Raw genomic sequence first — 57,328 nt, 5'->3', positions numbered from 1 at the left:
GCGGCTCAATCGCCGCTATATTCTCATCGACCCGGCACTCTCTGCGCGTGCTTCACCGCTGCCGTTTGCTGGACCACAGCGTAAAACCCCCGCTCCGCTCCAAATTGCACAGCTGCCACATCTTGATGTGGTGCTGATTTCGCACAATCACTACGACCATCTCGATCGGCCTACGGTAAAGCGCATCGCACGTCATTTCCCGGAAGCGCAATTTGTTGTGCCGCTGGGGATGGGAACCTGGTGCCGCAAACGTGGCGTACGTCATGTCACCGAACGCGACTGGTGGCAATCCATTGATATCGCAGGAGTGACGTTGACTGCTGTACCCGCGCGACACTGGAGCATGCGAACTTTCTGGGATCGCAATCGCTCACTGTGGTGCGGCTGGGTGGTGCGAAACCAGAGTGTGAATTTTTGGTTTTCAGGTGACAGTGGCTATAGCGAAAACCTGTTAGAAATTGCTGAACGTCTCGGGCCCTTTAATCTTGCCGCGTTGCCCATTGGCGCTTATGCACCAAAATGGTTCATGCGTGGTCAACATATGGACCCCGATCAGGCGGTGCGTTTATGGCAGGCGATAGGGCGTCCGTTAACGCTGCCGATCCACTGGGGTGTGTTTGAACTGGCGGATGATCCCTTAGATGAACCCCCTGCCGCTTTGGCGCAAGCAATGCAATCCGCGGGAGAATTGGACTCACGCTTTATGCCATGGAGAATAGGCACCAGCCGAAGCCTGCAGAATAGCGATTCAGATGTGTCCTAAGCCCGATTTGTTAAATCAAGTGTAGCAGTGCGTTTTTTTAACATTTAATTGTAGAGTCGTTAGTTAAAAATAAGATAACCGCCAAAACGAGCGTGCATATATTTGGGGCAAGAGCGCTTATATTTTCCTGATTTTGGTGCAAAACAATTAATGACTTGTACTTAATAAACCCGGCTGTACAAGTTTTGCACAGTGCACGAATGTTGCATACCACGCTAATTTTTTGGCGGAATATTTTATCAATGCCATATTAATGCAATATTTTTTGCGTAGCTTTGACCGCTTTAATTGTGCTGGTTTAAGTTGCGTCGCTACGCTTGACTAATGTAAGTACTGGCGCTAACTACTCTGACATATATCATTTTTTTGTGCAGTTATTCCGTCATCTGTCAATATGCTAATGGCAGAAGAGTGCAGAGCAACGGCCAATTATGTGCGTCATGTCGATCACCGTTTAAAAATGGCTTGCCATTAATTTGCGGATATGTGATAACGACTCTTGGGTCAAACGAGGTACAGTTCTGTTTATGTATGGCATCTTCAGTAAAGAAGTTACGAGTAAAGACGTTGACGTTGAATTCCGCTTCCTTGCCGAACCTTAAATTAGTGCCTCATTCAGTAACGTCTCTGGTTTATCTGTAAGACTGCCTTCGGGCAATATAAACAATCAAAGGAATTTGCAAAAATGGCAAAGATTAAAGGTCAGGTTAAGTGGTTCAACGAGTCTAAAGGTTTTGGTTTCATTACTCCTGCTGACGGCAGCAAAGACGTGTTCGTACACTTCTCTGCAATCCAGGGTAACGGCTTCAAAACTCTGGCTGAAGGCCAGGCTGTTGAGTTCGAAATTCAGGACGGCCAGAAAGGTCCAGCTGCAGTAAACGTAACTGCTATCTGATTTCGTTTTCAGACTCGGTGCCATGCGCCGCTGACACAAATTGTAAAGCCCTGGTCTCTGATCGGGGCTTTTCTTTTATCCTTTCTGTTGCCAGACGATCAGGGTAAACTGCGCGCGAATCGTGAACCCGGAGTTGTCTATGTCTTTGATTTGCCCACTTTGCCAGCAACATTTGCATCAGCAAGCTAACAGCTTCCGCTGCGATTCCGGTCACCAATTCGATCAGGCGAAAGAAGGGTACGTCAATTTGTTGCCGGTGCAGCATAAAGGCTCAAAGGAACCGGGTGACAGTGCGGAAATGCTGCTGGCTCGCCGTGTATTTCTTGATGCCGGACACTATCAACCCTTGCGCGATTCGGTGGCGCAACATCTGTCGCAGCGTCTGAATGGCAAGGCTGCTCAGGTATTGGATATTGGCTGTGGTGAAGGTTATTACACTGCAACAATGGCGCAAGCGCTTCCACAAGCACAGTTGTTTGGCCTTGATGTAGCGAAAGCGGCGATTCGTATGGCGGCTAAACGCTATCGTGCGGTGAAATTCTGTGTCGCCTCCAGCCAGCGTTTACCCTTCGCCGACGCATCGCTGGATGGCATTGTGCGCATTTACGCTCCTTGCAACGAAGCGGAATTGAGTCGCGTCGTCAAAGCGGGCGGCTATCTACTGACGGTGACACCGGGCCCACATCATCTGCAGCAGTTCAAAGCGCTGATTTATCGTGAAGTGCAGCTGCACGCGGCAGAAGAAAAGGCTTACGAAGGTTTCAGGCAGGTCGAGCAACACAACCTGCGTTATGAGATGACGTTAAATGGGGCCGAAGCGGTGAGCTTGCTGCAGATGACACCTTTTGCCTGGCGTGCGCGCGAAGAAGTCTGGCAGACACTGGCGGCAGCCGATACCTTTAGCTGCGACGCCGACTTCATGCTGACGCTATGGCAGCGCGCTTAACGCGCTTCCACCAGCGTATTGTAGATACGTTCCAGGTCGTCGAGCTGTTGCACTGCAATCAGCAGGCGACGCTGTTCCAGCTGCATGACTAAGATGCCATCCTCAGACAAGTTCATACTTTGAATGCGACGATAGTCGATCCACACGCTGCCGAAGAACAGTCCCTCGGTCTTCATCAACAATTTCGGCGTGCGTAGCCAGAATAGCCAGATCGCCATAAAGCACAACACCATCAGCAGCGTGGTGGTGAGTTGCGGGCCATGGTTGCTGACGTTATTCCACAGCAGAATCAGCAATAACACGATAAAAATACCGCTGTCGATTTTATGGCGACGACGCAGCGCGACACGCAATTTGGTCGGCCCTTTGCGCCGCGGCAGGATAGCGTCATCGTAAATCGCGAACAGGGCAAAGGCGATGACCAGCAGGGCAATCAGAGCGTCAGTCAGTGACATTACATTTTCTTCCTCAACCGAATTTACCTCAACGTTGGCGCTCAGGTAACCTCGCTTAAAACGGCCGGGGGCCAAAGCCCCCGGCGAGATGATTACAGACCGAGCAGGCCGATCCAGTAACCAAAGATACCCAGGGCAAAGAAGCCCACGATAATCCACAGTGCGTTAACTTTACGGCGCAGCAGCCACATACAGCCGAAGGTCAGCAGCAGCGGGATTAAGCCCGGCATCAGCTGATCGAGGATCGATTGAACGGTCGTCACGGTGGTTTTGCCGGTGTGATCGGTAATGCGCGACACCACAAGCGGCACGTTCACGTGTGTCCACTTGTTGACCAGCGCCCCCATGACAAACAGGCCGAGAATCGACGCCCCCTCCGTAAGCTTTTGCAGGAAGCCGCCACCCATATCGCTGACAATATCCACGCCTTTGCGATAACCATAAGCCACACCGTAATAACGCGTCAGCATACGCACGGCGTTAAACAGAATGAAGAACAGCAGGGGACCGAGCAGGCTGCCGCTCATCGCAATACCGGCACCGAGTGCAGCAAACACCGGGCGAACGGTACCCCAGAAGATCGGGTCACCAACCCCCGCCAGCGGTCCCATCAGGCCGACTTTAATACCGTTAATCGCGGCATCATCAATCGCCGCGCCGTTGGCACGCTGCTCTTCCATCGCCATCGTAACGCCCAGCACAGGTGCAGCCACGTATGGATGGGTGTTGAAGAACTCCAGGTGACGCTTAATGGCCTGTTTACGATCGTCGTTGTTCTCAGGATAGAGGCGACGAATCACCGGTACCATCGAGAAGCAGAAGCCCAGCGCCTGCATACGTTCAAAGTTCCATGAACCCTGAAACAGGTTAGAGCGGATGAACACACCACGGACGTCGCTCGGGGTGAGTTTCTTTTGCGTGTTAGTTGTATCAACCATGATTTCACCTGTTCCTAGTCGAGTTCGTTGTCGAGGTCATTGTGTGCAGGACCGGCAGCGGCCGCGCCTGCTGTACGGTTATATTTCGGCGCCAGCTGGATATACAGCACCGCCATGACCACACCAATCACGCCCAGAGCAACCAGGTTGAAGTTGGTGAAGGCCGCCGTCACAAAGCCCAGATAGAAGAACGGCATCAGGTAGCCTGCGCGCATCATGTTGATGACCATCGCGTAACCCACGACGACGATCATGCCACCGGCGATGTTCAGACCGTTGGTGACCACTTCTGGAATCGAGCTCAACAGTTCCTGTACCACGCTGGTACCCACTGAAATCGCCACGATCAGGGCTGGAATGGCAATACGCATCGCCTGCAATACCAGAGCAGAGACGTGAATCCAGCTGATGGCGCTCAGATTGCCTTTCTCGGCGGCCTTATCGGCAGCGTGCTGGAAGGCAACGGTGATGGTACGGACGATGATGGTCAGAACCTGACCGGCTGCCGCCAGTGGAATCGCCAGCGCGATACCCGCACCAACACTTTGGCCACCTGCGATAACCAGAATGGTCGAAATGATGGAGGCCAGTGCCGCATCGGGTGCAACCGCCGCACCGATGTTCATCCAGCCCAGCGCGATCATTTCCAGGGTACCACCGATGATGATACCGGTTTTCATGTCACCCAGAACCGCACCAATCAAGGTACAGGCCACCAGTGGACGGTGGAACTGGAACTCATCAAGAATCGATCCCATCCCGGCAATACAAGCCACAATAAATATCAGGATGATTTGTAGCGTGGTTATTTCCATTGCTTTTCTCCTCAGCAAGGTCTCAAGTATTCGCCCGCCAGCGCAGGCAAAAGCGAACTACTGATTGACCTTGGCAATCAGGTCCATCATTTTCAGTCTTGGGTCGTTTGAAACTTTACGCACTTCCAACTCGATACCGCGTTCATTCAGTTTACGGAAGGCTTCAATGTCCTTCTGGTCGACCGAAACGGCGTTGTTGACCTGGGTTTTACCCTGTTTGAATGCCATGCCGCCGATGTTGACCGACTTGATATCCACGCCTTGTTCAACAATCCGTTCTACATCGGTAGGATTGGTAAACAGCAGCATCACGCGGTCACGACCGTATTTCGGGTTATTCCACACGCGGATCATTTTGGCGATGTCTACCACGTGGGCGGTTACGCCTGGCGGTGCCACCTGGGTCAGCAGCGTTTTACGCACATGATCGTTGGCGACTTCATCGCTAACGACAATGATGCGCGTGACGTTGGTCTCTTTGGTCCAGCGGGTTGCCACCTGGCCGTGAATTAAACGGTCATCGATACGGGCCAGACCGATCTTCATGTGCTCGCCTGGCGCCAAAGGCTTTTGCGGTTGCGCCGGGGCTTTTGCGGCAACCGGTGCTGCAGCTTCCGGGGTAGGGGTTTCGGTCTTCAGGGCTTTAACGCCTTCGCGACCGGCTTCCACGGCAATGTGAATCAATTCCTCAAAGGATGGGTTGTCATCGCGCCCCATCAGGGTTTCCACCAGCATCGGGATATTCACCCCGGCGATGACATCATAATCCGGCTCATCCACCACAATGCGGCTGGCCGCGTTGAATGGACTGCCGCCCCAGGTATCCACCAGGAACAGCACGCCTTTCGACGTGTCGAGTTCTGCCAGTCTCGCCTGATACTTTTCGATTAGCGTTTCTGCATTTTCGCCGGGCACGAAATCAATCCATCCGACATTTTCCTGCTCACCCAACAACATTTCTGCTGTTTTAAGCAACTGTTCTGCCGCCCAGCCATGTGTACCAATTACAATAGCAATGGTCACTTGCTACCTCCGTTCGCATGAGAGATTCTCTGGCATTGCCGGGAATCATTGAGAATTACCGTTGTTGATTCAGGTGGATCGTTTGGGTCTAAGATGAAGAGTCGCATCAATAAATATTCCGAAACTGTCCGCTGCACAGCAGTAAGGTCGCGATTTATTTTAGTGTGCGAAAAAATAATTTATGTGATGTTTGTCAGCTATTTCGAGCGTAACGCTGCAAAATTGCATTTATGTTCACTATTCCTGCGTTTGTGCAGTTGTTTGTAAATGTAATAAAATTTTTTGACGTTGTTGATGTAACTGATACATTAGCGTTCTGTTTAATATTCAGGAGTATCGGGCTTCAGCTCACCTATATGGACCGTCACCGACGTCGCTCAACATGTTCTCAGCGCTTTCTGGCGCACACTACAACGCTCTTCAGCGTGACCTCATTTGCTAACGATCTCTCGTCTCGCTTCACAGCGCAGGCTCAATCTCGTTCGCCCCTCTGTGTTGTAAGGAGTCATTGATGGAATTTCTCTTCGACCCCTCAATTTGGGCGGGTTTGCTAACGCTGATCGTGCTGGAGATCGTTCTCGGCATCGACAACCTGGTGTTCATCGCTATCCTTGCCGACAAGTTGCCACCGAAACAGCGTGATAAAGCGCGTCTGATTGGTTTATCCCTTGCCCTGGTGATGCGATTAGGCCTGCTGTCGCTGATTTCCTGGATCGTGACATTGACGCGACCCCTATTCAGCGTAGGCGATTTCAGTTTTTCCGGGCGAGATTTAATTCTGTTGTTCGGTGGTTTGTTCCTGTTATTCAAAGGAACCATGGAACTGCATGAGCGGCTGGAAAACCGCGGCATGGAACAACAGGGCAATAAAGGTTATGCCAGCTTCTGGGCCGTGGTGATCCAGATTGTGGTGCTGGACGCGGTATTCTCGCTGGATGCGGTGATTACTGCGGTGGGCATGGTGAACCATCTGCCGGTGATGATGACGGCCGTGGTGATCGCCATGGGTGTGATGCTGTTGGCTTCGAAGCCGTTGACCAATTTCGTCAATGCCCATCCGACGGTCGTGGTGCTTTGCTTAAGCTTCCTGCTGATGATTGGTTTGTCATTGGTGGCGGAAGGCTTTGGTTTCCACATTCCGAAAGGCTATCTGTACGCTGCAATTGGCTTCTCGATTGTTATTGAGCTGTTCAACCAAATAGCGCGCCGTAACTTTATTCGCCACCAGGAACATCGCCCGATGCGTGAGCGCACCGCCGAAGCGATCCTGCGCCTGATGGGCGGTCGCCAGCGTCATCAGCCGGTGACCACAGAAGAAGCTTCGCTGACGCAGGCGATGCCACAGGAAGCCTTTAAAGACGAAGAGCGTTATATGATCAACGGCGTGTTGACGCTGTCACAGCGCTCAATTCGCAGCATCATGACGCCACGCGGAAACATTTCATGGGTAGATGCCGAACGTCCAGTGGATGAAATTCGTATTCAGCTGCTCGACACGCCGCACAGTTTGTTCCCGGTGTGCCGAGGTGAGTTGGATGAGATCATCGGTGTGGTACGTGCCAAAGAACTGCTGGTGGCGCTTGAGCATGGTATGGACGTGGCGACGTTTGCTGCTACCACTCCGGCCATCGTGGTGCCTGAAACGTTGGATCCGATCAACCTGCTGGGCGTACTGCGCCGCGCTAAAGGCAGCTTTGTCATCGTCACCAACGAATTTGGTGTGGTGCAAGGTTTGATTACCCCACTGGATGTGCTGGAAGCGATTGCCGGTGAGTTCCCGGATGAAGATGAAACGCCTGATATTATCGCGGATGGTGATGGCTGGTTAGTGAAGGGCGGTACCGATCTGCATTCACTGCAGCAGTTGCTTGACCACCATGAACTGGTTGACAGGGAAGAGGATCATGCCTCGCTGGCGGGTCTGTTGATTGCCCAGAAAGGCCAACTGCCGCAGCCTGGTGAGATCATCGACCTGCCGCCGCTGCACTTCCAAATCATTGAGGCTACCGATTATCGTATCGACCTGGTGCGCGTCACCAAAGATAAGCCGCATGAAGATGAAGAGCATGAGGCGTAAGCGCTAAGTTAATTGTCATCGAAAAGGCCGACATCCATGATGTCGGCCTTTTTTATTCCTATGTTTCGCACTGAATGACGCTGACACCTTTCACACTCACACTGAGGAGTAGGTAATGGACGAGTATGTTAAACGCATAACGCGATTGACCCATTCCAGGTTCAACATTATGCAGACCGCAAAAATGCCACATGAAGCCGGTAAAGGGGGATGAGGAGTAAAAGCGTACGCCGCAGGGATGCGGCGTCCGAGGCTACAGGGATGTATTCACGCCGTCTTTACGGAACATCCCCCTTTACCGGCTGGAACGCACTCTCAGACACAGTCATCGAACGCACCATCAGACACAGCCATCGAACGCACCCTCAGGCACAGCTATCGAACGCACCCTCAGACACAACAATCGAACGCACCCTCAGACACAGCCATCGAACGCACCCTCAGGTACAGCCATCGAACGCACCCTCAGACACAGTCATCGAACGCACCCTCAGGTACAGCCATCGAACGCACCCTCAGACGCAGCAATCGAACTCACATCAGACACAGCAATCCAGCCCAACATCAGATACAGCAGTCCAACCCAACGTCAGACACTGCAATCCAGCCTAACATCAGGCCCTAAGATGCGCCTGATGCTGTTCCAGCCACACAGGGAAATCTTCGATTGGCATTGGACGGGCGTAATAATAGCCCTGTAAATGATCCACGCCGCGTTCACGCAGATAGTGTGCCTGCTCAGCGGTTTCCACGCCCTCAGCCACTAAGGCAATGTTCAAACGCTGCGCCAGCGAAATCACCATATCGGTTACCGTGGCGTTAATCGCATCGGTGCCGATGGCCGCAGTGAAAATCTTGTCAATTTTCAGCACGTCTGGCTTCAGATCTTTCAGGTAGGCGAGGGAACTGTGGCCAGTGCCGAAATCGTCGATCGCCAGACGTACGCCGATCTCATGAAGCTGCGATACCACAGATTGATCGATCACCGGCAAGGCATCACGCTCAGTCAACTCGACCACCAGCTTTGGCAGCGGGTTAGCGGGCCACCAGATGCTTTGCAGGTCCTCGACAATCGCACGATCGCGGAAATGGCTGGCGGCAACGTTAATCGCAATATGGAAAGAGGAACATTGTGGCAGGTTGGGCAACTCATTAACCACTTTGGCTAACACAAAGCGCGTCAGTGGTGCTATCAGGTTCTGACGCTCAGCTAGCGGGATAAACACATCCGGCGCAATCCAGCCCTGACGCGCATTATGCCATCGCAGCAGTAACTCCATGCCATCGCACTCACCACTTTTGGCATTGATCAGCGGCTGACAGTACACCATAAATTCATTCGCGGTAATGCCATAACTGATTTGCCAACTGAGGCTCATGCGGTTCGCGGTGGCTAACCAAACGATATAACCCATCAGCAAGCTCAGCAACACCGCGAGCGGCAATTGGGAAGGCAGCGTATGCAACGCCAGACGTGCCGGAGAAGGGCCATACAAGGTAATGCTGTAGGGGTAACGCAGTGAAGCCTGATCGAAAGCCACTTCATCTTCCGATGGCTCTGTCTCTTCAATCAGCGGATTACCATATTCCAGACTCTGTCCGCCGACATTAAAAATGGCCCGTTCGACCCAGGGTAACTGCGGCTCCAGCAAATAATTCGTCATCAATTCCACATTGATAACCTGTAGCAGCCCATCGCGATTATCCAGCGATTTGGGCGTCCACAGCAGCAAGACCGGTGAACCTTTCAGCAGGTAGTTATCCGTGGTCAGCATCATGCGCTGATTGTTAATTGCCAGTTCCGGATAGGTCTGACTAAACGAAATATTGCGCGGACCGTAAATGCTGGAGCAGTAAATGCTGTCGTCCTGCACCAGTAGAATGGTGCGCACGGTTTGCAATGAAGAAATCTTTTCGATCAACGGATAGCGAACTTGTGCGCAAGGTACGCCAACCAGCCCAAGCGTGTTGTTGGCGGACACATCCAGCGGGGAGAACATACGGTCAAAGCGCTCAATGGCGCGGCTGGCAAAATTCAGTGACTGCTGCTCAATACGTGATTTCTCTTCGATATAACGAAAAGTCAGCGTGAGAATCAGAACCAGCGCCGCGATCACCAACGCAATAAGCAAACGCTTACGGCGAAATTGACCAACAAATTGCTGGGGAATGAGCATCAGTAACCACCTTGCAAAACAAAAATTGAAGCCAAATTAACGTGTAGGTTATCGGCATGGAGGCGGCCAGGTTTAGCGCAGCGCAGAGAAAAAAAGCGGCACTAAAAAACAGCGCGGCCACTAAGGGCCGCGCGCAAATTAATGTATCTGGTTTACTCACCAGGAGGTAGCGTGAGATGCAGAAAATAATTCAATTGATTACTTTTTCAGCATGTCTCGTTAATCACATTGAACTTTGATCGCCAGACCACCGCGAGAGGTTTCACGGTATTTGGCATTCATATCTTTACCGGTTTCATACATGGTTTCGATCACCTTATCCAGCGAAACTCGCGGCTCACTGGTACGGCGCAACGCCATGCGCGCGGCATTGATGGCTTTGACTGAGGCGATGGCATTACGTTCGATGCACGGCACCTGCACCTGGCCTGCCACCGGATCACAGGTCAATCCCAGATTATGTTCCATGCCGATTTCAGCAGCGACACACACCTGCTCCGGACTGGCGCCAAGCAGTTCCGCCAGGCCAGCGGCAGCCATCGAACAAGCCACACCGACTTCGCCCTGGCAGCCCACTTCGGCACCGGAAATCGAGGCGTTCATTTTATACAGCACGCCAATGGCACCCGAAGCCAGGAAGTAACGGATGAAGATATCTGGCGTCACGGTCTCAATAAAGTGATCGTAGTAGGCCAGCACTGCAGGCACGATACCGCAGGCGCCGTTGGTTGGCGCGGTCACCACACGTCCACCGGCGGCATTTTCTTCATTCACCGCCAGGGCAAACATGTTAATCCAATCAATCACGTTCATCGGATCGTTGGAGTGTTTGGAGGAGGAGACCAGCAAACGACGCAACGAGGCTGCACGGCGCGGCACCCGCAGTGGGCCAGGCAATACGCCTTCCGTATTTAAGCCGCGATCGATACAGGCCTGCATGGTTTGCCACACGTTGCCGAAATAGGCATAAATGTCTTCACGACTGTGCAACGCCAGTTCATTCTTCATCACCAAACCGGAAAGTGACAAACCGCTTTCATGGCAGTGGCTCAACAACTCTTTGGCAGAGTTGAACGCATACGGCACGGATACCTCATCCAACACGGATTGGCCGAAATGCTCTTCATCAACGATAAAACCGCCGCCGATGGAGTAGTAAGTCTTGGTCAGGATCAACAGATCGCCGGCGAAGGCGAAAACCGTCATGCCGTTTTCATGCAACGACAGATTTTCACTGCGGAACACCATACCGCCTTCGCGTGGGAAATCGACTTCACGCGCACCATTAGCCAGCAGCAGGCGCTCGCGCTGTTCTACATCTTTAATAAAGGCGGGAATGCTGTCGATATCTACCGTGGCAGGCTCAAATCCAGCCAGCCCCATAATGATAGCGATATCGGTATGGTGACCTTTACCTGTGAGCGACAGCGAGCCATAAACGTCGACGGCAATACGCGTCACGTCCTGTAGCTTGCCCTGTTCGGCCAGCAGATCAACAAACTGCTTGCCCGCTTTCATCGGACCTACGGTATGTGAACTGGATGGGCCAATGCCCACTTTGAACATGTCAAAAACACTAATCACCGGTGACACTCCTCACAAATCTTATTCTGCACGGCTGAGGCCGTTTATGCGGCTAATAGTAATCGCCCGCGTGACTGAGCGAGCAGCTTTTCGCATGAAATAAACTAATTATAATGCACAGAAATAGTTATCCCATTCAGCTGTTGTGAAGTGGATCGAGTTTATGGCGGAAGTAACACGCAGTGTGGAACTCAGGGAAGGGCGATTTGCTGACTGAGTGCGCGAATAATACCGGCGGTCATGCCCCAGATAAAATAATCCTCATACCACGACAACCACACCTGATGCTGACGATGACCTCGGCGCAAGGTGAGTCCACTGTAGCGGCTGAGACGCAGGGCTTCTGCCAGTGGCATCGCAAAGGTGCTTTCCACTTCGTCAGGATTAATATCAAGGGACAGGCCAGCGGGAATGATGCCGACCACCGGCGTGACGGCAAAACCGGTGCTGCTGGTGACCGGCGGTAACACCCCCACAACGTTGACCATGGCGGGTTGAATGCCGACTTCTTCTTCGGCTTCACGCAGTGCAGTATGAATGAGCGAATTATCCGTTGCATCCTGCATCCCGCCAGGGAACGCCACCTGACCTGCGTGCTTGCGTAAATGTGATGAGCGACGCGTCAACAGTAACCCGGGTTCAGCACCGTCTATTACGGGCACCAGTACGGCTGCCCGTCGCCCGCTGATAACGCTTTTGGGCGCACTCACAGGGGGTTGCATCACAAAGCGGTTCAGGAACTGGTCAAGCGTCAGGCTCATTCAAACCTCGTCGCTCAGGCTGGGCAAGATACGATTGACCTTGTGGAAGGTCTCCTGATATTCCAGCTCCACATCGCTATCCGCCACCAGGCCACCACCTGCCGCACAATAAAGATGCTGATTTTCAGCGATTAACGTGCGGATGGTGATGCTGGTATCCATGCGACCACACAGGCTGATGTAACCGATGCTGCCGCACCAGGCGTTGCGGCGCTGCGGTTCCAGTTCCTCAATAATCTCCATAGCGCGAATTTTTGGCGCACCGGTAATGGAGCCGCCGGGGAAACAGGCGCGCAGGAGATCGGTTGCGCTGAGATGTTGAGGTAGTCGCGCACGCACGGTGCTCACCAGATGATGCACCGCCGGGAACGGTTCCACCACAAACAACTCAGGGACGCTGACGCTGCCGGGTTCAGCCACGCGGCCAATGTCATTGCGCAGCAAATCGACAATCATCAGGTTCTCGGCGCGATCTTTTTCCGCATGGGCCAGTTTCTCTGCCTGTGCGCGATCGGCTTCTGGATCGGCTAAGCGTGGCAAAGTGCCTTTGATCGGGCGGGTCTCAATCTCCTGCTGCTGTAGCGAGAGAAAACGTTCCGGCGACAGGCTAAGAATGACGCTCTTAGGCAAGCGGATAAACGCACTGAAGGGCGCACGGTTGTCGCGGTTGAGTCGTAAAAAGGCCAGCCACTCGTCGCCGTGATAGCGAGCCTGAAAGCGTTGAGCCAGGTTTACCTGATAACAATCACCGGCTTGAATGTAGTGCTGAACCTGGGCAAAACGCGCGGCGTACTCGTCAAAACTGAGGTTTGACTGCCAGTCGCTGGTCAGTGAAAACCCTTTAGGCTGCGGAATCGCCTGCGCCTGCAGCCACTGCCAGCGTTGCCCGGCATCGGTGAGTGAAATCAGGGTGAGTTTTTGCTGATGATGATCCGCGATCAAAGCCCAATCGTAGATGCCGACTGCCATATCCGGCGTCGCCAAATCCTGCTCCGCGCGCTGCGGTAAGGTTTCAAAGCGGCGTCCCAGATCGTAGCCAAACAAACCCAGCGCGCCGCCCTGGAAAGGCAGATCAGCATCAAACAGGGGAGTAGCGCCCAGCATCTCGCACTGTTGCTGTACCAGGTGCAGTGGATCGTCGGCGGAGAGTATCACCTTGCCATCACAGTCGATTTCCGTCATCTCACCGCGCGTGGTGAGCGTGGCACGGGGATCCGCCGTTAAAATGTCAAAACGATTATCGGCATGGTCGGCATGGCCAGAGGTGAGCAACATTGCCCAGGGACGATGAGCAAGCGCAGAAAAACGGTGCAACAGCGCATCCGGCGTATACTTCAGGTTAAGGGTTTTTACGATCATCGGGCTAATTAATCCAACAAGCAGGCGCGTAGCCTGGCACATTTTTTTGTTGCTGGCACCTGTTTGTTCCGCGTGGAATAATGCGTTCCCTTTTGCACCAGGAGCAAATAATGTTTACAGGTCTTCCGGCTTTATCTCATGAACAGCAGCAGCAAGCTGTGGAACGTATCCAGGAATTGATGGCAGGTGGCATGGCGAGTGGTCAGGCGATTGCGCAGGTGGCGCACGAGATCCGTCAGAGCTATCAGGGTGAATCGATTCGGGCGATGTTCGAAGACGACGAAGAAGACGAATAACGCCCGAAAGGGTTACAGCGCAGCGATGATTTTGATTTCCACTTTGTATTTTGGATTCATCAAGTCGGCTTGCACGGTGCAACGTACCGGCGCGTTGTCAGGTGAAACCCACGCATCCCATGCACGATTCATGGCAGGGAAATCGGCTTTATCGACCAGGAAAATTGTGGCATCAAGGATCTTACTTTTGTCTGATCCGACACGAGTCAGAATCGCGTCAATCACCGCCAGCGCGTTGGCGGTTTGCGCTTCGGCATCTGCATCCAGATTTTCTGGCACGCTGGTGTAATAGACGGTCTGGTTATGCACAACGGCTTCTGACATGCGGGGTGCGGGATCAATACGCGTAATGGTCATGGTGTTCTCCTGTAATTTCGCTGCGCTAGCCTGCCATATCCAGTAGGGCGCTGTCATCTGTTGTGGTCGCCTCAGGGGAATCCTGACATAATTACAGTGTTTTTGACCAATCGGTGAGGATGTGTGGCAGACGATTTTGCAGCTGATGGCGCGCTGGCGCAGGCTATTCCAGGTTTCAAACCGCGTGCCGCGCAGCGTGAAATGGCGCAAGCGGTCATGGAAGCGGTGAAGAAAGGCGGTGAGCTGGTGGTCGAAGCCGGCACCGGGACCGGTAAAACTTACGCCTATCTGGCGCCCGCACTGCGTGCGAAAAAAAAGGTCATTATCTCAACCGGCTCCAAAGCTTTGCAGGATCAGCTGTATAACCGCGATTTGCCCACCATCGCTCGTGCCCTGAAGTTCAGCGGTAAAACCGCTCTGCTGAAGGGACGTTCCAACTATTTATGCCTCGAACGTCTGGAGCAGCAAAATCAAACGGGTGGCGATCTGACAGTACAGGCGCTCGGGGATTTGATCAACGTGCGCAGCTGGTCAAATCAAACTTCGGATGGTGACGTCAGCAACTGTTCCGGCGTCGCCGAAGACAGCCCGATCTGGCCGTTTGTCACCAGCACCAATGATAATTGCCTGGGCAGCGACTGCCCGCTCTACAAAGATTGCTTTGTGGTGAAAGCGCGTAAGAAAGCCATGGATGCCGATGTGGTGGTGGTGAACCATCATCTGTTCCTTGCCGATCTGGTGGTCAAAGAGGGCGGCTTTGGCGAACTGATCCCAGAAGCGGATGTGATGATCTTCGATGAAGCGCATCAGTTACCCGATATCGCCAGCCAGTACTTTGGTCAGCAACTATCGAGCCGCCAACTGCAGGATCTCGCCAAAGACATCATTATTGCCTATCGCACTGAAGTGCGCGACGTGCAGCAGTTGCAGAAATCAGCCGACCGTCTGGCACAGTGCGCGCAGGATTTCCGCTTAACACTGGGCGAGCCGGGTTTTCGCGGCAATCTGCGTGACCTGCTGAGCGACAACAACATCATGCGTATGCTGACCTTGCTGGATGATGCGCTGGAACTTTGCTACGACGTCATCAAATTGTCGCTGGGACGTTCGGCGTTACTGGACGCGGCATTCGAGCGCGCGGCACTGTATCGCACCCGGCTAAAACGCCTGCGTGCCATTGATGAACCGGGCTTTAGCTACTGGTATGAGTGCACCAGCCGCCACTTTACGCTGGCGTTAACGCCGCTATCGGTGGCAGAGCGTTTTCGTGAAGTGATGGACAACCGTAAAGCCGCCTGGGTATTCACCTCCGCGACCCTGGCGGTGAATGAGCAGATGAGTCATTTTTCCAGTCGTTTAGGGGTGGATAAAGCCACCACTATGATTCTCGACAGTCCCTTCGATTACACGCAGCAGGCGCTGTTGTGTGTGCCACGCAATATGCCGGAGCCGAATCAACCCGGCGGTGCCCGTCAGCTGGCACGGATGATGAAACCGCTGATCGATGCCAATAAAGGACGCTGCTTCTTCCTTTGTACTTCCCACAAGATGATGCGCGAACTGGCCGCCGAATTTCGTGCCTCGATGACCTTACCCGTGTTGTTGCAGGGAGAAACCAGCAAAGGCCAACTGCTGAAGCAGTTCCTTGAAGCCGGTAATGCCTTACTGGTGGCGACCAGCAGTTTCTGGGAAGGCGTCGATGTGCGCGGGGATGCACTGTCGCTGGTGATTATCGATAAGCTGCCGTTTACTTCGCCGGAAGATCCGCTGCTCAAAGCGCGCATGGAAGACTGCCGGCTGCGCGGCGGCGATCCCTTCAATGATGTGCAACTGCCGGATGCCGTGATCACCCTGAAGCAGGGTGTCGGCCGTTTAATCCGCGACACAGAAGACCGGGGTGTGCTGGTGATTTGCGATCAGCGTCTGGTATCGCGCCCGTACGGCGGGTTGTTCCTCAATAGTCTGCCACCCACGCCGCGCACCCGCGATTTGCAGCGCGCCATCGCCTTCGTCCGCCAGCCAGAGAAGCACTAATTTGTGCCAGGCTGTGTTAAGATGCGCGCCATTTTGACTTTCAGAGGTTGTTATGTCCGCCCGAATTTTAGCTCTGGACACGGCGACAGAAGCCTGTTCTGCCGCGCTGCTCAATCAGCAGCAGATCGATGCCCGCTTTGAAATCGCCCCGCGCGATCACACCCAACGTATCTTACCGCTGGTACAGGAACTATTGCAGGCGGAGCAGCTGGCGCTGACGGCACTCGATGCGCTGGCGTTTGGCCGTGGGCCAGGCAGTTTTACTGGCGTGCGCATTGGCATTGGTATCGCGCAAGGGCTGGCGCTGGGGGCGAACTTGCCGATGATCGGCGTATCTTCTCTCGCGACTATGGCTCAGGGCGCATGGCGCTTAACTGGCGCTGAACGCGTGCTGGCTGCCATTGACGCGCGCATGGGCGAAGTTTACTGGGCCGAATATCAGCGTGATGCTAACGGTGAATGGCAAGGTGCGGACTCGGAAGCCGTACTGAAACCCGAAGATGCACAGGCGCGCATCGCCCAGTTAAGCGGCGAATGGGCAACGGTGGGCACCGGCTGGGCAGCTTATCCGCATCTGTTAAGTTCGACCGGCGCAACTTTAGTGACCACGGAGGTGACGCTGCCGGCAGCCGAGGATATGCTGCCGCTGGCACTGAGTGCCTGGCAGCGCGATGAAGTTGTCGCAGTGGAAAATGCTGAGCCAGTGTACCTGCGTAACGAAGTGGCATGGAAAAAGTTGCCGGGCCGATAAGTGTGACGCAACTATTCCGTAAGCGCCCAGTCTAACTGAGAAATAACAGGAGAAGTGCTATGCCAATAAGTCGTAAAGGGATGTCTGGCGCTTTGTTAGCTTGCGCGCTGCTGCTCAGCGGCTGCGTTTCGGTACCAGATTCCATTAAAGGGAGTTCTCAACTTCCACAGCAAGATTTATTACGCGTGATGAATGCGCCGCAGCTGTATGTCGGCCAGGAGTCCCGTTTTGGCGGTAAAGTGGTGAAAGTCACTAACCTGACCGGTCTCACACGCCTGGAAATTGCCACCCAACCGCTGGATGACAGTGCGCGGCCACGTTTAGGCTCTGCATCAGTAGGACGCATTTTTGCCGATATTCGCGGGTTCGTTGATCCGGTGGATCTGAACAATCAATACATTACGGTGTTGGGCAACATTAAAGGCACCGAAAAAGGTGAGATTGGGAAAGCCAGCTACAACTTCGTGGTGGTGGATGTGCGCGGCTATCAGCGCTGGCACCTGACTCAGCAGGTGATGACGCCACCGCAGCCTATCGATCCCTGGATCTGGTATGGGCCAACGCGTCGTCATCCGGGTTATTGGGGGCCAAATCCTTATTGGGGGATGAACATGAATACCGGTCCCGCGCAGGTGGAAACTATCCTGACCGAATAATTCATCTTCATTATTTGACGGCCCGGTCGCGATGCTCGCGACCGGGCTTTTTTATTGGGCGCGCAACCGATGCGCGAAATTTAGTGATGCGCTTCGCAACCTGAAAATGCCGAAACAGGCAAACTGGTACAATCAGTTAAAATATTGTTAACAACACTGATTGCAGAGGCGGCGATGGCTACGCAACAAGAATATCGGGGTGATTTTTTGAATAAGGTTTGGCTTAAACGCTATCCGGCAGATGTTCCTGCGGAGATTAATGCGGACCGTTATACCTCTTTGGTCGAACTTTTCGAGCACGCAGCATTGCAGTACGCCGATCAAACGGCGTTTATTAATATGGGTCAGCCGATGACCTATCGTCAGCTGGATAAGCAAAGTCGTGACTTTGCGGCCTGGCTGCAACAGGGGTTGGGCCTGAAGCAGGGCGACCGCGTGGCGCTGATGATGCCAAACTTGCTGCAGTATCCGGTGGCGCTGTTTGGCGTATTGCGTGCGGGTATGGTGGTGGTCAACGTTAACCCGCTGTACACGCCGCGTGAGCTCAAACATCAGCTGAATGACAGCGGTGCCAGTGCGATTGTCATTGTGTCTAACTTTGCGCACACGCTGGAAAAAGTCGTCGCGGAAACGCCAATCAAGCACGTGATGCTGACGCGCATGGGTGACCAACTTGCCCCGATCAAAGCCACGCTGGTTAATTTCGTGGTTAAGTATGTTAAGAAGCTGGTGCCGAAATACCATCTGCCAGGTGCGGTGCCATTCCGCAGCGCATTGCAGCAGGGTGCGCAGATGACTTACCAGCGTCCGACACTGACGAACAGCGACCTGGCATTCCTGCAATACACCGGCGGCACCACCGGCGTCGCCAAGGGCGCGATGCTGACTCACGGCAACATGCAGGCTAACCTGGAGCAGACCAAAGCCACCTATGGCAAACTGCTGCGTGCGGGCAAAGAGCAGGTGGTCACGGCTCTGCCGCTCTACCATATTTTTGCGTTAACGGTAAACGGCCTGCTGTTTCTCGATCTCGGCGGTACCAACCTGCTGATCACCAATCCGCGTGATATCCCCGGTTTTGTCAAAGAGCTGAGCAAATTCCCGTTCACCGCCATTACCGGCGTCAATACGCTGTTTAATGCGCTGCTAAACGACGAAAACTTTAATAAGCTCGATTTCTCTACACTGCGTCTCTCTGCTGGCGGCGGCATGGCCGTGCAAAAGGCCGTGGCTGAGCGCTGGGAAAAACTCACCGGGCATTATCTGCTCGAAGGTTATGGTTTGACCGAGTGTTCACCGCTGGTATCGGTCAATCCGTATGACATCACTTGCCACACCGGCAGCATCGGCCTTCCTGTACCCTCCACGGATGTACGTATCGTCGATGACGAAGATAACGATGTGGCGCCAGGCGAACCGGGCGAACTCTGTATTCGTGGTCCACAGGTGATGGTGGGTTACTGGCAGCGGCCGGATGCCACCGAAGAAGTGTTGAAAAATGGCTGGCTGCACACCGGTGATGTTGTTACCGTTGATGGCGAAGGTTTTATTCGCATCGTCGATCGGAAGAAAGACATGATTCTGGTGTCAGGCTTTAACGTGTATCCTAACGAAATCGAAGATGTGCTGATGCAGCATCCGAAAGTGCGCGAAGCCGCCGCAATCGGTGTGCCCAGCGACCTTTCCGGCGAAGCGGTGAAAGTGTGCATCGTTAAAAAGGATCCGTCACTGACGAAAGAAGAAGTGCTGGATCATTGCCGCCGTCAGCTCACCGGCTACAAAGTGCCGAAGATTATCGAGTTTAGAGATGAGCTGCCGAAGACCAACGTGGGCAAAATTTTGCGCCGCGAATTGCGTGACGAGGCGAAGCGAGAAGGGCAGTAAGCTGCCTTTCTCTCCAGGTTAACGCCGGCTCAGTCCGGCGTTTTTATTGCTTTTAACATGGAGCGCTGCGCGAAGTGTGCCGCAGCGAGAATGAATACGTGAATTACACTTTGATCGACCAAAACAGCCAGCTGGCTGCCGTGTGCGAACAAGCGCGCCAGCATGATGCCGTTGCGCTGGATACTGAATTCGTGCGCACGCGCACTTACTATCCGCAGTTGGGTCTGATCCAGCTGTTCGATGGTGAACAACTGGTTCTGATCGATCCGCTTAACATCAGTGACTGGACGCCGTTCATCGCACTGCTGCAAGACAAGCAGGTGACAAAATTCCTGCACGCCGGTGGCGAAGATCTTGAAGTTTTCTTGCATCGTTTTAAATGCCTGCCCGATCCGATGATCGATACTCAAATCCTGGCGGCCTTCGCTGGGCAGCCCCTGTCATGGGGCTTCGCTTCGATGGTTAATCACTTTAACCAAATCGAACTGGATAAGAGCGAATCCCGTACTGACTGGCTGGCGCGCCCGCTCACTGAGCGTCAATGCGACTATGCCGCAGCAGATGTCGCGTATCTTCTGCCGATTGCCCATCAGTTAGTTGAGCAGACACAAGCCGCAGGCAACATGGCTGCAGCGCTGAGCGAATGCGATAATCTTTGCCAGCGTCGTCTTGACGTTTTGCAGCCAGAGGATGCATGGCGCGACATCACCAACGCATGGCAGTTGCGTCCGCGCCAGTTGGCAGCGCTGCAACGCCTGGCGGCATGGCGCTTGAACATCGCCCGCCAGAAAGACATGGCCGTGAATTTTGTGGTACGTGAAGAGAATCTGTGGAAAGTGGCGCGCTTTATGCCGGGTAGCCTGGGGGAACTCGATCATCTGGGCCTGAACGGTCATGAAATCCGCTTCCACGGGAAAGCGATGGTGGCGCTGGTGGCGGAAGCTCAGGCTCAGGATGAAGCGACCTTGCCACAACCGTTGCCTAATCTGATTGACCATCCACATTACAAACAGGCATTTAAAGCCATCAAAGCGCTGGTGTTACAGGTAAGCGAAGAGACGGGTTTCAGTCAGGAGCTATTGGCTTCACGTCGCCAAATCAATCAGGTGTTAAGCGTTTACTGGGGCTTGAAAAGCGGATGCCGTACACCAGAATTACTGACTGGCTGGCGTGGTGAATTGCTGCAAAAACGAATCGACGAGATCCTGCAGGCGCTATAAGCGGAATGTTTTCCCCTGCGCACAACGCAGGGGAAAATCAGGAACCCGCTACAATCATTTAGGAACGTCTTCCGTCTCCGTCTCCGGCAGTGTGACGTTGAGTTCCAGGATGGAGATATCGTCCCCTTTCTGATCCAGCTGAACGGTCACCATATCCGGGTCAATTTTCACGTACTTACAGATCACTTCCAAAATATCGCGCTTCAGTTGCGGCAGATAATGGGGCTCACTGTCGCCCCTTCTGCGCTCGGCTACGATAATTTGCAGCCTTTCCTTGGCTATGTTGGCTGTGTTCTTCTTACGGGATAAAAAGAAATCTAATAATGCCATTGGTTATCCCCCGAACAGGCGTTTCAGGAAACCCTTCTTCTCTTCTTCAATAAAGCGGAAGGGGCGTTCTTCGCCAAGCAGGCGATCTACGGTATCAGCGTAAGCTTTACCGGCGTCAGAGTTAGCGTCGAGAATGACCGGCTCACCCTGGTTAGAAGCACGAAGTACCGACTGATCTTCCGGGATCACACCCACCAGTGGTATACGCAGAATCTCCAGCACGTCTTCCATGCTCAGCATGTCGCCACGCGTCACGCGGCCTGGGTTATAACGTGTCAGTAGCAGATGTTCTTTCACCGGGTCCTGGCTGTTTTCAGCACGACGCGATTTAGAAGAGATAATGCCCAGAATACGGTCGGAGTCACGTACGGAAGAGACTTCCGGGTTGGTGGTGATAATCGCTTCATCCGCAAAGTACAGTGCCATCAACGCACCGGTTTCGATACCCGCAGGGGAATCACATACGATGAAGTCGAACTCCATCGCGGCCAGGTCGTTTAATACTTTTTCCACGCCTTCGCGGGTCAGCGCATCTTTATCACGCGTTTGTGAAGCAGGCAGAATATAGAGTTGCTCCGTGCGCTTGTCACGAATCAGTGCCTGGTTCAGTGTTGCATCGCCCTGGATGACGTTGACGAAGTCATAAACCACACGGCGTTCACAGCCCATGATCAGGTCGAGGTTACGCAGACCGATATCAAAATCGATCACGACAGTTTTCTTGCCTTTCTGCGCTAAACCGGTTGCGATGGCCGCGCTTGACGTGGTCTTGCCAACGCCCCCTTTACCCGATGTAACTACAATGATGCGTGCCATAAATGTTGATTTCCTTAACGAAAGAAAAGGGGCCTAATAAAGTGTCTGAATGGTGAGCGCGCCCTCTTTAAGGCACAGGCGCGCGGCTTTACCAAAGAATTCCGCCGGTATCTGATCCATGATCCAATATTCCCCGGCAATAGAGACCAACTCGGCTGCGAGGTTGGTACAAAAAATCTGGCTGTCACGTTCGCCACTGGCACCCGCCAGCGCACGACCACGCATCATGCCGTAAATATGAATATTGCCGTCTGCCACCAGTTCGGCACCGGCGCTGACGCTGTTGGTGACGATAAGGTCGGCATTCCGTGCGTAAATTTGTTGGCCTGAGCGCACTGGCGTATTGATGATGCGGGTTTTACTGGCGGTTTCAGCCACCGGTGCCACGATCGGCGGCGCATCTTCTGCCACTGGCGCTTCTGCACGCTTGCGATTCTCTTTGCCTTCTGACAACACCGGCAAGCCTGCTCGGGCAATCATCTTTTTCAGGGCTTCATCTTTACAACCGCTGACACCAACAATCCGTAAACCAGTGGCGATGACCGCCTGCTGCATCTGCTTCCAGTTGATGTCACCGTTCAGCGCTGACACATTGAGCACCACCGGCGCATTCTGCAAAAACGCAGGTGCCTGGTCGATTTTGTCCTGCAGCGCCTGACGAATCACCTCGGGTTGTGAATGGTGCAGATGAACCACTGACAGGGTAAAACTGCTTCCCTTGAATTCGATTGGCGTTTGCGACATCTGTCCTGACTCAGTCCTGTTTTACGACCCTAAGATGTACGTCGATAAAATCGTCATTAACATCAAACGGTCAATATTCGAAGTTCTGCAAGCATGTTATAGTTACTGCTATATTCAGGCAAGTGACGCCACAGGTTAATTCGAGTAAAAAATATGTTTTGTGTGATCTACAGAAGCCCGCAACGTGAACAAACTTATCTTTATGTTGAAAAAAAAGACGATTTTTCGCGCGTTCCTGAAGAACTGCTGCGTGGCTTTGGTAAACCCCAGCTGGCAATGGTGCTATCACTGGACAAACGCGACAAACTGGCTAATGCAGATATCAATAAAGTTAAGCAAGGTTTGAGCGATCAAGGCTATTATTTACAGATCCCACCACCGGTTGAAAGTCTGCTCAACATTCATCTTGATCAGAGTAAAAAAGTTTAATTCGGATTCATCTGTAAATATGCCCTGTAAATATCCTCAGTGTTATTTGCATTAATTATTCGCCCGCTTTAAAGCAATATTGCGGGCAATAATCTCCGGCGGTGATCCTGTTTGTTGAGCATGATTAACGACTTTTGACAATTTCCGCCACGTCTGCCGCTATAAAACCGCTAATATAATCTTCCTCAGCTCGCCGCGTTCCGGCGCTGAACCTGACCTATCCGCCAGTCAGACTGGCATCAAACACAACTAATGCAGGGGAACAGCATGTATCAGCATCGTAACTGGCAGGGCGCTTTGTTGGATTATCCCGTCAGCAAAGTGGTTTGCGTAGGCAGCAACTATGCGAAGCACATCAAGGAAATGGGCAGCGCCACGCCGACAGAACCGGTGGTGTTTATCAAACCGGAAACGGCGGTGTGCGATCTGCGTCAGCCGCTCTCAATTCCCGCTAACTTCGGCGAAGTGCATCACGAAGTGGAACTGGCAGTGTTGATTGGATCAACACTGAAGCAAGCCAGTGAAGAGCATGTGGTGAAGGCCATTGCCGGATATGGCGTGGCACTGGATCTGACGCTGCGCGATGTGCAGGCGGGCTTAAAAAAAGCCGGGCAGCCGTGGGAAAAATCCAAAGGGTTTGATAACTCCTGCCCGCTGTCAGGTTTTATTCCGTTTTCTGAATTCAGCGGCGACCCGCAAGACACCGAACTGAAACTGGTGGTGAATGGTGAAGTGCGCCAGCATGGCAGCACGGCGGATATGATTCACAAAATCCTGCCGCTGATTGCCTATATGAGTCAGTACTTTACGCTGCGCGCTGGCGATGTGATCCTGACGGGCACCCCGGAAGGTGTCGGGCCAATGCGATCTGGCGATAAACTCGAAATCTCGCTGGCCGGTCACGGAATTACCACCCGCGTACTGTAAAACTTGCATCACCGCACCTAACCCTTTATAAGGTGCGGTCTTATTGCACAACCCGGACCGCGATCATGACTGAACAACCTTTCTGGCAGACAAAACGCCTTGACCAAATGGACGATGCAGAGTGGGAATCACTGTGCGACGGCTGCGGCCAGTGCTGCCTGAATAAGTTGCAGGATGCGGACACCGACGAAATCTATTTCACCAATGTGGCCTGCAATCAGCTGAACATCAAAACCTGCCAGTGCCGTAACTACGAGCGCCGGTTTGAATTTGAAGAGGACTGTATCAAGCTGACGCGTGAAAACCTCACCACCTTTAACTGGTTGCCGCGTACCTGCGCCTATCGTCTGTTAGGCGAAGGCGGCACATTGCCTGCCTGGCATCCATTGGTGGCCGGTTCGAAAAAAGCGATGCATGCGCAGCGTATCTCGGTGCGGTATATCGCGGTGCGGGAGAGCGAAGTGCGCGACTGGGAAGATCACATTATCGATCGGCCCGACCGTAACGGTTGACGTGATAACAGGCAGCGAGAGCTGCCTGTTTTGTTATGATTAGCGGCTAAACAGATCGCGGCGTTTTGGCTTAAACGGCTGGGCAATCAGCACCAGTGCACCAACCAGCAGATACGCGGCAAAGATGACGATCATCCACTGCGGCATACTCCAGGTCAGGAATGTCCAGCTGCGTTCGGCACAATCACCGCTGGCTACAAATACCGATGGCAGCCATTTATCCAACGGCAGCCAGGTCGGGAAGCGCGCGGCAAAGTCACAAGTGACAAACGGATTCGGGTGCAGCTGAATATTCGTATGTTCAATCGAAAGCATTAAGCCCTTATAAGCGCTGTACAGCCAAATCAGGATAGCGGCCCAGCGCAGTGGCAGGGACTTCGGGGCGAACGCGCCAACGATACCTGCACCCATGACGCCAAACAGCGCACAACGTTCGTAGATACACATCACGCAGGGTTTCAGTCCCATGACGTGTTGAAAGAAGAGTGCAGTCAGTTCAAAAGCCAGTGCTGTCAGAGCCAGCAATAACCATGCCCCGCGTCCTCGTGAGCATTGATTCAAATATCGCAACATATTGCTTATCCTGTAACCATTAATGCTTCGCAGTGTAAACCAAAAGCGTAACCGTGCCAGCCAGGTAAGGGGAAAAAATCATGTACAAAAATGACTTAAGCCTGATCCAGGCCATAAAAATCGCATTTACTGATCAAGCGGAGGTGACAGAAGGTCCATACCACGCAAACGAGTGCGTTGCCGTCTGACCGGTTAAAAACACCGCTGAATTTTGCGCCAGCGCGCGCTTTTAATCGATTGTCAGTCTATTTCCGCTATAGCCGCTCTGGTATGATGAGTGCCATTACGACAAAGAAAGCAATGAGAAATAAATGCTATGGTGATTAAGGCGCAAAGCCCCGCAGGATTTGCTGAAGAGTATATTATTGAAAGCATCTGGAACAGTCGCTTTCCGCCGGGGTCTATTCTGCCTGCTGAACGTGAGCTTTCTGAACTGATTGGCGTCACGCGCACTACGCTGCGTGAAGTTTTACAGCGTCTGGCACGCGATGGATGGTTAACCATTCAGCATGGTAAACCCACGCGCGTGAATGATTTCTGGGAAACCTCCGGTCTTAACATTCTCGAAACGCTTGCCCGCCTCGATCACGATAGCGTACCGCAGTTGATTGATAATCTGCTGTCGGTGCGTACCAATATCGCGTCGATTTTTATCAGCCGCGCACTGCGCCATCATCCGGACAAAGCGCGCGAGGTGCTGGAAACTGCACTGAGCGAAGAGGATAAAGCAGAAGCTTACACCGAACTGGATTATCGCGTGTTCCGTGGTTTGGCCTTTGCCTCCGGTAACCCGATTTATGGATTGATCCTGAACGGTTTGAAAGGGCTGTATACCCGCGTGGGGCGCCACTACTTCTCTAATTCTGAGGCGCGTCAGCAGGCTCGTAGCTTCTATCGTCAACTGGCGGATTTGTGCAGTGTGAATCCCACACAGGACCAGATTGTCGATACAGTACGTGAGTATGGTCGTCGCAGTGGAGAAATCTGGCATAGCATGCAAAAAAGCATGCCCGATGATTTAGCCAGCAAGCGCTAAAAGAAAACCGGACTTTAACAGTCCGGTTTTTTTATGCTTACAGTGCCGGGCCACGTGAAGGCGAACGGTCCAGCAACTCAACGCTGCCATCTTCGTTCTGTTGTTCCAGAATCACATCGAAACCCCACAACCGATGCACATGCTTTAGCACTTCGCGGCGGCTTTTATCCAACGGCGCGCGTTGCTGTGGCACGTAGCGTAAGGTCAGCGAACGGTCGCCGCGCAGATCCACATTATAGACCTGAATGTTAGGCTCCAGATTGCTCAGGTTGTACTGCGCTGACAGTTGCTGGCGGATGGCGCGATAGCCTGCCTCATCGTGGATCGCGGCAATTTCCAGGAAGTTATTGCGATCGTCATCCATTACCGTAAACAGGCGGAAGTCTCGCATCACTTTGGGTGACAGGAATTGGCTGATGAAACTCTCATCTTTAAACTCGCGCATGGCAAAGTGCAGCGTTTTCAGCCAGTCGGAACCCGCAATATCCGGGAACCAGTAGCGATCTTCTTCCGTCGGTGACTGGCAGATACGCTTGATATCCTGGAACATGGCGAAGCCCAAAGCGTAAGGGTTTATGCCGTTATACCACTGGCTGTTATACGGTGGCTGATACACCACATTGGTGTGGCTGTGCAGGAACTCCATCATAAAGCGTTCCGACACTTTCCCTTCGTCGTATAGATGGTTGAGGATGGTGTAATGCCAGAACGTCGCCCATCCTTCGTTCATCACCTGCGTCTGTTTCTGCGGGTAAAAATACTGGCTGACCTTACGCACGATGCGCAGCACCTCACGTTGCCAGGATTCCAGCAGCGGGGCGTTTTTTTCCATAAAGTAGAGCAGATTTTCCTGCGGTTCCGAAGGATAGCGCGCCGCTTCCACGTGCACGGACTCCTTCTCTTTACGTGGCAGGGTGCGCCATAACGTATTCACCTGGCTCTGCAGATACTCTTCACGGCTTTTTTGCCGCGCTTTCTCTTCCTGCAGCGAAATTTTTTGCGGACGCTTGTAGCGATCAACGCCGTAGTTCATCAGAGCATGGCAGGAGTCGAGCAGCCGCTCCACTTCTTCCACGCCATATCGCTCTTCGCAATCAGTGATGTAGTTACGCGCGAATAACAGGTAATCGACGATGGAGCTGGCATCGGTCCAGCTGCGGAATAAATAGTTATTTTTAAAGAAAGAGTTGTGCCCATAGCACGCGTGCGCCATCACCAGCGCCTGCATGGTCATGGTGTTCTCTTCCATTAAATAAGCAATACAAGGATTGGAGTTGATGACGATCTCGTAGGCTAAGCCCTGCTGACCATGTTTATAGCGTTGTTCGGTTTCAATAAATTTTTTACCGAACGACCAGTGGGCATAGTTAATCGGCATACCCACGCTGGAGTAGGCATCCATCATTTGTTCGGAGGTGATGACTTCGATTTGATGCGGATAGGTATCAAGCCCGTAGCTTTTCGCTACACGGTCAATTTCTGCCAGATAAACATCAAGCAGTTCAAAGGTCCAGTCGGGTCCATCACTGAGTCGTTTACTGCTCCGGGTTGGCTCGTCAAAGATTGTCGTCATAGCGCACCTCTGTTTTGCAAGCGGCAGGCAACGGAGTGTCACCTGTCACGATCGTTTAAGGCTTCATCCTGAGAAAGACGGCCCAATAAAACTGAGCGAACACTTCAATGATAGTCCACTGTCGCTTATCCGAAACCGGAACTCAATCGAATTCTTTTGGCAGAAAATCATTCAAAAATCGTCGCTTAAGTCATTACTGATGACAACTCTTGGTTTTTAGCTAACTTGCAGAATAAAACTCTGTTTATAAGCGCATTATATGACTGCGACGCTTTCTCCTGAAAAAAGAGAAAAGCACTCCCTTACGCATAATAAATTGCTGATTAATGGTTTTATGGCATAAAAAATCCTGATTTTTGCACTGACTCATGATTTCTGTGTGCAGGAAGGTGAAAAACATGTGAAATATGTCTGTCGAATGTAAGATAAGAAGTGCTGTCTGGTTATGCTGATACAAACAGCATTCATAGTTGATTATGCTTTTGCCGCGGCGAGGGGCTTATGCGCGTAGTGATTCTTGGAAGTGGTGTCGTGGGAGTGGCGAGTGCCTGGTATCTGGCGCAGGCTGGACATGAGGTGACGGTCATCGATCGCCAGCCGGGGGCCGCGCTGGAAACCAGTGCCGGTAACGCTGGCCAGATCTCTCCAGGTTATGCGGCGCCCTGGGCGGCACCGGGTGTGCCACTGAAAGCGGTTAAATGGATGTTCCAGCGCCACGCGCCATTGGCCGTCCGCCTCGATGGCAGCAAGTTCCAGCTGGAATGGATGTGGAACATGCTGCGCAACTGTGACATGCGCCATTATCAGGAAAACAAAGGACGCATGGTACGTATCGCGGAATACAGTCGTGATTGCCTGAAAGCATTGCGCGCCTCGACCGGTATCGCCTATGAAGGCCGGCAGGGCGGCACCTTGCAGTTGTTCCGCACTCAGCAACAGTTTGAGAGCGCCAGCAAAGATATTGCCGTACTCAAAGATGCCGGCGTGCCTTACGAACTCCTGGAAGCACACCAGTTACACAGCGTTGAACCGGCGCTGGCCACGACGGCACATAAACTGACCGGCGGGCTGCGTTTACCGAATGATGAAACCGGAGACTGCCAGCTGTTTACGCAGCGCCTGGCCGAGATGGCAGCCGCTGCGGGTGTCACCTTCCGCTACGACACTCAGGTTGACCAACTGCTGCGTGAAGGCAATCGTATTTACGGCGTGAAGTGTGGCGAAGAGGTGATTAAGGCGGACGCCTATGTGGTGGCGTTCGGTTCCTACTCGACCGCGCTGCTGAAAGACATCGTGTCAATTCCGGTCTATCCGCTTAAAGGCTATTCCCTCACTATTCCGATTAAGAATCCAGTCGCAGCCCCCGTCTCCACCATCCTTGATGAAACCTACAAAGTGGCGGTCACGCGCTTTGACGATCGCATCCGCGTGGGGGGCATGGCGGAAATTGTTGGTTTTAACACCAAACTGACGCCTGCACGACGTGAAACGCTGGAGATGGTGGTCAGCGATCTCTATCCTGAAGGCGGTTTTGTTGAACAGGCCACGTTCTGGACAGGATTGCGTCCGATGACGCCGGACGGCACGCCGATTGTCGGGCGTACACCGCTGTCCAATCTCTATCTCAACACCGGTCACGGAACGCTGGGATGGACCATGGCCTGTGGTTCCGGTCAGCTATTGGCCGATTTGATTTCCGGTCAGAAACCGGCGATTGCCGCAGACGATTTGTCAGTACTGCGCTACCTGCCGGGTTTCGAACCCCATTCGTCGCCGTTGCGTAACGCTAACGCGGCGCGTTGAGACCTCAGGGAGAGCACAAGCATGTCACGTCCTACTGGCGCCACCATTAACCAACAGGCGCTGCGCCACAATCTGGCGATTGTACGGCAGGCTGCACCGCAGTCGCGGGTTTGGTCAGTGGTCAAAGCCAATGCTTACGGGCACGGTATCGCGCGTGCCTGGCAAAGTCTGGCAGAGACCGATGGTTTCGCGCTGTTGAATATGGAAGAAGCGATTCTGTTGCGTGAGCAGGGTTGGAAAAAACCGATTCTGTTGCTGGAAGGTTTCTTCCATGCCGAAGATTTAACCTTGATCGATCGTTATCGTTTGACCACCAGTGTGCACAGCAACTGGCAGATTCAGGCGCTGGCCAAAGCTTCACTTTCTGCACCGGTTGATATCTATGTGAAGATGAACAGCGGCATGAATCGGCTGGGTTTCCGTCCGGAACAGGTGCAGGCGGCGTGGCAGAAACTGCGTGCGCTCCCTAACGTCGGTGAGATGACGCTGATGGCACATTTTGCGGACGCGGAAAACCCGGAAGGACTTATCGAACCGATGAAGCGCGTTGAACTGGCCGCCGAAGGTTTGGATTGCCCGCGCTCGCTCTCCAACTCTGCCGCCACTTTGTGGCATCCAGAGGCGCACTTTGACTGGGTGCGTCCGGGGATCATTCTCTATGGCGCATCGCCAAGCGGGAATTGGCAGGATATTGCCAGCAGCGGCTTGCAACCGGTGATGACGCTGAACAGTGAAATCATTGGTGTGCAGCAGCTCAGTGCTGGTGACGGCGTGGGCTATGGCTATCGCTATCATGCATCGGGCGCACAGCGCATTGGTATTGTGGCCTGCGGCTATGCAGATGGCTATCCGCGCCATGCGCCAACCGGCACGCCAGTCAGCGTTGACGGTATTCGTACCCAGACGCTGGGCGCGATCTCCATGGATATGATGATGATTGACCTCGAACCTTGCCCGCAGGCCGGGATTGGTTCCAAAGTGGAACTGTGGGGCAATCAGGTGAAAATCGATGAGGTGGCGAAAGCCGCTGGCACGGTGGGCTACGAGCTGATGTGTGCGCTCGCGCCCCGCGTACCAGTTGAGATTATTTAAGCGCGGTCACGCTGCCGTGCATCTTCTTACTGCAGCGCCAGGCAATCAGGGCCAGCGCTGCACCTAAAAGCATCATTAAAGCCAGTGCTGATTTTTCTGCGACCGGCAATGCCACAATCATCAGGCTGCCACCCGCGCCGCACGCCATCTGAATAAACCCCTGCAAGGCCGCGGCAACGCCTGCCTGCTGCTGATACGGTTCTAACGCGTAGCTGGTGGCGGGGCCAACGGTAAAGGCCAGTCCTGCAACCGATACCGCCACCGGAATCATATACAGCGCCCAGTGTGTCTGCCATGCGGCAGGCAACAGCATCATTCCCGCCAGCAGCAGAATGGCACCCAGCAGCATGGTGACAAAGCCCATCGCCAGGCAGAACGGGCGTCCGGCTTTACGGATAGTCTTATTCACAAACGCACTGACCAGCATGATCCAAAAGCCGTTGGCACCAAAGGCAAAGGAGAATTGCAGGGGCGTCAGACCCCCTTCCGTCATTAGCACGTGGGGGGCAAGTGACACATAAGTCAGCACCATGCCGAGCGCACCCGCGTTGGCAAACGCGAAAGCAAGAAAACGCGGCTCACGTGCAATCGCCGCATATTGCGCTAACGGCAATCCTTTGACGCGTAACGTATCGGCTGGACGGGTTTCCGGCAGGAAGAACACTACAATCAAACCAATGACTGCAGCATAGCCACACAGGAACCAGAAGGGCGCTCGCCAGCCGTAGGCTTCAGCAAGGATACCACCCAGTAGTGGCGCCAATGCCGGCACAATATTCAATGCACCATTGAGAAAACCATAGGCGCGCGCAGCTTCATCACCGCTTAAACGATCGCGCACGCCACTGAAGGCCACCACCGCACTGCAACAGACCGCGCAGCCCTGAATCAAACGGGCGAGGAAGAACACTGGCCATACGGTGGCCGTTGCCGCCACGGCGCTGCCAATGATGTAAAGCACCAGGCCAATGATCGCAATCGGCTTACGGCCAAAATTATCTACTAAGGGTCCGGTCACCAGCTGGCCGATGCCCATCACCAGTAAGAACAGCGGGATGGTGATCTGAATCAAACTGACCGGACTGTTAAGGCCTTCAGCGATTTGCGGCAGAGTAGGAAGGTATAAATCGATGCCGAGTGGTGCCAGCAGCACCAGGCTTAAAAGCAGCAGGGTAAATTTTTGCATCTGAAACCAGAAACGTCCTGTTAAACAAGCGGGAAGGGTAATGACTTAGCAGGGAAAAAGAAAGGAATAAAAAAGCGATGTCTGCTGAGACAACACAGACATCGCATCGCGGGTAGGATCAGTAGGCCCCGTCGCGGCGTAACACCACACCTGCGGTTTTAAACAGAATGGCGATGTCGGTCCACAACGCCCAGTTTTTCACATACCAGGAATCGAAATAGACGCGAGTATCATAGTCGATATCGTTACGACCGCTCACCTGCCACAGACCGGTCATGCCCGGTTTCGCCATCAGGTAATAATCAACATCCCCCGCATAGCGTTCCAGCTCAACTTCAATCACCGGACGTGGACCCACCAGACTCATTTCACCACGAATCACATTCCACAACTGCGGCAATTCGTCGAGGCTGGTTTTACGCAGGAAACCGCCAATTTTGGTGATACGTGGATCGTTTTTCAGTTTGAAATCACGATCCCATTCTGCGCGCGCCTCTTCGCTGGTCGCCAGCAGGTTTTGCAACACTTCCTGAGAGTTAGTGACCATCGAACGGAACTTCAGGCATTTAAACTTAACGCCATCCTGCCCAACACGTTCATGCCCATAGATCGCATTGCCGCCATCACGTTTTACCATCGCACACAGCAGACCGAATACCGGGGCGAGGAACAGCAGCAACAGGGAGGCGACCACAATATCGAAGGTACGCTTGAGGAAGCGAGAAGAACGTTTTGCCAGGTTATTACTGACGCGCAGGATCATCACTTCGTGGCTGAAGATGAATGACATATCCGTACCGTAAAGCGGCACGCCGCGCAGGGTTGGGATCACGGAGATCGAGCGGCACTTCATTTTGGACAGGAACTTCAGCCATTTATCGCGCACCACCTGCTGTTCAAACTCAGTGGCGACGATAAATTGCGTGTTGTCGCGATCCATCGTTTGCCAGTTGATGTCTTTCCAGGTGATCACGGGTACACCATTAACGTTCTCAGGATGGTGCTCATCTTCCAGTGAGATGAAAGCCTGGACGTTGTAGCCGAGGATTTCCTCACTCTGCAGTGCTGCATAAGCTTCCATGGCATTCTTGCCTGAACCAATAATGATGGTCTCTTTCTGCCACTGACCTGCGCGGTTGATGGCTCGCTTGACCACCGCACGCATCAGCGGCAGCAGTAGCAGTGCGTAAGTCCAGCTAAACACCCAAACCATGCGCGAGAAGTCCCACTTGGAGAAGGCGATCAGCGCCAAATCCAGCAGCGAAAAAACGAACAGGGTTTTTACAATCTCTTTTAACTCGAACCAAAACGGTTTGCGGTAAGTGTAATGACGCATGCGCACCCAAAACCACGCGGTGCAAAGTACAGAAAGCCCTAATTGAGCGATAAAGCGGTATTCAATCTGCTGCGGCGGAATAAAGGTGTCCAGTTCTCCCCAAATACCCTGAACGGTTGCTGCAGATAGAAACAAAGCCAGATTCAGAGCAATTAAATCCGAAAAGCTTAAAGCGACTTTTGCGATGAGATTTTTACGCAATCCGCTCCACGAGCGGGTTGCATCATTCATTACCAATGTACTTGCCATAAAACCTGCTCTCTTTTCTTAAGTAAAAGATGGCCTGACCAGAATCAAGTACGCGCTCAGGAGTTGTCCACCGAAAATAAAAAGAAATGATTTTTCAGTGCGATATAAGTCAATGCTGCCATAAGCGCTGCATGGAAAGGGCCGTTTGAGACGTGATGTACGTCACGAAAAGCTGCAGCAACGTTTAAGAGTATGCAGGAGTTATTTGACAGAGTTAATATGGAAATAGTCTTAAAAGGAAATAAATGCTGCGTGAAATAGTGAGTTAGCTAATTGAAATACAAGGTTAAAACCAAAAAAAACCCAGATAGAACGCTTCATTTTAAGACTGCTTTTAGGAATGACCGCCATACGAAGCGGATGGCGGCGGGGGTACATCAGGCGGGTTTTTTTAATACCCAGCGGTCTTGTTGCTTGTCATAGTGTCCGATCTGCAGATCGACGGGCTCGCCATCAATCCACGCCGGCACACTGGTTTCATGATCCCAGCCATCGAGTTGGTAACTCAGGCCGGGGTTGGTATTGCAGGGAATGCTGATGGTATCGAGCTTTTCAGCATTCAGTTCTGCATCAACGATCTCGTAACGACCAATTTTTACCACGTGTCCCATGCGCTTCTCCCGTTTGTGCTGGGTGGAATAGTGATCATAGTAGCTCACACGCAGTTTTGGCGTTTTCGCAGTTCGGATTACTCCTTGTCTTCCATGACACGTACGCCAATTTTAACGATTTGGTTGTCCTCTTTCTCCGCCACGGTCCAGGTCAATTGGTTCCACTCCACCTGATCGCCCACCACGGGTGTACTGCCTAGCAGGCCCATCACCAGTTGACCGAGGGATTGCTGATCGTTGGTGGTTTCATCAAGTTCCAGCCCATAAATTTGCGCCACATCGCGTAAACGTGCCTCGGCATCCAGAATGAAGTCACCAAAGAAGCGTTGATCGAGCGCGACGGGTGGCGACTGACTGAACATTTTACCTAAAGCGGGCAAATCGCGTTCACGTCCAATCACACATAGCACATCGCCCTCTTTAAGGCGCGTACTGCCATTGGGATGCATCAGCGCGTTATCGCGGAACAGGGCAGCGATGCGCGTTTCGCGTGGCATCTGCAAATCACGCAGCGCGGCACCGATACACCATTTGTCAGCACTGAGTTGGTAAACAAACTGCTCCCAGGGGTTTTCAGGGTGGATATCCAGTCCGACGCGGCTAATAGGTGAGGCAGTAGGGGGAACCACAACTTTGGCGCGTTTGGCCGCATAGCCCAGCGAGGTGCCCTGTAGCATTAGCGACACGAGAACCACGAAGAAGGCGATGTTGAAGTAGAGCTTGGCGTTTTCCAGCCCGGCCATCATCGGGAATACCGCGAGGATAATAGGGACTGCGCCACGCAGGCCAACCCAACTGATAAAGATGCGTTCGCGGCCGGTAAACCCTTTAAATGGCAACAGACCCACCAGAATTGAAAGCGGGCGCGCCACCAAAATCAGCCAGAGAGATAAAATCATGGCTGGAACGGCGATGTGCCACAGATCAGATGGCGTCACCAGTAAGCCGAGCACGATAAACATGCCGATCTGACTCAACCACGCCATACCATCGAAGGTTTGCAGAATACCGTGACGGTTGCGGATCGGGCTGTTACCCAGCAGATAACCACACAGGTAAACGGCCAGTATGCCGCTGCCTTCCATGACTGTGGTCAGTGCAAACACAATGATCCCGCCGCTTAACGCCAGCAGGGGGTAGAGACCTTGTGCCAGATTGATACGGTTTATCAGTTGCTGTAGTGCCCAGCCGCCGCCCAGCCCCAGTACAATACCGAGACCGAACTGTTGCACCAGATGCACCACAAACATCCAGCTTAAGCCTGACTGGCCTTGCTGGATCATGTCAATCAGCGTGATGGTCAGGAATACCGCCATAGGATCGTTACTGCCGGACTCAATTTCCAGCGTGGAGCTGACACGTTCGTTAAGCCCTTTATCCCCCAGCAGCGAGAAGACTGCGGCGGCATCGGTGGAACCGATAATCGCGCCAATCAGGAAACCTTGCATCAAATCGAGTTTAAAGAGCCAGGCCGCCGCCAAACCGGTTAAACCGGCGGTTATCATCACACCGACCGTGGCGAGCGATAATGCGGGCCCCAGCGCCACCTTGAATGAGCTGGCTTTGGTGCGCATGCCGCCATCCAGCAAAATAATGGCCAGCGCGAGGTTGGATACCAGATACGCCACGGGGTAGTTGTCAAAAGCGATGCCGCCAATTCCGTCAACGCCAGTCAACATGCCTAACGCAAGGAAAATCACCAGAATAGGGATGCCAAGCCGTGACGAGAATGAACTCAGAAGAATACTTGCTGCAACCAGCACGGAACCAATAATAAACAAACTGTAAATCATGCTGGCATTCAACGGCGTTCTCCTGCGGTACGAGCGAAAATGACAAACTGCGGGGGATTCACACAGACAAGGTGAAAAGATAATGCCTTATCAATAGCTTGTCAGCGCTTAATTGCATATTTTTTCAATCTGCGGAGCGCTATCCCATAGATCGTTAAAATTGTGTGAAAAATCAGCGGGGATTTGAGGCGAATGAGCGGTGGCGCGGAAAAGAAAAAGCCGGTCAATGACCGGCTTGATGTTCAGGCTTCTGCCACCTGTTTGTGGAAAAGTTCTCTAAATACCGGATAAATGTCTTCTGGCTCGCGGATGTGCTGAATCGCGAAGTTATCAAACATGGCCTGCAGATGTTCATACTCACGCCACAGCGTCTGGTGCGCACGGCGCGTGATTTCGATGTAGCTGTAATAACGTACAACCGGCAAAATATGTTTGGCCAGAATCTCATGACATAACGGAGAGTCATCCGCCCAGTTGTCACCATCAGAGGCCTGTGCCGCATAAATATTCCACTGCGCCGGGTCATAGCGCTCTTTAACCACTTCATCCATTAACTTCAATGCGCTAGACACAATGGTGCCGCCGGTTTCCTGCGAGTAGAAGAACTCCTGCTCATCGACTTCTTTCGCCTGCGTATGGTGACGGATATACACCACCTCCACATTTTTATAGGTACGGCTCAGGAACAGATAGAGCAGAATATAAAAACGCTTCGCCATGTCTTTCGTGGCCTGATCCATTGATCCGGAGACGTCCATCAGGCAGAACATCACCGCCTGGCTCGAAGGCTCGGGGCGCTTCTCAAAGTTCTTGTAGCGCAAGTCGAAGGTATCAATAAAAGGCACACGTTCAATACGTGCCCGCAGTTCGGCAATTTCTTTGCGCAGCCGCTCCTCTTCCAGTAACTGAGCGGGTTCACTGTTTTCCACTTCCGTCAGCGTGGCTTCCAGTTCGTGTAGCATGCGGCGCTTGCCGGCGGTCATCGCAGTGCGACGTGCCAGTGAGTTTTGTAACGAACGCACTACGCTGATGTTGGCCGGGACCCCATTGGAGGTAAAGCCTGCGCGGTGGGTTTTATACTCATTCAGCTGCCGGTGCTGATTTTTACGCAGATTCGGTAAGGCAAGATCTTCAAACAGCAGATCGAGATATTCATCTTTCGATATCTGGAAAACAAACTCATCCTGTCCTTCACCGTCCTGACTGGCGTTGCCCTGACCGCTGCCGCCGCCACCGCCGCCCCCTTGTGGGCGCTCAATGCGGTCGTTCTGGACGAAATGATCGTTCCCCGGATGCACGCGATGGCGACTGCCGCCGCGTCCCTGATGGAAAATGGGCTCATTGATGTCATCGATAGGAATCGAGACAGATTCGCCGCTCTCCACATCGGTGACCGACCGCTTGTTGATGGCCTCGGAGATCGACTGCTTGATTTGCGACTTGTAACGGCGCAGGAAACGCTGCCGATTGACCGCGCTCTTGTTTTTACCGTTCAGACGCCGATCGATAAAATAGGCCATACATATCCCCCAAACTACAGTGCAAGCCAGGCCGGAACCTCTCCGGCCTCCTGTTGCGGCGTCGCGGCGCCGCGTAGCTTACAGGTAACGATTAAGACGATTTACGCACGCGCAGATACCATTCGCACAGCAGGCGTACCTGCTTGCGGGTATAGCCTTTCTCCATCATGCGATCGACAAAATCATCGTGTTTTTTCTGTTCGTCCGTTGAGGTCTTGGTATTAAACGAAATCACCGGCAGCAACTCTTCGGTATTGGAGAACATTTTCTTCTCAATAACCGTGCGCAGTTTTTCGTAGCTGGTCCAGTTGGGATTACGTCCACTATTTTGCGCCCGGGCACGCAGCACAAAGTTGACGATCTCGTTACGGAAATCTTTCGGGTTACTGATCCCGGCAGGTTTCTCGATTTTTTCCAGCTCGGCATTCAGTGATTCACGATCAAACAACTGTCCGGTATCGGGATCGCGGTACTCCTGATCCTGAATCCAGAAGTCGGCGTAGGTTACGTAGCGGTCAAAGATGTTCTGGCCGTATTCTGAATAAGACTCCAGATAGGCGGTCTGAATCTCTTTGCCGATAAACTCCGCGTATTTCGGGATTAGATAACCTTTCAGGTGCTCAAGGTATTTCTCTGCCAGATCCTGCGGGAACTGCTCGCGTTCAATTTGTTGCTCCAGTACGTAGAACAAATGTACCGGGTTGGCCGCCACTTCGGCATGATCAAAGTTGAACACGCGCGACAGAATCTTAAACGCGAAGCGGGTCGAAAGGCCGTTCATGCCCTCATCCACGCCGGCGTAGTCATGATACTCCTGCCATGATTTCGCTTTTGGATCGGTATCTTTCAGGCTTTCACCATCGTAGACGCGCATTTTTGAATAGATGCTGGAGTTTTCCGGATCTTTCAAACGCGACAGGATAGAGAAGCGCGCTAAGGTCTCCAGTGTGCCCGGGGCACATGGCGCCGTCGTCAGCTCACTGTGATTGAGCAGTTTGTCGTAGATTTTGATCTCTTCCGACACCCGCAGGCAGTAAGGCACTTTGACGATATACACACGGTCAAGGAACGCTTCGTTGTTCTTGTTATTACGGAAAGTCACCCATTCTGATTCGTTGGAGTGCGCCAGAATGATGCCATTAAACGGCAGGGCAGAGATCCCTTCAGTACCGTTGTAATTACCTTCCTGAGTGGCGGTCAGTAAGGGATGCAGCACTTTGATCGGTGCTTTAAACATCTCAACGAATTCCATAATGCCCTGGTTCGCGCGGCACAGTGCGCCCGAGTAACCATAAGCGTCAGGATCGTTTTGCGCGTGGTTTTCCAGTTTGCGGATATCCACCTTACCGACCAATGCAGAGATATCCTGGTTGTTCTCATCTCCCGGTTCCGTTTTGGCGATGGCCACTTGCTCCAGGATAGAAGGCCAGACTTTGACCACTTTGAAGCGGGTAATATCGCCGCCGAAGTCATGCAGGCGTTTTGCCGCCCACGGCGACATGATGGTGCCCAGGTAACGCCGCGGCACGCCATACTCTTTCTCCAGAATATTGGCGTCTTCCTGCGGGTTGAACAGGCACAAAGGATGATCGTTTACCGGGCTGCGTTCGCCATCAGCGCTCAGCACGTAGATCGGTACGCGTTGCATCAGGGCTTTCAAACGCTCAGCAAGTGACGATTTACCGCCACCGACCGGCCCCAGCAAATAAAGAATCTGTTTCTTCTCTTCCAGGCCTTGCGCAGCGTGTTTCAGGTAGGAGACGATCTGTTCAATCGCTTCCTCCATACCATAAAACTCTTCGAAGGCGGGATAGCGTCCCATGACGCGGTTAGAGAAGATTCTGGAAAGGCGTGGCTCCTGCGCCGTGTCAACCATCACCGGCTCACCGATAGCCATCAATAGTCGCTCTGCAGCGTTGGCGTATGCACTGCGATCCTGTTTACAGACAGCGAGAAATTCCTGCAGTGTGAACTCTTCGTCCTTGGCAGCTTCATAACGCTGACGATAGTGATCGAATATATTCATAGCGATGCCCGTCCTTTCGTTTTTAGCACAGGTAAAGGAGCGAAATTAGATACGTTTGCAGCTCCCGGAAGATATTCTTTATTGAGTACAGCAACCCTTATGCCAACCTGACGTTTTTTTATCGGGATACACAATTCTTATGGTTACTCTGCTCGTTCAAAAAGTCTCGTCTTACTTTTAACTGTAGAAGGCATTCAGAAAATCTGCAGCCACATTTCTCCTTATTTAGCGATATATCAATAACAAAGTCTCATAAGCACTAAGGCATTCAGTTTGCATGTCTACGCTGGCAACCAGCCTCAGACTATTCCGTGCGGGTGATAAACATCCCTGATTTAACGTTAACTCATCGCGAAAATTTAGTTAGACTCTGCGTGTGATTGTTATATTAATGGACTGATTAAATTGTGAACCAATTCAAACTTAAAGCGCTTGCTTGTGTTGTTCCTTGTTATTTTGCGGCGTTCAGCACTCATGCAGAACCCTTATCACTTGGGGCTTCAGTTATTTATGCCCAGTCACCTTATCGCGGTGGGCAGGACCGATACATCCCCATCCCGGTCATCAATTATGAAGGCGAAAACTTCTGGTTCCGTAGCCTGCAAGGTGGCTATTACCTGTGGAAAGATCAGCAGAATCAACTGTCGTTAACGCTGCTGGGTTCACCACAGCAGTACGATCCTAAAGATAATGATTTGGGGGACATGAAGGCACTGGATAAGCGTCGGATGACCCTGATGGCGGGTGCCAGCTATCGCCATGTTGCCGATTGGGGCATTGTGCGTACTGCGCTGCTGGGCGATGTGCTGAACAACAGTAATGGCATCATCTGGGATCTTACCTATCTGTATCGCTTCGATTTTGGCGCGTTTAGCCTGACACCAGGCATCGGTGCAATGTGGAACAGCGCCAACCAAAACCGCTACTACTATGGCGTGTCTTCGCATGAAAGCGCACGGACAGGTATTGCTGAATATCAACCGGACGACAGCTGGTCACCCTATGTGGAAATGAACGCCAGCTATCAGATTAGCGATAGCTGGAACGCCAGTTTGTCCGGGCGTTACACCCGTTTTGACAGCGAAATCAAAGACAGTCCGATGGTGGACAAAAGTGGCCAGTTCACCCTCTGGACCGGCATCAGCTACAGTTTCTAATGGTTTTCTGCGGCGCCTCTTAATGAGGCGTTTTTATTACATTGCACCAATAGCGCGCCCCATCCTGGCGCATCGGGAGCCTTAATGAAGACAATTCAATTTCGTGGAGAACCAGCATTACCTGCCATTGGGCAAGGAACGTGGTACATGGGGGAGAATGCAGCGCTGCGTCGTCAGGAAGTCTCGGCATTACAGGCTGGGTTGGATTTGGGCTTGCAACTGATTGATACCGCAGAAATGTACGCCGAAGGCGGTGCAGAAGAGGTGGTGGGCGACGCGTTACGCGGACGCCGCCATCAGGCCTGGCTGGTGTCAAAAGTCTATCCGTGGAATGCCGGCGAAGTGGATGCCATAGAGGCCTGCGAGCGCAGCTTACAGCGCTTAAAGACCGATTACCTTGATCTCTATCTGCTGCATTGGCGCGGTAATGTGCCACTGGAGGAGACGATTCATGCCATGGAAACCTTGCAACAGCAGGGAAAAATACGGCATTGGGGCGTATCCAATTTCGATACTGACGATCTGCAAGAACTGTGGAGCGAGCCGGGCGGTGAAAACTGCTCGACTAATCAGGTGCTGTATCACCTGGCATCACGAGGAATCGAATACGATTTATTAGCGGCATGCCAGCGACGTGATATGCCGATCATGGCGTATTGCCCTCTGGCGCAGGCGGGACGCTTGCGTCAGTCACTGTTTGAAGATCCCCATTTGAACCAAATTGCACAACATAAGGGCATCAGCGTGGCGCAATTGCTGCTCGCGTGGGTGATTCGTCGGCCAGGCGTGATCGCCATTCCCAAGGCCAGCAGCCAACAACACGTGGCGGAAAATGCGGCTGCGTTAGACCTGCATTTGAGTGTTGAGGAGTTGGCGATCATTGACCGGGCGTTTCCAGCACCGCAACATAAAACGGGCTTAGACGTGGTATAGCGGCGCATCTGCGCCGCAAAAAAGCTACTTATTGCGCACGCGCAGGGTGGTACCTAGGCGAGCAGGGGATTCCCCGGCACTTTTCATCGCCTTGTTGATGCGAGCCGTTTCTACGCAGACCATGGTTTTGTAACCCTCATTAGGCATATCCGCCATGCTACAAGACAATTCCGGCCCTGGGTTCCATGTGACAACGTCACTTTGATAGTGGTGATACACTTCAATCTGACGTTTACCCGCGATGTCATGAATCACACTGCAATCCTCGGCAGCCGTGTGAATCCGATCGACGCGATCAGGGTAGGTTTGCTTGCCATCAGCCGAACTGCCCACCGTATTTGCATCCACTTTATCGATATAGCTGTTTCCTAAGCCACTCACTTCAACCTGATCAATATCGGCGATCTGGAAGTATGTATGTAAGGCAGCGGTGGCTTCGTAATCGCCCCAGGCCTCCAACTCGATTTCACAATGCTCGGCGATACGGAAACGGGCCAGCAGGGTGAAATCATGTGGCCACAACTTTTTCGTTTGTGCGTTGCTTTCCAGCGTGAACGTCAGCATTACCGCATCTTCGTTCTCATCGTGTGCGGTAAGCGTCCAGGGTTGATTACGGGCGAAACCGTGCGCCGGTTCACCTGCAGGTCCAAACCATGGCCAGCAAATGGGCACACCACCGCGAATCGCTTTGCCTGTGGCAAACGGCGTCTTCTCGCTTAACCAAATCACCGGCTGCTGGCCGCTGGGCTGCCATGAGAGCAGATGCGCGCCTTGCAGCGCAATCGCCGCACGCACCTTGGGATGGCTCACAACGACGATGGGCAAATCGCCCATCTGGCGTTGCGTCAGATATGGGGTGATCTGATTCACCACCGGCAAACTATAAAGCGTATCTTGCATCGTCAGACCTTCTCTTCTTCCAAATGAAAAAAAAGGGGCGACCGAAGTCACCCCTTGTCTGGTTCGCCAGTTGCTTACTTAGCAGCAACCAGTGCAATCAGATCCAGAACTTTGTGTGAGTAGCCAGTTTCGTTGTCGTACCATGAAACCAGTTTCACGAAGTTGTCGTTCAGTGCGATACCGGCTTTAGCATCGAATACTGAAGTCAGGGTTTCGCCATTGAAGTCGGTAGATACGACGTCGTCTTCGATGTAACCCAGAACGCCTTTCATCTTGCCTTCAGATTCAGCTTTGATTACGGCACAGATTTCTTTGTAAGTTGCTGGTTTTTCCAGACGTACAGTCAGGTCAACAACAGACACGTTCGGGGTAGGAACGCGGAACGCCATACCAGTCAGTTTACCGTTCAGCTCTGGCAGAACCACGCCGACTGCTTTTGCAGCACCGGTAGAAGATGGGATGATGTTCTGAGCTGCGCCGCGGCCGCCACGCCAGTCTTTGTGAGACGGGCCATCAACGGTTTTCTGAGTTGCGGTGGTGGCGTGAACAGTGGTCATCAGGCCTTCAACGATACCGAAGTGATCGTTGATCACTTTAGCCAGTGGTGCCAGGCAGTTAGTGGTGCAAGAGGCGTTAGAAACGATGTCCTGTCCCTGGTATTTGTCGAAGTTTGCACCACGAACAAACATTGGGGTCGCATCTTTAGATGGACCGGTCAGAACCACTTTCTTCGCACCAGCCTGAATGTGTTTGCGTGCGGTTTCGTCGGTCAGGAAGATACCGGTTGCTTCAGCAACAACGTCAACGCCCACTTCATCCCATTTCAGGTTAGCCGGGTCTTTCTCAGCAGTAACACGGATTTTTTTGCCGTTAACAATCAGCGCGCCGTCTTTAACTTCTACGGTACCGTCGAAACGACCGTGCGTAGAGTCATACTTCAGCATGTAAGCCATGTAATCCGCGTCGAGCAGGTCGTTGATTGCAACGATTTCGATGTCAGAACGCTGCTGTGCAGCACGGAAAACGATGCGACCGATACGGCCAAAACCGTTGATACCTACTTTGATAGTCATATATTCCACCAGCTATTTGTTAGTGAATAAAAGGTTGGCTGTAAAATTACAAAAACCTTACCAGGCGTCAAGCGGAATCGTGTCAATTGTTGCGACAGGTCAATTCCAACGCCAGGAATAATTGGATGCGCAATCGCTTACGCAGCACCCTTATTGCGCGCCTATGTTACGCCGAATGGCGGCCGAAAAGGGATGACTTTTGCAAAGGGTGATCGATGTCACAATTTTGCGCTGTGGCAGTCGTGACGAACGGGTTCGCACGAAAAAAGACCATGAAGATGTTGTTCGTTTGTTAGAATACTAGTCGATTTTTACAGAATGACACTCCGGAACTCAAAATGGCTAAAGACACCGCACCCGAGGCAAAAATCGCGCAGCTTTCTGAGATGCAGCGCTATGTCACACAGCATCGCGGCACGGAACCTCCTTTCAGTGGCGCATTACTGCACAACAAGCAGGAAGGCATTTACCACTGTTTAGTGTGCAATTCACCGCTGTTCCTCTCCGATTCTAAATATGATTCAGGCTGCGGCTGGCCGAGCTTTTACCAGCCTTACAGCGACGAAGCGATTCGTTACCTGGAAGATGATTCCCACGGCATGCACCGTGTGGAAATTCGCTGTGGCAATTGCGATGCGCATCTCGGCCACGTGTTCCCGGATGGCCCGCAGCCTACCGGTGAGCGCTACTGCGTTAACTCTGCCTCATTGAGCTTTACCGATGAGCAGGGCAAGCAACAAGAGGGCTGAGCATGAAGCAAGAACTGGAAGCCATGCTGGCGGCGATGACGCCGGAAGTCTATGAGCGGCTCGCCACTGCAGTGGAAACCGGTAAATGGCCGGACGGTGTCGCGCTGACGCAGGAGCAGCGCGATAATTGCCTGCAGCTGGTGATGCTGTGGCAGGCGCGTCATAACGACGACCCACAGCATATGACCATTGGCAAAGGGGGCGAGATGGTTATGAAGTCGAAAAAGCAGCTTAAGGAAGAGTTTGGTATCGAGCCGGACATCACGCGCATTAACCTGCACTAAAACGCAAAAGGGCTGGTTTTCACCAGCCCTCATTTTCAGATTATTACCGCACCCTGAGCTTGCATCTGTTCGATGGCAATATCGCTGTCATCAGGATTCAGGTTGACGCCGCGGCAACCCTCTTTCACCACTTCAACGTTATAGCCCAGCTCCAGCGCATCCAGCACGCTGTATTTGACGCAATAGTCGGTAGCGAGCCCCAGCATCACCAGGTCGCTGATGTCGCGTTCTCGCAGCCAACTGTCTAGCTCCGTTTTGCGGCGATGGCCGTTATCGAAGAAAGCACTGTAGCTGTCCACATCAGCGTCGCCCCCCTTATGGAACACCGCATCAATCAGTGTGCGGTCCAGTTCTGGGTGGAAATCCGCCCCCACTGAGTTCTCGACTCCGTGATCGGGCCACCAAATCTGCGCCAGACCGTTCAATTCACCCAGGGTATACACCGGTTCGCCAGAGACGGAGGCGAAGCTGCCATGATCTGCCGGATGCCAGTCTTGCAATGCCACTACACATTCTCCCCGATCGCGGAACTCGCGTGCGTAGCGATTAGCAACGGCAACCGTTTGGTCGCCTTCGCGCACCGCCATTGGGCCGCCGGGGCAAAAATCGTTCTGAATATCGATGATTATCAATGCCCGCTTCATTACATCTCGCTCCGTATCAGTCGTCGGTCAGTTCGCCGCGTAAATTCTGTTGCATTCTGGCACGAATTTCCGGGTTGGTGAGGTTTTGGCTCAACAAAAAGTGCAGTTTTGTTAATGTTGCCTCAACCGTAAGGTCAAAACCGCTGATCACCCCCGCATGCTCCAGCGCATTACCGGTGGCATAGCCCCCCATGTTCACTTTGCCGGACATGCATTGCGTCAGATTCACCACCACAATCCCACGTTCGCTGGCCTGCTGCAGTTCAGCCAGGAATTCTGCATTTTGCGGCGCGTTGCCGACACCATAAGAGCGCAGAATCAGTGCTTTCACCGGCTGGCGCAAGAAGTTACGCACCACATCGGCAGAGATCCCGGGGTAAATGGTCACCACACCAATCGGTTGTGGGGTAATCGGATGCACAATCAACTCGCCGCTGCCCTGTGGTGCCGGCGGCGTATTGAGTTTACGAATGTGAATACCGGCTTCCAGCAAAGGAGGGAGATTCGGTGAAGCGAAGGCGTTGAAGCCGTCGGCATGTGCTTTGGTGGTGCGATTGCCACGAAACAGTGTGTTATTAAAGAACAACGCCACTTCATTAATGGGATAGTTCGCCGCAACATACAACGAATTGAGGAGGTTCTGCTGACCATCTGAGCGCAATTCTGCCAAAGGAATTTGCGAGCCGGTTACGATGACGGGCTTCGCGAGGTTTTCCAGCATGAATGACAGCGCCGAGGCGGTAAACGCCATGGTGTCGGTGCCGTGCAGAATCACAAAGCCATCATAGCTGTCGTAATTCTGTTTAATGTCATCAGCAATCGATTGCCAATCCAATGGCGTCATATCTGACGAATCCATCAGAGGCTGATATTCGTGGATGGTGAAATTCGGCATCTCAGGCCGATGGAACTCTGGCATGTTGGCCAGTTGCTGCTGCAGATGGCCGGAAACCGGAATGTAGCCGTGCGCGGAGCGCTGCATACCGATGGTACCGCCCGTGTAGGCTACATAGATATTTTTCTTTTGCATGGAAGAACTCAGACTTGCCGTAAAACGCGCAGTATAAGGGGATTAACAGCGAAAAGCAGCCCGACCAGCGGCCGGGCTGTAAAGATTAGCGTACGTTGCCGCAGTTCAGGCAGAAGGCGTAGCGATTTTGCGGATCATTGAGATTATTCATCAGGCCAGGCTGATCTTTCACTGCACTCATTACGTCCAGCATCGGCGCGGGCAGCCACACTTTCAGTGCTGCTGGCAGCATCGCTTGTGCAGAGGCATTCATCTGATTTAACAGCAGGTCAATCATACCGGGATCGTCCTGATACCAGCTGAGCTGAGGCTTGGCGACTTTTGCCAACTCAGCTGCTTTCGCCACGGCATCGTCAAAATCACCCAACGCATCCACCAGGCCATTGGCTTTAGCATCGCTGCCGGTCCAGACATGACCCTGGGCGATATCATTGATCTGTTCTGGCGTTTTATGACGTGACTTCGCCACCAGTCCGACAAAGTTGCGATAGCCGTTTTCGATGGTCAGCTGCATCAATTGCTGCACTTCCGTCGGCAGGGCTTTGGTGGTGGCAACGTCAGCCAGCGGAGAAGTGGCCACGCCATCCGTGTGCACACCAATACTGTTCAGGCTATTTTCAACCGTGTTAATCACGCCGAAAATGCCGATTGAACCGGTCAGGGTGCTGGGGGCGGCCACAATGTAGTCTGCTGGCGTCGAGATCCAGTAACCACCTGAAGCCGCCATACCGCCCATTGAGACCACCACTGGCTTACCGGCATCATGCGCTGCGGCTAACTCTTCACGAATCGCTTCCGATGCCGACACGCTGCCACCTGGGCTGTTGACGCGCAGTACAATCGCTTTGATTTTCGGATCGAGACGCGCATCGCGAATCTGCGAAGCGGTGGTATCGCCACCCACGTTTCCGGCGGTTTCCTCACCGTCCATAATCGCACCGCTGGCGAAGATCACCGCAATATTGCCATCCTGGTCCTGCTGAGGCTGCTTCACGGTGTAATCGTAAATGCTGACGTTGCGGTAATCGTTATTGGCTTTATCCCAGCCAAAGGCTTTCACCAGTTCCTGATCCGCAGCCGCACGGCTATCCAGCACATCAACCAATTTACTGTTCAGCGCATATTTTGCGGTATCGCCGTCAACAGCCTGCAATCCGCTGATGACGCCGGCTGCTCCTGGGAACAGTTGATCCGGCGTAATCTGGCGATTGGCGGAAACGGTGTTCAGGTAGTTCTGCCACAGCTGGCCGATCCAGCGACCATCCGCATCACGGGCTTCCGGAGACATATCGTCACGCAGGAAAGGCTCGACGGCAGATTTGTAGGTGCCCACACGGAACACATGAGAATTGACTTTGAGCTTCTCTAACAGGGATTTGTAATACAACCCATTGGTCGCAAAGCCATGCAGATCAACGGTGCCCTGCGGTGACAGATAAATTTTGGTGGCATAGCTGGCGATGTAGTATTGCGCCTGGCTATAGCTATCACCAATGGCGTATATCGGTTTGCCCGCATCACGGAACTCACGCAGCGATTTGCCCAGATATTGTAATGAGGGTTGATCGCCGCCCGCAAAATCACGCAAATCAAGCACGATCCCGGTGATGTTTTTGTCGGTTTTAGCCTGACGAACCGCATCCACCACGTCGAATAATGAATTCTCTTGCAGGCGATCGCTGCTCGCGCCCAGCAACTCACGACTGATGCGACTCAGGCGATTACTGACGGAGGGTTTATCCACCAATACACCGCTTAAATCCACTTTGAGTGCACCCTGTTGTACCGGTTCGCTGCTGTTGGCGCTGGAAAGCTGTAACCAGATACCGACACCGGCGAGGATTAAGACGATGAGGAATAAATTAAGAATGAATTCCCGAATAAAATTCAACACCCGCCAGCTCCAGCGGAACAGGCCAGCAATAATTCGCCACAATGTGCGCATAAACTCTCCATATTCACGTAACAGGGCAGTCGCCACGCGGTCTGCCCCGATGTCGGGTTCATCCTAAAGAGCAGCGTGCGAAATGTCAGCAGGAAATCGCGCCAGACTGTTACAAAAGATCTTGCTGTGCCAGGATTAGCCCACGCTTTTTATTCACGGGAGAATAATGATGGATGCACTGGATTTATTAATTAACCGCCGTTCGGCATCGCGTCTGGCAGAACCGGCACCCGCGGGCGAAGTCTTGCAGAACATTTTGCACGCAGGCTTACGTGCACCGGATCACGGTACGTTGCAGCCGTGGCGCTTTGTCATTGTAGAGAATGAAGGGCGTGAGCGTTTTGGTAAATTGCTTGAACAAGCAGCGCGTGACAGCGACCTCGATGAAAAGGCGATTGAAAAATCGGCCACTGCACCGTTTCGAGCGCCGATGATTATCACTGTGGTGGCGCACTGTGAGGATCATGCCAAAGTCCCGCATTGGGAACAGTTGGTTTCAGCAGGTTGTGCCGTGATGGCGATGCAAATGGCCGCGGTGGCACAAGGTTTTAACGGTATCTGGCGTAGCGGTCCATGGACTGACCATCCTTCGGTACGCGAAGCCTTTGGTTGCCGCGAGCAGGATGCGATTGTTGGATTCCTCTATCTCGGTACGCCGCAGCTTAAAGCCAATACCACGGTGGTTGCACCGGACACCGCGCAATTTGTCAGTTATTTCTGACAGACATCGGCGGGTTTCTTCGGCAGGGTGAGCCGTGTTGCAAAGATTGCACACCGTGTGTGCGAAAGATCGGGCTTAAACCGCGCAACACTTACCACCGGCTGACAGCCAGGCTAACATACAGCCTTCTGTTCAGCGCATAAGGAACCCGCCATGAGTGAACCGCTTCGTCTGACGCAATACAGCCATGGAGCTGGCTGCGGCTGCAAAATTTCGCCGCAGGTACTGGAAACCATTCTTCATAGTGAGCTGACCCCTTTTCACGACCCACAGCTGCTGGTGGGCAACGAAACACGTGACGATGCTGCCGTTTATGATCTCGGCAACGGTACGGCGGTGGTCAGCACCACTGACTTTTTTATGCCGATTGTCGATGATCCCCATACCTTTGGCCGTATCGCCGCCACCAATGCCATCAGTGATATTTATGCTATGGGCGGCAAACCGATCATGGCGATTGCCATCCTGGGTTGGCCAGTCAACGTGCTGAGCCCGGAAGTGGCTCAGCAGGTCATTGAAGGCGGGCGTGCGGCGTGCCAGGCTGCTGGCATTGCTCTGGCGGGTGGGCATTCGATCGATGCGCCGGAGCCGATTTTTGGCCTGGCCGTCACGGGAATTGTTGATGTGGCGCGGGTGAAAAAGAACAGCGCCGCGCAGGTGGGGAGCCAGCTGTTTCTCACCAAGCCACTGGGGATCGGCATCCTGACCACCGCCGAGAAAAAAGGCCTTCTGCTGCCAGAACACCAATCCTTAGCGGCGGAGGTGATGTGTCAGTTGAATAAAGCCGGTGCCGAATTCGCCAAACTGGATGGCGTCAGCGCCATGACCGATGTCACCGGTTTTGGCTTGCTCGGACATTTGAGTGAGATTTGCCAGGGGTCAGGTTTGCGTGCGGAAGTCCACGCCACGCAAGTTCCGCGCTTACCGGGTGTCGATGAGTATATTGCTAAAGGTGCCGTGCCCGGGGGTACTCAGCGCAATTTTGCCAGCTATGGCGCCCTTATTTCCGCGATGGACGATGCGACTTGCGCGTTACTGTGCGATCCGCAAACCTCGGGTGGTTTACTGGTGGCGGTGCAACCCAGCGAGGTCGAAGCTTTCCAGCGCTGCGCGACATTGGCCGGCGTGCAGGCGACAGCGATAGGTGAACTCTTCGCTGCCGATCCTTCCTGCCCATTAATTACCGTCGTGAATTGACGTAGAAGGAACGACGCCAGACATGCGTTTGTTTATTGCTGAAAAACCCAGCCTGGCGCGTGCCATTGCTGATGTACTGCCGAAACCGCATCGACGCGGTGACGGTTTTATTGCCTGTGGCAACGATCAGATGGTCACCTGGTGTGTCGGGCATTTGCTGGAACAGGCGCAGCCGGACAGCTATGACAGCCGCTATGCGCGCTGGAATCTTGCCGACCTGCCGATCATTCCGGAAAAGTGGCGTTTACAGCCACGCCCGTCGGTGGCGAAGCAACTCAAAGTGATTGAGGGTTTGCTGCAACAGGCGAGTGAAGTGGTGCACGCCGGTGACCCGGATCGTGAAGGTCAGCTGTTGGTGGATGAAGTGCTGGACTACCTGCAACTCGCGCCGGAAAAGCGGCAGAAAGTGCAGCGCTGTCTGATCAACGATCTCAACCCCTCCGCCGTGGAGCGAGCAGTAAGCCGTTTACGTGAGAATCGCGAGTTTATCCCGCTGTGCGTCTCCGCATTGGCCCGCGCCCGCGCAGATTGGCTCTACGGCATCAATATGACCCGTGCCTGGACGCTGTTAGGCCGCAATGCTGGTTATGATGGTGTGTTGTCGGTCGGTCGCGTACAAACGCCGGTGCTCGGCCTGGTGGTGCGTCGCGATGAAGAGATCGAAAACTTCATCCCGAAAGATTACTTCGAAGTGAAAGCGCACATCGTGACGCCGAAGGATGAGCGTTTTGTTGCCAGTTGGATACCCAGCGACGCCTGCGAACCCTGGCAGGATGAGGAAGGTCGCCTGTTACATCGATCGCTGGCCGATCACGTCTTAGAGCGCATCAACGGCAAGCCGGCGATAGTGACGGGCTATAACGACAAACGGGAATCTGACACCGCGCCATTGCCGTTTTCGCTCTCCAGCCTGCAGATCGAGGCGGCAAAGCGTTTCGGCCTGAGTGCGCAAAACGTACTGGACTGCTGCCAGCGTCTGTACGAAACCCATAAGTTGATAACCTATCCGCGTTCTGACAGCCGTTATTTGCCGGATGAACATTTTGCCGGACGGCATGCGGTGCTGAATGCGATTCAGGCACATCAGCCCAATTTGACACCGCCCACGGATTTTAATCCTGATCAGAAGAACCGCTGCTGGGATGATAAGAAGGTGGATGCTCACCACGCCATTATCCCTACCGCCCGCGCCAGCAAAGTGAACCTGACGGAAAATGAAGCCAATATTTACGGCCTTGTGGCGCGTCAGTATCTGATGCAATTCTGCCCTGATGCGGTGTTCCGTAAATGCGTTATCGATCTCGAGATTGGCGGCGGCAAGTTTGTTGCCAAAGCGCGCTTTCTGGCAGAAGCGGGGTGGCGTGCCTTACTGGGGAGCAAAGAGCGCGATGAAGAGAACGATGGCACGCCTTTACCTGTGGTCGCGAAAGGGGATGAGCTGCTGTGCGAGCGCGGTGAAGTGCTTGCCAAGCAGACACAGCCGCCGCGCCCGTTCACCGATGCTACCCTGTTATCCGCCATGACCGGCATCGCGCGTTTTGTTCAGGATAAAGAATTAAAGAAAGTGCTGCGTGCGACCGATGGTTTAGGAACGGAAGCGACGCGTGCGGGCATTATCGAATTATTGTTCCGCCGGACATTCCTCGTGAAGAAAGGCCGCTATATTCATTCTACGGACGCGGGCAGGGCGCTGATCCATGCGTTACCTGAAATGGCGGCCCGGCCAGATATGACGGCTCAATGGGAATCGACATTAACACGCATCAGTGAAAAGGCCTGCCGCTACGATGAGTTTATGCAGCCGCTGGTTGCCACGCTGATCGGGTTAATTGGCGAAGCGCGTCAGCGACCCTCGTTGCAATCATTTAGAGGCATTGCCGCACCGGCCGCTAAACGTAAAGCAAAACCGAAATCGACCCGGCGTAAAACCAAGGAGACAGAGTGATGCGTTATATTCTATTAGCGCTTAGCGGGCTGCTGTTGTGCATGAATTCGGCGCTGGCGAACCGCCAGCCGGAAAACAGTCGCATGGGCAATACGGATGTGGTGGTTGATATGCCACCGGAAGTCTGGACACAGGGACAGAATAATCAGCAGAGCAACTGTCTGCAGTGCTGCACTTATGAGAATCGCAGTTATTCTGAAGGGGCGGTCGTGAAAGCGGAAGGCGTGCTGCTGCAGTGCGGGCGTGATGAGAAAGTCATGGTCACTAACCCGCTTATCTGGAAAATCATCAAGTAAAGGTGCGTGGCGTTCTCACGCCACGCAGTTGACTTATTTTTCCAGATTGAACGTCGACCAGACCGGTGCATGATCTGAGGGTTTTTCCATGCTGCGGATCTCGTAGTCGATGCCGCTCTCGATGCAACGCGCGGCCAGCGGTTGGCTGGCCAGCAACAGGTCGATACGCAGACCACGGTTATCATCAAAACCTTTTGAACGGTAGTCGAACCAGGAGAAACGGTCAGCCGTTTCCGGGTATTTCGCGCGCCAGGTATCGACCAGACCCCAATGCAACAGGCGATCCATCCACTCACGCTCTTCTGGCAGGAATGAGCATTTACCGGTGCGCAGCCAGCGCTTACGGTTATCTTCGCCAATGCCGATATCAAGATCGGTACTGCTGATATTCATGTCACCCATGATCAGCACCGGCTTATCAACCGCCAACTGCTGTTCCAGATAATCCTGTAAATCACGGTAGAACTTCTCTTTCGCCGGGAATTTGGTTGGATGGTCACGGCTTTCACCCTGCGGGAAGTAACCGTTAATCACGGTGATGTCGCCAATCGGGCTGGGGATTTCCGCCATGATCAGGCGGCGTTGTGAATCTTCATCATCACCGGGAAAACCACGACGTACCGAAACGGGCTGAGCCTTGGTCAGCAGCGCGACGCCGTAGTGGCCTTTTTGGCCATGATAAAACACGTTGTAACCCAGTTTGCTGACGTCTTCGAGCGGGAACATGTCATCGTGAACTTTGGTTTCCTGCAGACCAATCACATCCGGCTGATGCTGCTCGACGAGGGCTTCAAGTTGATGAGGGCGTGCGCGCAAGCCGTTGATGTTGAAAGAGATGAATTTCATTTCGCTGCCATTTTTATCCGCAAAAGTATGTCTGGATGGTAGCGAGTTTTCGTTAAAAAGTCATGGGTTGAATCGGGAAGAAACGACGATGAAAGCAAGAAGGAAAACGATGGTGGCGGGAGAAGGATTCGAACCTTCGAAGTCGATGACGGCAGATTTACAGTCTGCTCCCTTTGGCCGCTCGGGAATCCCGCCACTGGCCTGAATAATGTGCCTGAAAGCGGGGCGCATCATACCAAATGCGCTCTGACTGTAAAGCGCTGAAAACAAAAATATGAATCGTTTGTCCACTTTTCATCCGTGGCGCTGAAGAGTTGCACAATTCAGCGCCAGGAAGCTTACAGAATGATGGTGCGGTTACCGTAGACGAACACGCGCTGGCCAAGCACTTTATACAGCGCACGGCTCAGGACATTCTTCTCGACATCACGCCCGGCACGCATCATCTCTTCTGCGGTGTAGCTATGGTCGACGTTGATCACGTCCTGCATGATGATTGGACCTTCATCCAGGTTGTCATTCACGTAGTGCGCGGTGGCACCGATAATTTTAACGCCACGCTCGTAAGCCTGATGGTAAGGGCGCGCGCCGATAAAGGCAGGCAGGAACGAGTGGTGAATGTTGATGATTTGATTCGGGTAACGCTGCACGAAGGCCGGTGTCAGCACACGCATGTATTTTGCCAGAACCACGTAATCCGGCTGGTAACGATCGATTTCGTCGCCCATGCGATTGTCATGCTCTTCGCGCGTCAGGCCTTCATGGCTGACCAGCACAAACGGAATATCGAAACGTTCAACAAGCGAGCGCAGTGTTTCATGGTTACCGATGACGGCAGCAATCTCCATATCGAGACCACCAAACGCGCATTTCATCAGTAAATCGCCCAGGCAGTGCGCCTCTTTAGTCACCAAAATCACCACGCGACGACGGCCGGCACTCTGCAATTCACGGACCGAACCGACTGGCAATGCGCTGTCGAGATCGGCCAGCAGGGTATTGTCGTTGAAAATCCCCTCCAGCTCTGTGCGCATGAAAAAGCGCCCGGTACGGTGATCGACAAACTCGTTGTTTTGCACGATGTTGAGTTCATGCTTGTAGCAAATATTGGTGATCTTGGCGATCAGACCTTTCGCGTCTGGGCAAATGGTCCGTAAAACTTTTCGTTGCGTGTTTTGCGCTTGCATCTCGATCAGAGTCCTGTCAAAGCGATGAATGGTAAAGCCGTTGTGCATCTGTCCAGATTAACCACAACATTTTTTGTATTTTTTATCGGAGCCACAAGGACAGCGATTGTTGCGCCCCAGCTCGGGCACCGTTCCGTCGATATAGTACCAGCGTTGATCCTCACGAAGAAAGCGTGAACATTCATAGATGGCCGAAGTGCGCTCTTTTTCGCGGTAACGCGCAAAAAAGGTCACAAAGGCTTCATTCTCGTGGCTTCCATGATTACAACGGGTTACATTCAAGCCCAGCCATTCAGTACCGGAAAAACTTTCAGATAATAACGTCTCAAGGTCGGCCACACGCTTACTGGAGTGCCAGGTCGCAGCCAGATAGCCCGCGTTCTTTTCAACATAGGCGGTATAGCGTGAACGCATTAATTGTTCAGCGCTGGCAGGGAATGCCTGACCGCTCAGAAAGGGCTGGCAACATAAGCTATACTGCTTTCCGCTGCAGCAGGGGCACTTTTCAGACACGTCATCTCCTGTGAGTGATTAAAGTTAATTAAAGTGTGCGCTATGGTAGCCGACTGCTGAGCGGGATGCTACGTACCAGACTAATCACGAGGTGCGATGAGAAAGGTGAGGATCGGGCTGGCCCTGGGTTCAGGTGCCGCCAAAGGTTGGGCGCACATTGGTGTGATTAATGGGCTGGAGCGTGCCGGCATTGAAATTGATGTGGTTGCAGGCTGCTCAGTCGGCGCGCTGGTGGGATCGGCATACGTCAATGGGCGGCTGGGCGTAATGGAAAAGTGGGTGAGCGCATTTCGCTATTGGGATGTGATCCGCCTCATGGATCTGTCGTGGCAGCGTGGTGGTTTGCTTCGCGGTGACCGCGTGTTCAGCCACATCCGTCAGTTGATCCCCAATGAATTTATTGAGGGGTGCAATAAACCTTTTGGCGTGGTGGCCTCGAATTTAAGTACCGGCCGTGAGTTGTGGTTAACCGAAGGTGATTTGCATCAGGCAGTACGCGCGTCCTGTAGTATGCCAGGCTTATTACCACCTGTTGGCTACAATGGTTACTGGCTGGTGGATGGTGCCGTGGTCAATCCGGTGCCGATATCTCTGACACGAGCCCTCGGCGCCGACATTGTCATCGCGGTGGACTTACAGCATGACGCGCATCTAATGCAGCAGGATTTATTGTCGGTGACGCCACAGAGCGGCGAAGAAGAGGCCGCGGCTGAAGCATTAAGCTGGGGCAAAAAATTGCGCCAGCGCATACTGGGTCTGACGCACCGCCGGGCGAATCAAACGCCGGGCGCCATGGAGATCATGTCCACATCCATCCAGATTCTGGAAAACCGCCTTAAACGTAATCGTATGGCGGGCGATCCACCGGATGTGCTGATTCAACCGTTTTGTCCGCAGATATCCACACTGGATTTTCATCGTGCAGAAGAAGCCATTGCGGCAGGTAAAGCCGCCGTCGAGAAAAAAATGGATGAACTATTACCGCTGGTCCGTGGCAGATAATCAGGTTGTTCATTCACAGGCAGTGCGACTTCAGTCAATTCTGAAAGGCGCAACTGCGTTTTATGAACCACTATTGAAATATCTGGTACGCAGGGGGAGAGAATGGAAAAACCACTAATCGGCAAAAAGATACTCATTGTCGAAGATGAGGTCGTTTTCCGTTCGATGTTAGACACTATGTTGGTGGGGCTGGGAGCCAGCACGCTGGAAGCGGGAGATGGCCTCGATGGCTTAACCTTACTGTCGGCTCAAGCCGTGGATCTGGTGATTTGCGATCTGGAGATGCCGCGCATGGGGGGGCTTCAGTTCGTCGAACGTATTCGCAGTCGCGGCAATAGCGTGCCAATTTTGATCATCTCCGCCACGCAGAACATGGCAGATATTGCGCATGTCCTGCGCCTTGGGGTTCAGGATGTTCTGCTTAAGCCGCTCAGAAACCTCGAACGTTTTCGTGAAGCTGTATATGAGTGTCTTTACCCTTCGATGTTCACTTCTAAAGTTGAGGAAGATGAACAACTGTTTCAGGACTGGGATGCACTGGTTCGCGATCCTTTAGCTGCGTCTAAGCTACTGAAGCAGTTGCAACCGCCGGTTCAGCAAACCATCGCTAATTGCCGCATTAACTATCGCCAACTGACCATGGCTGAACAGCCGGGGCTGGTGCTGGATATCGCCGCGTTGTCCGACAAGGATTTGGCCTTCTACTGTCTTGATGTGACCCGAGCAGGCGATAATGGCGTGTTGGCCGCCTTACTGTTGCGCGCGCTGTTCAACGGCCTGTTACAGGAACAACTTTCCGGACAGAAACAGCGCCTGCCGGAGTTAAACGGCCTGCTGCGCCAGGTCAATATGCTGTTACGCCAGGCCAATCTCAGTGGCCAGTTCCCCTTGCTGGTGGGGTACTACCATCGTCAGTTGAAAAACCTGATTCTGGTCTCCGCTGGCCTCAACGCCACATTGCACATTAACACCCATCAGATTCAACTCAGTAATGGCGTGCCGCTTGGTACTATGGGCAGTACGCACCTCAATCAGATCAGTCAACGCGCGGATGCCTGGCAGTGCCATGTGTGGGGCGCGGGTGGCAGGCTACGGCTGATGTTATCGGCTGAAGAATAAGCGATCGGATTTATATTTTTTGCGGGCTGGAGACAGGGCCAGGGGTAAGCTTTACACTTGGGTAATAGTCTTAAATTCCGCGGATTAGCTCCATCCAGGATAAATCCGTCTGATAGTAACTGATATACTCATTTCGTTTTTAAACCGACATATCAAGTATTAACTTGAACGGCCTATTAAGAGAGGTATTTAGATGTCTGCCTATAAGTCTAAAGTAAAAAAAGCGGTAATCCCGGTTGC

Annotated in this window: 56 protein-coding genes and 1 tRNA gene (2 of these 57 running past the window's edge); 28 read left to right on the top strand and 29 right to left on the bottom strand. The window is 53.0% G+C overall.

Annotation, left to right across the window (positions count from 1 at the left end; all coding sequences use genetic code 11):
* The 4 genes from IAE30_RS10175 to rlmA all read left to right on the top strand — a co-directional run.
* Positions 1–763: the 3' portion of an MBL fold metallo-hydrolase gene (locus IAE30_RS10175; protein ID WP_200536805.1), read on the top strand. The gene continues 248 nt to the left of window position 1, outside the view; 763 of the gene's 1,011 nt are visible here — the last part of the coding sequence; the start codon falls outside the window, past its left edge; its stop codon occupies positions 761–763.
* A gap of 527 nt (positions 764–1,290) precedes the next feature.
* A complete protein-coding gene (locus IAE30_RS10170; protein WP_128599124.1) occupies positions 1,291–1,365 on the top strand; it encodes a DUF2627 domain-containing protein in 75 nt (24 codons plus the stop codon).
* Between the two features lie 83 nt (positions 1,366–1,448).
* Positions 1,449–1,658: a transcription antiterminator/RNA stability regulator CspE gene (cspE, locus tag IAE30_RS10165; RefSeq protein ID WP_034828712.1), complete on the top strand. Its 210-nt coding sequence runs from the start codon at positions 1,449–1,451 to the stop codon at positions 1,656–1,658.
* 139 nt (positions 1,659–1,797) lie between these two features.
* Positions 1,798–2,604, top strand: a complete 807-nt coding sequence (rlmA, locus tag IAE30_RS10160) for a 23S rRNA (guanine(745)-N(1))-methyltransferase (protein ID WP_200536806.1) — start codon at positions 1,798–1,800, stop codon at positions 2,602–2,604.
* On the opposite strand, the gene IAE30_RS10155 is transcribed toward rlmA, so the two are convergent.
* The 4 genes from IAE30_RS10155 to manX form a co-directional block, all read right to left on the bottom strand.
* Entirely contained in the window at positions 2,601–3,059 is a 459-nt protein-coding gene (locus tag IAE30_RS10155; protein WP_038646577.1) for a DUF986 family protein, read from the bottom strand. The two genes, rlmA and IAE30_RS10155, sit on opposite strands and share 4 nt — an antisense overlap.
* 92 nt (positions 3,060–3,151) lie before the next feature.
* Positions 3,152–3,997 carry a PTS mannose transporter subunit IID gene (locus tag IAE30_RS10150; protein WP_038646579.1) on the bottom strand — a complete coding sequence of 282 codons (846 nt, stop codon included), beginning with the start codon at positions 3,995–3,997 and terminating at the stop codon, positions 3,152–3,154.
* 14 nt (positions 3,998–4,011) lie between these two features.
* Entirely contained in the window at positions 4,012–4,812 is an 801-nt protein-coding gene (locus IAE30_RS10145) for a PTS mannose/fructose/sorbose transporter subunit IIC (RefSeq protein ID WP_034828717.1), read from the bottom strand.
* A gap of 57 nt (positions 4,813–4,869) precedes the next feature.
* Positions 4,870–5,835, bottom strand: a complete 966-nt coding sequence (gene manX, locus IAE30_RS10140) for a PTS mannose transporter subunit IIAB (RefSeq protein WP_200679472.1) — start codon at positions 5,833–5,835, stop codon at positions 4,870–4,872.
* A 511-nt stretch (positions 5,836–6,346) separates the two neighbouring features.
* Here manX and IAE30_RS10135 point away from each other — a divergent pair.
* A complete protein-coding gene (locus IAE30_RS10135) occupies positions 6,347–7,912 on the top strand; it encodes a TerC family protein (RefSeq protein WP_200679470.1) in 1,566 nt (521 codons plus the stop codon).
* A 614-nt stretch (positions 7,913–8,526) separates the two neighbouring features.
* On the opposite strand, the gene IAE30_RS10130 is transcribed toward IAE30_RS10135, so the two are convergent.
* From IAE30_RS10130 to pabB, 4 genes are all read right to left on the bottom strand, one after another.
* Positions 8,527–10,089 carry an EAL domain-containing protein gene (locus IAE30_RS10130; RefSeq protein WP_200536808.1) on the bottom strand — a complete coding sequence of 521 codons (1,563 nt, stop codon included), beginning with the start codon at positions 10,087–10,089 and terminating at the stop codon, positions 8,527–8,529.
* A gap of 219 nt (positions 10,090–10,308) precedes the next feature.
* The gene (locus tag IAE30_RS10125; protein ID WP_045816068.1) at positions 10,309–11,673 is read right to left on the bottom strand and encodes an L-serine ammonia-lyase; all 1,365 of its coding nucleotides are present in this window, start codon (positions 11,671–11,673) and stop codon (positions 10,309–10,311) included.
* Positions 11,674–11,864: 191 nt separating this feature from the next.
* Positions 11,865–12,434: a CoA pyrophosphatase gene (locus tag IAE30_RS10120; RefSeq protein ID WP_200536809.1), complete on the bottom strand. Its 570-nt coding sequence runs from the start codon at positions 12,432–12,434 to the stop codon at positions 11,865–11,867.
* Positions 12,435–13,793: an aminodeoxychorismate synthase component 1 gene (gene pabB, locus IAE30_RS10115; protein WP_200679463.1), complete on the bottom strand. Its 1,359-nt coding sequence runs from the start codon at positions 13,791–13,793 to the stop codon at positions 12,435–12,437.
* Between the two features lie 110 nt (positions 13,794–13,903).
* On the opposite strand from pabB, the gene IAE30_RS10110 reads away from it, so the two are divergent.
* Positions 13,904–14,089: a YoaH family protein gene (locus IAE30_RS10110; RefSeq protein WP_034828730.1), complete on the top strand. Its 186-nt coding sequence runs from the start codon at positions 13,904–13,906 to the stop codon at positions 14,087–14,089.
* 12 nt (positions 14,090–14,101) lie between these two features.
* On the opposite strand, the gene IAE30_RS10105 is transcribed toward IAE30_RS10110, so the two are convergent.
* Positions 14,102–14,446, bottom strand: coding sequence for a RidA family protein (locus IAE30_RS10105; RefSeq protein ID WP_045816070.1), 345 nt, complete (start codon positions 14,444–14,446; stop codon positions 14,102–14,104).
* Positions 14,447–14,569: 123 nt separating this feature from the next.
* Here IAE30_RS10105 and IAE30_RS10100 point away from each other — a divergent pair, with 123 nt between their 5' ends.
* From IAE30_RS10100 to rnd, 5 genes are all read left to right on the top strand, one after another.
* Positions 14,570–16,480, top strand: a complete 1,911-nt coding sequence (locus tag IAE30_RS10100; RefSeq protein WP_200679461.1) for an ATP-dependent DNA helicase — start codon at positions 14,570–14,572, stop codon at positions 16,478–16,480.
* Between the two features lie 52 nt (positions 16,481–16,532).
* On the top strand, positions 16,533–17,231 hold the full coding sequence (gene tsaB / locus IAE30_RS10095; protein WP_200679459.1) for a tRNA (adenosine(37)-N6)-threonylcarbamoyltransferase complex dimerization subunit type 1 TsaB: 699 nt from the start codon (positions 16,533–16,535) through the stop codon (positions 17,229–17,231).
* A 59-nt stretch (positions 17,232–17,290) separates the two neighbouring features.
* Positions 17,291–17,887, top strand: a complete 597-nt coding sequence (locus tag IAE30_RS10090) for a Slp family lipoprotein (protein ID WP_038646597.1) — start codon at positions 17,291–17,293, stop codon at positions 17,885–17,887.
* Between the two features lie 207 nt (positions 17,888–18,094).
* On the top strand, positions 18,095–19,771 hold the full coding sequence (gene fadD, locus IAE30_RS10085; RefSeq protein ID WP_156150564.1) for a long-chain-fatty-acid--CoA ligase FadD: 1,677 nt from the start codon (positions 18,095–18,097) through the stop codon (positions 19,769–19,771).
* 98 nt (positions 19,772–19,869) lie between these two features.
* Positions 19,870–20,991 carry a ribonuclease D gene (gene rnd / locus IAE30_RS10080; RefSeq protein ID WP_038650065.1) on the top strand — a complete coding sequence of 374 codons (1,122 nt, stop codon included), beginning with the start codon at positions 19,870–19,872 and terminating at the stop codon, positions 20,989–20,991.
* Between the two features lie 54 nt (positions 20,992–21,045).
* Here the strand turns inward: rnd and minE are convergent, their stop codons facing one another.
* Genes minE through minC form a run of 3 tightly spaced genes read right to left on the bottom strand, consistent with a single transcriptional unit; the run spans position 21,046 to position 22,881 of the window.
* Entirely contained in the window at positions 21,046–21,321 is a 276-nt protein-coding gene (gene minE / locus IAE30_RS10075; protein WP_034828741.1) for a cell division topological specificity factor MinE, read from the bottom strand.
* Positions 21,322–21,324: 3 nt separating this feature from the next.
* Positions 21,325–22,137, bottom strand: a complete 813-nt coding sequence (gene minD, locus IAE30_RS10070) for a septum site-determining protein MinD (protein ID WP_034828743.1) — start codon at positions 22,135–22,137, stop codon at positions 21,325–21,327.
* Positions 22,138–22,170: 33 nt separating this feature from the next.
* The gene (gene minC / locus IAE30_RS10065; protein WP_038646603.1) at positions 22,171–22,881 is read right to left on the bottom strand and encodes a septum site-determining protein MinC; all 711 of its coding nucleotides are present in this window, start codon (positions 22,879–22,881) and stop codon (positions 22,171–22,173) included.
* A 153-nt stretch (positions 22,882–23,034) separates the two neighbouring features.
* Between minC and IAE30_RS10060 the strand changes: the two genes are divergently transcribed.
* From IAE30_RS10060 to IAE30_RS10050, 3 genes are all read left to right on the top strand, one after another.
* Complete coding sequence (locus IAE30_RS10060; protein WP_058959843.1) at positions 23,035–23,310, top strand: YcgL domain-containing protein; 276 nt, start codon at positions 23,035–23,037, stop codon at positions 23,308–23,310.
* Between the two features lie 267 nt (positions 23,311–23,577).
* Positions 23,578–24,237 (top strand): fumarylacetoacetate hydrolase family protein, encoded by a 660-nt coding sequence (locus IAE30_RS10055; protein ID WP_200679452.1) that lies wholly within the window; start codon positions 23,578–23,580, stop codon positions 24,235–24,237.
* 65 nt (positions 24,238–24,302) lie between these two features.
* Complete coding sequence (locus tag IAE30_RS10050; protein ID WP_038646609.1) at positions 24,303–24,749, top strand: YcgN family cysteine cluster protein; 447 nt, start codon at positions 24,303–24,305, stop codon at positions 24,747–24,749.
* Between the two features lie 39 nt (positions 24,750–24,788).
* Here IAE30_RS10050 and dsbB read toward each other — a convergent pair whose 3' ends face one another.
* Positions 24,789–25,322, bottom strand: coding sequence for a disulfide bond formation protein DsbB (gene dsbB / locus IAE30_RS10045; protein WP_034828752.1), 534 nt, complete (start codon positions 25,320–25,322; stop codon positions 24,789–24,791).
* Between the two features lie 316 nt (positions 25,323–25,638).
* Between dsbB and fadR the strand changes: the two genes are divergently transcribed.
* The gene (gene fadR / locus IAE30_RS10040) at positions 25,639–26,358 is read left to right on the top strand and encodes a fatty acid metabolism transcriptional regulator FadR (RefSeq protein ID WP_038646611.1); all 720 of its coding nucleotides are present in this window, start codon (positions 25,639–25,641) and stop codon (positions 26,356–26,358) included.
* Positions 26,359–26,395: 37 nt separating this feature from the next.
* Here the strand turns inward: fadR and IAE30_RS10035 are convergent, their stop codons facing one another.
* The gene (locus IAE30_RS10035) at positions 26,396–27,931 is read right to left on the bottom strand and encodes a SpoVR family protein (protein ID WP_034828757.1); all 1,536 of its coding nucleotides are present in this window, start codon (positions 27,929–27,931) and stop codon (positions 26,396–26,398) included.
* A 501-nt stretch (positions 27,932–28,432) separates the two neighbouring features.
* Between IAE30_RS10035 and IAE30_RS10030 the strand changes: the two genes are divergently transcribed.
* Both IAE30_RS10030 and dadX read left to right on the top strand, forming a co-directional pair.
* Positions 28,433–29,734, top strand: coding sequence for a D-amino acid dehydrogenase (locus tag IAE30_RS10030; protein ID WP_200679450.1), 1,302 nt, complete (start codon positions 28,433–28,435; stop codon positions 29,732–29,734).
* Positions 29,735–29,755: 21 nt separating this feature from the next.
* Positions 29,756–30,826: a catabolic alanine racemase DadX gene (dadX, locus tag IAE30_RS10025; protein WP_200679449.1), complete on the top strand. Its 1,071-nt coding sequence runs from the start codon at positions 29,756–29,758 to the stop codon at positions 30,824–30,826.
* Here dadX and IAE30_RS10020 read toward each other — a convergent pair.
* The 6 genes from IAE30_RS10020 to yeaG all read right to left on the bottom strand — a co-directional run bounded on the left by IAE30_RS10020 (position 30,819) and on the right by yeaG (position 39,547).
* Entirely contained in the window at positions 30,819–32,012 is a 1,194-nt protein-coding gene (locus tag IAE30_RS10020; RefSeq protein ID WP_045832178.1) for a multidrug effflux MFS transporter, read from the bottom strand. The two genes, dadX and IAE30_RS10020, sit on opposite strands and share 8 nt — an antisense overlap.
* A gap of 118 nt (positions 32,013–32,130) precedes the next feature.
* Complete coding sequence (gene wbaP / locus IAE30_RS10015) at positions 32,131–33,597, bottom strand: undecaprenyl-phosphate galactose phosphotransferase WbaP (protein WP_045832177.1); 1,467 nt, start codon at positions 33,595–33,597, stop codon at positions 32,131–32,133.
* Positions 33,598–33,974: 377 nt separating this feature from the next.
* Positions 33,975–34,208: a DUF1480 family protein gene (locus tag IAE30_RS10010; protein WP_034828766.1), complete on the bottom strand. Its 234-nt coding sequence runs from the start codon at positions 34,206–34,208 to the stop codon at positions 33,975–33,977.
* Positions 34,209–34,285: 77 nt separating this feature from the next.
* Positions 34,286–36,013, bottom strand: a complete 1,728-nt coding sequence (locus IAE30_RS10005; protein ID WP_038646621.1) for a potassium/proton antiporter — start codon at positions 36,011–36,013, stop codon at positions 34,286–34,288.
* Positions 36,014–36,243: 230 nt separating this feature from the next.
* Positions 36,244–37,521, bottom strand: coding sequence for a YeaH/YhbH family protein (locus IAE30_RS10000; RefSeq protein WP_034828771.1), 1,278 nt, complete (start codon positions 37,519–37,521; stop codon positions 36,244–36,246).
* 91 nt (positions 37,522–37,612) lie between these two features.
* Positions 37,613–39,547, bottom strand: a complete 1,935-nt coding sequence (gene yeaG, locus IAE30_RS09995) for a protein kinase YeaG (RefSeq protein ID WP_038646623.1) — start codon at positions 39,545–39,547, stop codon at positions 37,613–37,615.
* Between the two features lie 407 nt (positions 39,548–39,954).
* Here yeaG and IAE30_RS09990 point away from each other — a divergent pair, with 407 nt between their 5' ends.
* A complete protein-coding gene (locus IAE30_RS09990) occupies positions 39,955–40,704 on the top strand; it encodes a MipA/OmpV family protein (protein ID WP_045816082.1) in 750 nt (249 codons plus the stop codon).
* A gap of 84 nt (positions 40,705–40,788) precedes the next feature.
* Entirely contained in the window at positions 40,789–41,637 is an 849-nt protein-coding gene (locus tag IAE30_RS09985) for an aldo/keto reductase (RefSeq protein WP_200536818.1), read from the top strand.
* Positions 41,638–41,661: 24 nt separating this feature from the next.
* Here IAE30_RS09985 and IAE30_RS09980 read toward each other — a convergent pair whose 3' ends face one another.
* Positions 41,662–42,537: a D-hexose-6-phosphate mutarotase gene (locus tag IAE30_RS09980; RefSeq protein WP_200536819.1), complete on the bottom strand. Its 876-nt coding sequence runs from the start codon at positions 42,535–42,537 to the stop codon at positions 41,662–41,664.
* A 74-nt stretch (positions 42,538–42,611) separates the two neighbouring features.
* Positions 42,612–43,610 carry a glyceraldehyde-3-phosphate dehydrogenase gene (gapA, locus tag IAE30_RS09975; protein ID WP_039335472.1) on the bottom strand — a complete coding sequence of 333 codons (999 nt, stop codon included), beginning with the start codon at positions 43,608–43,610 and terminating at the stop codon, positions 42,612–42,614.
* A gap of 338 nt (positions 43,611–43,948) precedes the next feature.
* On the opposite strand from gapA, the gene msrB reads away from it, so the two are divergent.
* Both msrB and IAE30_RS09965 read left to right on the top strand, forming a co-directional pair.
* A complete protein-coding gene (msrB, locus tag IAE30_RS09970; protein ID WP_034828790.1) occupies positions 43,949–44,359 on the top strand; it encodes a peptide-methionine (R)-S-oxide reductase MsrB in 411 nt (136 codons plus the stop codon).
* 2 nt (positions 44,360–44,361) lie between these two features.
* On the top strand, positions 44,362–44,643 hold the full coding sequence (locus tag IAE30_RS09965; RefSeq protein ID WP_045816085.1) for a YeaC family protein: 282 nt from the start codon (positions 44,362–44,364) through the stop codon (positions 44,641–44,643).
* Positions 44,644–44,678: 35 nt separating this feature from the next.
* Here IAE30_RS09965 and pncA read toward each other — a convergent pair whose 3' ends face one another.
* The 3 genes from pncA to sppA all read right to left on the bottom strand — a co-directional run bounded on the left by pncA (position 44,679) and on the right by sppA (position 48,262).
* Positions 44,679–45,287, bottom strand: a complete 609-nt coding sequence (gene pncA / locus IAE30_RS09960; RefSeq protein ID WP_034828795.1) for a bifunctional nicotinamidase/pyrazinamidase — start codon at positions 45,285–45,287, stop codon at positions 44,679–44,681.
* A gap of 16 nt (positions 45,288–45,303) precedes the next feature.
* On the bottom strand, positions 45,304–46,317 hold the full coding sequence (ansA, locus tag IAE30_RS09955; RefSeq protein WP_038646633.1) for an asparaginase: 1,014 nt from the start codon (positions 46,315–46,317) through the stop codon (positions 45,304–45,306).
* A gap of 85 nt (positions 46,318–46,402) precedes the next feature.
* Positions 46,403–48,262 (bottom strand): signal peptide peptidase SppA, encoded by a 1,860-nt coding sequence (sppA, locus tag IAE30_RS09950; protein WP_200679448.1) that lies wholly within the window; start codon positions 48,260–48,262, stop codon positions 46,403–46,405.
* A 169-nt stretch (positions 48,263–48,431) separates the two neighbouring features.
* On the opposite strand from sppA, the gene IAE30_RS09945 reads away from it, so the two are divergent.
* From IAE30_RS09945 to IAE30_RS09930, 4 genes are all read left to right on the top strand, one after another.
* Complete coding sequence (locus tag IAE30_RS09945; RefSeq protein WP_200679487.1) at positions 48,432–48,983, top strand: NAD(P)H nitroreductase; 552 nt, start codon at positions 48,432–48,434, stop codon at positions 48,981–48,983.
* A gap of 153 nt (positions 48,984–49,136) precedes the next feature.
* Positions 49,137–50,180, top strand: coding sequence for a selenide, water dikinase SelD (gene selD / locus IAE30_RS09940; protein ID WP_200679443.1), 1,044 nt, complete (start codon positions 49,137–49,139; stop codon positions 50,178–50,180).
* 22 nt (positions 50,181–50,202) lie between these two features.
* Positions 50,203–52,125 (top strand): DNA topoisomerase III, encoded by a 1,923-nt coding sequence (locus IAE30_RS09935; RefSeq protein WP_045816089.1) that lies wholly within the window; start codon positions 50,203–50,205, stop codon positions 52,123–52,125.
* Positions 52,125–52,421, top strand: a complete 297-nt coding sequence (locus IAE30_RS09930; RefSeq protein ID WP_200679441.1) for a DUF1496 domain-containing protein — start codon at positions 52,125–52,127, stop codon at positions 52,419–52,421. The genes IAE30_RS09935 and IAE30_RS09930 overlap by 1 nt, the downstream gene beginning before the upstream one ends.
* A 33-nt stretch (positions 52,422–52,454) precedes the next feature.
* Here the strand turns inward: IAE30_RS09930 and xthA are convergent, their stop codons facing one another.
* From xthA to IAE30_RS09910, 4 genes are all read right to left on the bottom strand, one after another.
* Complete coding sequence (gene xthA, locus IAE30_RS09925) at positions 52,455–53,267, bottom strand: exodeoxyribonuclease III (RefSeq protein WP_034828809.1); 813 nt, start codon at positions 53,265–53,267, stop codon at positions 52,455–52,457.
* Positions 53,268–53,377: 110 nt separating this feature from the next.
* A tRNA-Tyr gene (locus tag IAE30_RS09920) sits at positions 53,378–53,462 on the bottom strand.
* A gap of 143 nt (positions 53,463–53,605) precedes the next feature.
* On the bottom strand, positions 53,606–54,454 hold the full coding sequence (gene purU / locus IAE30_RS09915; RefSeq protein ID WP_034828882.1) for a formyltetrahydrofolate deformylase: 849 nt from the start codon (positions 54,452–54,454) through the stop codon (positions 53,606–53,608).
* A 57-nt stretch (positions 54,455–54,511) separates the two neighbouring features.
* Positions 54,512–54,967, bottom strand: a complete 456-nt coding sequence (locus tag IAE30_RS09910; RefSeq protein ID WP_038646643.1) for a YchJ family protein — start codon at positions 54,965–54,967, stop codon at positions 54,512–54,514.
* Positions 54,968–55,063: 96 nt separating this feature from the next.
* Between IAE30_RS09910 and rssA the strand changes: the two genes are divergently transcribed.
* From rssA to galU, 3 genes are all read left to right on the top strand, one after another.
* Positions 55,064–55,969: a patatin-like phospholipase RssA gene (rssA, locus tag IAE30_RS09905; RefSeq protein WP_038646644.1), complete on the top strand. Its 906-nt coding sequence runs from the start codon at positions 55,064–55,066 to the stop codon at positions 55,967–55,969.
* Between the two features lie 102 nt (positions 55,970–56,071).
* Positions 56,072–57,088, top strand: coding sequence for a two-component system response regulator RssB (gene rssB / locus IAE30_RS09900; protein WP_034828815.1), 1,017 nt, complete (start codon positions 56,072–56,074; stop codon positions 57,086–57,088).
* A gap of 193 nt (positions 57,089–57,281) precedes the next feature.
* On the top strand, positions 57,282–57,328 hold the 5' portion of the coding sequence (galU, locus tag IAE30_RS09895) for a UTP--glucose-1-phosphate uridylyltransferase GalU (protein ID WP_034828817.1). Its footprint extends 862 nt past the window's final position; only the first 47 of its 909 coding nucleotides appear in the window; the start codon lies at positions 57,282–57,284; its stop codon lies off the right edge, out of view.

The organism is Pantoea sp. S61 (assembly GCF_016625145.1).
Lineage (GTDB): Bacteria > Pseudomonadota > Gammaproteobacteria > Enterobacterales > Enterobacteriaceae > Pantoea > Pantoea rwandensis_B.
This window is presented reverse-complemented; position numbering and strand designations above follow the sequence as displayed.

What these genes read in the sequence shown, in the direction of transcription:
- cspE (WP_034828712.1), top strand. Translation starts at nt 1,449, where the DNA reads ATGGCAAAGATTAAAGGTCAGGTTAAGTGGTTCAACGAGTCTAAAGGT.
- rlmA (WP_200536806.1), top strand. Translation starts at nt 1,798, where the DNA reads ATGTCTTTGATTTGCCCACTTTGCCAGCAACATTTGCATCAGCAAGCT.
- IAE30_RS10155 (WP_038646577.1), bottom strand. Translation starts at nt 3,059, where the DNA reads ATGTCACTGACTGACGCTCTGATTGCCCTGCTGGTCATCGCCTTTGCC.
- IAE30_RS10150 (WP_038646579.1), bottom strand. Translation starts at nt 3,997, where the DNA reads ATGGTTGATACAACTAACACGCAAAAGAAACTCACCCCGAGCGACGTC.
- IAE30_RS10145 (WP_034828717.1), bottom strand. Translation starts at nt 4,812, where the DNA reads ATGGAAATAACCACGCTACAAATCATCCTGATATTTATTGTGGCTTGT.
- IAE30_RS10135 (WP_200679470.1), top strand. Translation starts at nt 6,347, where the DNA reads ATGGAATTTCTCTTCGACCCCTCAATTTGGGCGGGTTTGCTAACGCTG.
- IAE30_RS10130 (WP_200536808.1), bottom strand. Translation starts at nt 10,089, where the DNA reads ATGCTCATTCCCCAGCAATTTGTTGGTCAATTTCGCCGTAAGCGTTTG.
- IAE30_RS10120 (WP_200536809.1), bottom strand. Translation starts at nt 12,434, where the DNA reads ATGAGCCTGACGCTTGACCAGTTCCTGAACCGCTTTGTGATGCAACCC.
- pabB (WP_200679463.1), bottom strand. Translation starts at nt 13,793, where the DNA reads ATGATCGTAAAAACCCTTAACCTGAAGTATACGCCGGATGCGCTGTTG.
- IAE30_RS10110 (WP_034828730.1), top strand. Translation starts at nt 13,904, where the DNA reads ATGTTTACAGGTCTTCCGGCTTTATCTCATGAACAGCAGCAGCAAGCT.
- IAE30_RS10105 (WP_045816070.1), bottom strand. Translation starts at nt 14,446, where the DNA reads ATGACCATTACGCGTATTGATCCCGCACCCCGCATGTCAGAAGCCGTT.
- tsaB (WP_200679459.1), top strand. Translation starts at nt 16,533, where the DNA reads ATGTCCGCCCGAATTTTAGCTCTGGACACGGCGACAGAAGCCTGTTCT.
- IAE30_RS10090 (WP_038646597.1), top strand. Translation starts at nt 17,291, where the DNA reads ATGCCAATAAGTCGTAAAGGGATGTCTGGCGCTTTGTTAGCTTGCGCG.
- minE (WP_034828741.1), bottom strand. Translation starts at nt 21,321, where the DNA reads ATGGCATTATTAGATTTCTTTTTATCCCGTAAGAAGAACACAGCCAAC.
- minD (WP_034828743.1), bottom strand. Translation starts at nt 22,137, where the DNA reads ATGGCACGCATCATTGTAGTTACATCGGGTAAAGGGGGCGTTGGCAAG.
- minC (WP_038646603.1), bottom strand. Translation starts at nt 22,881, where the DNA reads ATGTCGCAAACGCCAATCGAATTCAAGGGAAGCAGTTTTACCCTGTCA.
- IAE30_RS10060 (WP_058959843.1), top strand. Translation starts at nt 23,035, where the DNA reads ATGTTTTGTGTGATCTACAGAAGCCCGCAACGTGAACAAACTTATCTT.
- IAE30_RS10055 (WP_200679452.1), top strand. Translation starts at nt 23,578, where the DNA reads ATGTATCAGCATCGTAACTGGCAGGGCGCTTTGTTGGATTATCCCGTC.
- IAE30_RS10050 (WP_038646609.1), top strand. Translation starts at nt 24,303, where the DNA reads ATGACTGAACAACCTTTCTGGCAGACAAAACGCCTTGACCAAATGGAC.
- dsbB (WP_034828752.1), bottom strand. Translation starts at nt 25,322, where the DNA reads ATGTTGCGATATTTGAATCAATGCTCACGAGGACGCGGGGCATGGTTA.
- fadR (WP_038646611.1), top strand. Translation starts at nt 25,639, where the DNA reads ATGGTGATTAAGGCGCAAAGCCCCGCAGGATTTGCTGAAGAGTATATT.
- IAE30_RS10035 (WP_034828757.1), bottom strand. Translation starts at nt 27,931, where the DNA reads ATGACGACAATCTTTGACGAGCCAACCCGGAGCAGTAAACGACTCAGT.
- IAE30_RS10030 (WP_200679450.1), top strand. Translation starts at nt 28,433, where the DNA reads ATGCGCGTAGTGATTCTTGGAAGTGGTGTCGTGGGAGTGGCGAGTGCC.
- dadX (WP_200679449.1), top strand. Translation starts at nt 29,756, where the DNA reads ATGTCACGTCCTACTGGCGCCACCATTAACCAACAGGCGCTGCGCCAC.
- IAE30_RS10020 (WP_045832178.1), bottom strand. Translation starts at nt 32,012, where the DNA reads ATGCAAAAATTTACCCTGCTGCTTTTAAGCCTGGTGCTGCTGGCACCA.
- wbaP (WP_045832177.1), bottom strand. Translation starts at nt 33,597, where the DNA reads ATGGCAAGTACATTGGTAATGAATGATGCAACCCGCTCGTGGAGCGGA.
- IAE30_RS10010 (WP_034828766.1), bottom strand. Translation starts at nt 34,208, where the DNA reads ATGGGACACGTGGTAAAAATTGGTCGTTACGAGATCGTTGATGCAGAA.
- IAE30_RS10000 (WP_034828771.1), bottom strand. Translation starts at nt 37,521, where the DNA reads ATGGCCTATTTTATCGATCGGCGTCTGAACGGTAAAAACAAGAGCGCG.
- yeaG (WP_038646623.1), bottom strand. Translation starts at nt 39,547, where the DNA reads ATGAATATATTCGATCACTATCGTCAGCGTTATGAAGCTGCCAAGGAC.
- IAE30_RS09985 (WP_200536818.1), top strand. Translation starts at nt 40,789, where the DNA reads ATGAAGACAATTCAATTTCGTGGAGAACCAGCATTACCTGCCATTGGG.
- IAE30_RS09980 (WP_200536819.1), bottom strand. Translation starts at nt 42,537, where the DNA reads ATGCAAGATACGCTTTATAGTTTGCCGGTGGTGAATCAGATCACCCCA.
- gapA (WP_039335472.1), bottom strand. Translation starts at nt 43,610, where the DNA reads ATGACTATCAAAGTAGGTATCAACGGTTTTGGCCGTATCGGTCGCATC.
- msrB (WP_034828790.1), top strand. Translation starts at nt 43,949, where the DNA reads ATGGCTAAAGACACCGCACCCGAGGCAAAAATCGCGCAGCTTTCTGAG.
- IAE30_RS09965 (WP_045816085.1), top strand. Translation starts at nt 44,362, where the DNA reads ATGAAGCAAGAACTGGAAGCCATGCTGGCGGCGATGACGCCGGAAGTC.
- pncA (WP_034828795.1), bottom strand. Translation starts at nt 45,287, where the DNA reads ATGAAGCGGGCATTGATAATCATCGATATTCAGAACGATTTTTGCCCC.
- ansA (WP_038646633.1), bottom strand. Translation starts at nt 46,317, where the DNA reads ATGCAAAAGAAAAATATCTATGTAGCCTACACGGGCGGTACCATCGGT.
- sppA (WP_200679448.1), bottom strand. Translation starts at nt 48,262, where the DNA reads ATGCGCACATTGTGGCGAATTATTGCTGGCCTGTTCCGCTGGAGCTGG.
- IAE30_RS09945 (WP_200679487.1), top strand. Translation starts at nt 48,432, where the DNA reads ATGGATGCACTGGATTTATTAATTAACCGCCGTTCGGCATCGCGTCTG.
- selD (WP_200679443.1), top strand. Translation starts at nt 49,137, where the DNA reads ATGAGTGAACCGCTTCGTCTGACGCAATACAGCCATGGAGCTGGCTGC.
- IAE30_RS09935 (WP_045816089.1), top strand. Translation starts at nt 50,203, where the DNA reads ATGCGTTTGTTTATTGCTGAAAAACCCAGCCTGGCGCGTGCCATTGCT.
- IAE30_RS09930 (WP_200679441.1), top strand. Translation starts at nt 52,125, where the DNA reads ATGCGTTATATTCTATTAGCGCTTAGCGGGCTGCTGTTGTGCATGAAT.
- xthA (WP_034828809.1), bottom strand. Translation starts at nt 53,267, where the DNA reads ATGAAATTCATCTCTTTCAACATCAACGGCTTGCGCGCACGCCCTCAT.
- purU (WP_034828882.1), bottom strand. Translation starts at nt 54,454, where the DNA reads ATGCAAGCGCAAAACACGCAACGAAAAGTTTTACGGACCATTTGCCCA.
- rssA (WP_038646644.1), top strand. Translation starts at nt 55,064, where the DNA reads ATGAGAAAGGTGAGGATCGGGCTGGCCCTGGGTTCAGGTGCCGCCAAA.
- rssB (WP_034828815.1), top strand. Translation starts at nt 56,072, where the DNA reads ATGGAAAAACCACTAATCGGCAAAAAGATACTCATTGTCGAAGATGAG.